The 57,249-nt window shown below is 67.5% G+C and carries 52 protein-coding genes (1 of these 52 only partly in view); 19 read left to right on the forward strand and 33 right to left on the reverse strand.

Annotated elements, in window-relative coordinates; all coding sequences use genetic code 11:
* The first annotated feature begins 29 nt into the window (after window positions 1-29).
* From GOPIP_RS07510 to GOPIP_RS07530, 5 genes are read left to right on the forward strand one after another with little or no spacing between them, the layout of a single operon-like run.
* Complete coding sequence (locus GOPIP_RS07510) at window positions 30-1,361, forward strand: SWIM zinc finger family protein (RefSeq protein ID WP_006368998.1); 1,332 nt, start codon at window positions 30-32, stop codon at window positions 1,359-1,361.
* Entirely contained in the window at window positions 1,358-2,836 is a 1,479-nt protein-coding gene (locus tag GOPIP_RS07515; protein ID WP_006368999.1) for a DUF5691 domain-containing protein, read from the forward strand. The genes GOPIP_RS07510 and GOPIP_RS07515 overlap by 4 nt, the downstream gene beginning before the upstream one ends.
* The gene (locus tag GOPIP_RS07520) at window positions 2,833-3,924 is read left to right on the forward strand and encodes an ATP-binding protein (RefSeq protein WP_006369000.1); all 1,092 of its coding nucleotides are present in this window, start codon (window positions 2,833-2,835) and stop codon (window positions 3,922-3,924) included. Before GOPIP_RS07515 ends, GOPIP_RS07520 begins: the two co-directional genes overlap by 4 nt.
* Window positions 3,925-3,928: 4 nt before the next feature.
* On the forward strand, window positions 3,929-6,214 hold the full coding sequence (locus GOPIP_RS07525; RefSeq protein ID WP_006369001.1) for a DUF5682 family protein: 2,286 nt from the start codon (window positions 3,929-3,931) through the stop codon (window positions 6,212-6,214).
* Window positions 6,211-7,404 carry a VWA domain-containing protein gene (locus GOPIP_RS07530; RefSeq protein WP_006369002.1) on the forward strand — a complete coding sequence of 398 codons (1,194 nt, stop codon included), beginning with the start codon at window positions 6,211-6,213 and terminating at the stop codon, window positions 7,402-7,404. Before GOPIP_RS07525 ends, GOPIP_RS07530 begins: the two co-directional genes overlap by 4 nt.
* A 14-nt stretch (window positions 7,405-7,418) precedes the next feature.
* Here GOPIP_RS07530 and GOPIP_RS07535 read toward each other — a convergent pair whose 3' ends face one another.
* Window positions 7,419-8,294, reverse strand: a complete 876-nt coding sequence (locus GOPIP_RS07535) for an alpha/beta fold hydrolase (RefSeq protein ID WP_006369003.1) — start codon at window positions 8,292-8,294, stop codon at window positions 7,419-7,421.
* Between the two features lie 125 nt (window positions 8,295-8,419).
* Between GOPIP_RS07535 and GOPIP_RS07540 the strand changes: the two genes are divergently transcribed.
* Window positions 8,420-8,725, forward strand: coding sequence for a GlsB/YeaQ/YmgE family stress response membrane protein (locus tag GOPIP_RS07540; RefSeq protein ID WP_006369004.1), 306 nt, complete (start codon window positions 8,420-8,422; stop codon window positions 8,723-8,725).
* A gap of 13 nt (window positions 8,726-8,738) precedes the next feature.
* On the opposite strand, the gene GOPIP_RS07545 is transcribed toward GOPIP_RS07540, so the two are convergent.
* Window positions 8,739-9,179, reverse strand: a complete 441-nt coding sequence (locus GOPIP_RS07545) for a DUF5994 family protein (protein ID WP_006369005.1) — start codon at window positions 9,177-9,179, stop codon at window positions 8,739-8,741.
* Window positions 9,180-9,416: 237 nt separating this feature from the next.
* Between GOPIP_RS07545 and GOPIP_RS07550 the strand changes: the two genes are divergently transcribed.
* On the forward strand, window positions 9,417-9,875 hold the full coding sequence (locus tag GOPIP_RS07550; protein WP_006369006.1) for a hypothetical protein: 459 nt from the start codon (window positions 9,417-9,419) through the stop codon (window positions 9,873-9,875).
* Window positions 9,876-9,904: 29 nt separating this feature from the next.
* Here the strand turns inward: GOPIP_RS07550 and GOPIP_RS07555 are convergent, their stop codons facing one another.
* Window positions 9,905-11,635: a DUF3556 domain-containing protein gene (locus GOPIP_RS07555; protein ID WP_006369007.1), complete on the reverse strand. Its 1,731-nt coding sequence runs from the start codon at window positions 11,633-11,635 to the stop codon at window positions 9,905-9,907.
* Window positions 11,636-11,922: 287 nt separating this feature from the next.
* Between GOPIP_RS07555 and GOPIP_RS07560 the strand changes: the two genes are divergently transcribed.
* Window positions 11,923-12,825: a type IV toxin-antitoxin system AbiEi family antitoxin domain-containing protein gene (locus GOPIP_RS07560; RefSeq protein ID WP_035727466.1), complete on the forward strand. Its 903-nt coding sequence runs from the start codon at window positions 11,923-11,925 to the stop codon at window positions 12,823-12,825.
* Window positions 12,826-13,083: 258 nt separating this feature from the next.
* A complete protein-coding gene (locus GOPIP_RS07565; RefSeq protein ID WP_006369010.1) occupies window positions 13,084-13,557 on the forward strand; it encodes a hypothetical protein in 474 nt (157 codons plus the stop codon).
* Between the two features lie 289 nt (window positions 13,558-13,846).
* Here the strand turns inward: GOPIP_RS07565 and GOPIP_RS07575 are convergent, their stop codons facing one another.
* From GOPIP_RS07575 to GOPIP_RS07595, 5 genes are all read right to left on the reverse strand, one after another.
* Window positions 13,847-14,581, reverse strand: a complete 735-nt coding sequence (locus GOPIP_RS07575) for an SDR family NAD(P)-dependent oxidoreductase (protein WP_006369012.1) — start codon at window positions 14,579-14,581, stop codon at window positions 13,847-13,849.
* Between the two features lie 13 nt (window positions 14,582-14,594).
* Entirely contained in the window at window positions 14,595-15,359 is a 765-nt protein-coding gene (locus tag GOPIP_RS07580; RefSeq protein WP_006369013.1) for an SDR family NAD(P)-dependent oxidoreductase, read from the reverse strand.
* Window positions 15,356-16,708 carry an MFS transporter gene (locus GOPIP_RS07585; protein WP_006369014.1) on the reverse strand — a complete coding sequence of 451 codons (1,353 nt, stop codon included), beginning with the start codon at window positions 16,706-16,708 and terminating at the stop codon, window positions 15,356-15,358. The genes GOPIP_RS07580 and GOPIP_RS07585 overlap by 4 nt, the downstream gene beginning before the upstream one ends.
* Before the next feature lie 72 nt (window positions 16,709-16,780).
* On the reverse strand, window positions 16,781-17,662 hold the full coding sequence (locus GOPIP_RS07590; RefSeq protein WP_006369015.1) for a polysaccharide deacetylase family protein: 882 nt from the start codon (window positions 17,660-17,662) through the stop codon (window positions 16,781-16,783).
* Between the two features lies 1 nt (window position 17,663).
* Window positions 17,664-18,662: an asparaginase gene (locus tag GOPIP_RS07595; RefSeq protein ID WP_006369016.1), complete on the reverse strand. Its 999-nt coding sequence runs from the start codon at window positions 18,660-18,662 to the stop codon at window positions 17,664-17,666.
* Between the two features lie 183 nt (window positions 18,663-18,845).
* On the opposite strand from GOPIP_RS07595, the gene GOPIP_RS07600 reads away from it, so the two are divergent.
* Complete coding sequence (locus tag GOPIP_RS07600; protein ID WP_006369017.1) at window positions 18,846-19,856, forward strand: LacI family DNA-binding transcriptional regulator; 1,011 nt, start codon at window positions 18,846-18,848, stop codon at window positions 19,854-19,856.
* Window positions 19,857-19,901: 45 nt separating this feature from the next.
* Here the strand turns inward: GOPIP_RS07600 and GOPIP_RS07605 are convergent, their stop codons facing one another.
* Window positions 19,902-21,809 carry a TerD family protein gene (locus tag GOPIP_RS07605; protein WP_244421121.1) on the reverse strand — a complete coding sequence of 636 codons (1,908 nt, stop codon included), beginning with the start codon at window positions 21,807-21,809 and terminating at the stop codon, window positions 19,902-19,904.
* A 102-nt stretch (window positions 21,810-21,911) separates the two neighbouring features.
* Between GOPIP_RS07605 and GOPIP_RS07610 the strand changes: the two genes are divergently transcribed.
* Complete coding sequence (locus GOPIP_RS07610; protein ID WP_006369019.1) at window positions 21,912-22,262, forward strand: DUF2200 domain-containing protein; 351 nt, start codon at window positions 21,912-21,914, stop codon at window positions 22,260-22,262.
* 159 nt (window positions 22,263-22,421) lie between these two features.
* On the opposite strand, the gene GOPIP_RS07615 is transcribed toward GOPIP_RS07610, so the two are convergent.
* Window positions 22,422-22,907 (reverse strand): flavin reductase family protein, encoded by a 486-nt coding sequence (locus tag GOPIP_RS07615; RefSeq protein WP_006369020.1) that lies wholly within the window; start codon window positions 22,905-22,907, stop codon window positions 22,422-22,424.
* Between the two features lie 301 nt (window positions 22,908-23,208).
* Here GOPIP_RS07615 and GOPIP_RS07620 point away from each other — a divergent pair, with 301 nt between their 5' ends.
* Entirely contained in the window at window positions 23,209-24,477 is a 1,269-nt protein-coding gene (locus tag GOPIP_RS07620; protein ID WP_006369021.1) for a styrene monooxygenase/indole monooxygenase family protein, read from the forward strand.
* Window positions 24,477-24,779: an EthD family reductase gene (locus tag GOPIP_RS07625; RefSeq protein ID WP_006369022.1), complete on the forward strand. Its 303-nt coding sequence runs from the start codon at window positions 24,477-24,479 to the stop codon at window positions 24,777-24,779. The genes GOPIP_RS07620 and GOPIP_RS07625 overlap by 1 nt, the downstream gene beginning before the upstream one ends.
* Window positions 24,780-24,809: 30 nt before the next feature.
* Here the strand turns inward: GOPIP_RS07625 and GOPIP_RS07630 are convergent, their stop codons facing one another.
* The 4 genes from GOPIP_RS07630 to GOPIP_RS07645 form a co-directional block, all read right to left on the reverse strand.
* Window positions 24,810-25,790, reverse strand: coding sequence for an AraC-like ligand-binding domain-containing protein (locus GOPIP_RS07630; protein WP_006369024.1), 981 nt, complete (start codon window positions 25,788-25,790; stop codon window positions 24,810-24,812).
* A 103-nt stretch (window positions 25,791-25,893) separates the two neighbouring features.
* Entirely contained in the window at window positions 25,894-27,159 is a 1,266-nt protein-coding gene (locus GOPIP_RS07635) for an NAD(P)/FAD-dependent oxidoreductase (protein ID WP_006369026.1), read from the reverse strand.
* A 2-nt stretch (window positions 27,160-27,161) separates the two neighbouring features.
* The gene (locus GOPIP_RS07640) at window positions 27,162-27,479 is read right to left on the reverse strand and encodes a 2Fe-2S iron-sulfur cluster-binding protein (protein ID WP_014358334.1); all 318 of its coding nucleotides are present in this window, start codon (window positions 27,477-27,479) and stop codon (window positions 27,162-27,164) included.
* Between the two features lie 36 nt (window positions 27,480-27,515).
* Window positions 27,516-28,709 carry a cytochrome P450 gene (locus tag GOPIP_RS07645; protein WP_006369029.1) on the reverse strand — a complete coding sequence of 398 codons (1,194 nt, stop codon included), beginning with the start codon at window positions 28,707-28,709 and terminating at the stop codon, window positions 27,516-27,518.
* Window positions 28,710-28,853: 144 nt separating this feature from the next.
* Between GOPIP_RS07645 and GOPIP_RS07650 the strand changes: the two genes are divergently transcribed.
* The gene (locus tag GOPIP_RS07650; RefSeq protein ID WP_006369030.1) at window positions 28,854-29,750 is read left to right on the forward strand and encodes a LysR family transcriptional regulator; all 897 of its coding nucleotides are present in this window, start codon (window positions 28,854-28,856) and stop codon (window positions 29,748-29,750) included.
* A gap of 16 nt (window positions 29,751-29,766) precedes the next feature.
* Here GOPIP_RS07650 and GOPIP_RS07655 read toward each other — a convergent pair whose 3' ends face one another.
* Both GOPIP_RS07655 and GOPIP_RS07660 read right to left on the reverse strand, forming a co-directional pair.
* Window positions 29,767-30,753: an ADP-ribosylglycohydrolase family protein gene (locus GOPIP_RS07655; RefSeq protein ID WP_006369031.1), complete on the reverse strand. Its 987-nt coding sequence runs from the start codon at window positions 30,751-30,753 to the stop codon at window positions 29,767-29,769.
* 335 nt (window positions 30,754-31,088) lie between these two features.
* Complete coding sequence (locus tag GOPIP_RS07660; protein ID WP_006369032.1) at window positions 31,089-32,357, reverse strand: vWA domain-containing protein; 1,269 nt, start codon at window positions 32,355-32,357, stop codon at window positions 31,089-31,091.
* Between the two features lie 96 nt (window positions 32,358-32,453).
* On the opposite strand from GOPIP_RS07660, the gene GOPIP_RS07665 reads away from it, so the two are divergent.
* Window positions 32,454-33,167, forward strand: a complete 714-nt coding sequence (locus GOPIP_RS07665) for an NUDIX hydrolase (RefSeq protein ID WP_035727468.1) — start codon at window positions 32,454-32,456, stop codon at window positions 33,165-33,167.
* Between the two features lie 16 nt (window positions 33,168-33,183).
* On the opposite strand, the gene GOPIP_RS07670 is transcribed toward GOPIP_RS07665, so the two are convergent.
* The 14 genes from GOPIP_RS07670 to GOPIP_RS29685 form a co-directional block, all read right to left on the reverse strand.
* Window positions 33,184-33,900 (reverse strand): PE-PPE domain-containing protein, encoded by a 717-nt coding sequence (locus GOPIP_RS07670; protein WP_006369034.1) that lies wholly within the window; start codon window positions 33,898-33,900, stop codon window positions 33,184-33,186.
* Between the two features lie 155 nt (window positions 33,901-34,055).
* Window positions 34,056-35,627 (reverse strand): class I adenylate-forming enzyme family protein, encoded by a 1,572-nt coding sequence (locus tag GOPIP_RS07675; protein ID WP_006369035.1) that lies wholly within the window; start codon window positions 35,625-35,627, stop codon window positions 34,056-34,058.
* A gap of 413 nt (window positions 35,628-36,040) precedes the next feature.
* A complete protein-coding gene (locus GOPIP_RS07680) occupies window positions 36,041-37,450 on the reverse strand; it encodes a cytochrome P450 (protein WP_006369036.1) in 1,410 nt (469 codons plus the stop codon).
* A gap of 135 nt (window positions 37,451-37,585) precedes the next feature.
* Entirely contained in the window at window positions 37,586-39,100 is a 1,515-nt protein-coding gene (locus GOPIP_RS07685; protein WP_006369037.1) for a flavin-containing monooxygenase, read from the reverse strand.
* A 99-nt stretch (window positions 39,101-39,199) separates the two neighbouring features.
* The gene (locus GOPIP_RS07690) at window positions 39,200-39,604 is read right to left on the reverse strand and encodes a hypothetical protein (RefSeq protein ID WP_006369038.1); all 405 of its coding nucleotides are present in this window, start codon (window positions 39,602-39,604) and stop codon (window positions 39,200-39,202) included.
* Between the two features lie 104 nt (window positions 39,605-39,708).
* The gene (locus tag GOPIP_RS07695) at window positions 39,709-40,710 is read right to left on the reverse strand and encodes a LacI family DNA-binding transcriptional regulator (RefSeq protein WP_035727586.1); all 1,002 of its coding nucleotides are present in this window, start codon (window positions 40,708-40,710) and stop codon (window positions 39,709-39,711) included.
* Window positions 40,711-40,739: 29 nt separating this feature from the next.
* Complete coding sequence (locus GOPIP_RS07700; protein WP_006369040.1) at window positions 40,740-42,209, reverse strand: rhamnulokinase; 1,470 nt, start codon at window positions 42,207-42,209, stop codon at window positions 40,740-40,742.
* Window positions 42,206-44,245, reverse strand: coding sequence for a bifunctional rhamnulose-1-phosphate aldolase/short-chain dehydrogenase (locus GOPIP_RS07705; protein ID WP_006369041.1), 2,040 nt, complete (start codon window positions 44,243-44,245; stop codon window positions 42,206-42,208). Before GOPIP_RS07705 ends, GOPIP_RS07700 begins: the two co-directional genes overlap by 4 nt.
* A 70-nt stretch (window positions 44,246-44,315) precedes the next feature.
* Window positions 44,316-45,476 (reverse strand): L-rhamnose isomerase, encoded by a 1,161-nt coding sequence (rhaI, locus tag GOPIP_RS07710; protein ID WP_006369042.1) that lies wholly within the window; start codon window positions 45,474-45,476, stop codon window positions 44,316-44,318.
* Between the two features lie 19 nt (window positions 45,477-45,495).
* On the reverse strand, window positions 45,496-46,869 hold the full coding sequence (locus GOPIP_RS07715; protein WP_006369043.1) for an MFS transporter: 1,374 nt from the start codon (window positions 46,867-46,869) through the stop codon (window positions 45,496-45,498).
* Between the two features lie 62 nt (window positions 46,870-46,931).
* On the reverse strand, window positions 46,932-47,279 hold the full coding sequence (locus GOPIP_RS07720; RefSeq protein WP_006369044.1) for an L-rhamnose mutarotase: 348 nt from the start codon (window positions 47,277-47,279) through the stop codon (window positions 46,932-46,934).
* 121 nt (window positions 47,280-47,400) lie between these two features.
* Entirely contained in the window at window positions 47,401-47,670 is a 270-nt protein-coding gene (locus GOPIP_RS07725) for a WhiB family transcriptional regulator (protein WP_006369045.1), read from the reverse strand.
* 30 nt (window positions 47,671-47,700) lie between these two features.
* Window positions 47,701-48,198 carry an HNH endonuclease gene (locus tag GOPIP_RS07730; protein WP_006369046.1) on the reverse strand — a complete coding sequence of 166 codons (498 nt, stop codon included), beginning with the start codon at window positions 48,196-48,198 and terminating at the stop codon, window positions 47,701-47,703.
* A gap of 54 nt (window positions 48,199-48,252) precedes the next feature.
* Window positions 48,253-48,387, reverse strand: a complete 135-nt coding sequence (locus GOPIP_RS29685; protein WP_271354634.1) for a hypothetical protein — start codon at window positions 48,385-48,387, stop codon at window positions 48,253-48,255.
* Between the two features lie 202 nt (window positions 48,388-48,589).
* On the opposite strand from GOPIP_RS29685, the gene GOPIP_RS07735 reads away from it, so the two are divergent.
* Window positions 48,590-50,176: a serine/threonine-protein kinase gene (locus GOPIP_RS07735; protein WP_006369047.1), complete on the forward strand. Its 1,587-nt coding sequence runs from the start codon at window positions 48,590-48,592 to the stop codon at window positions 50,174-50,176.
* 21 nt (window positions 50,177-50,197) lie between these two features.
* Here the strand turns inward: GOPIP_RS07735 and GOPIP_RS07740 are convergent, their stop codons facing one another.
* Window positions 50,198-50,965, reverse strand: a complete 768-nt coding sequence (locus GOPIP_RS07740) for a M15 family metallopeptidase (protein WP_014358351.1) — start codon at window positions 50,963-50,965, stop codon at window positions 50,198-50,200.
* Window positions 50,966-51,230: 265 nt separating this feature from the next.
* A complete protein-coding gene (locus GOPIP_RS07745; RefSeq protein WP_006369049.1) occupies window positions 51,231-52,451 on the reverse strand; it encodes a PucR family transcriptional regulator in 1,221 nt (406 codons plus the stop codon).
* A 148-nt stretch (window positions 52,452-52,599) separates the two neighbouring features.
* Between GOPIP_RS07745 and GOPIP_RS07750 the strand changes: the two genes are divergently transcribed.
* The gene (locus GOPIP_RS07750; protein WP_006369050.1) at window positions 52,600-54,114 is read left to right on the forward strand and encodes a flavin-containing monooxygenase; all 1,515 of its coding nucleotides are present in this window, start codon (window positions 52,600-52,602) and stop codon (window positions 54,112-54,114) included.
* 20 nt (window positions 54,115-54,134) lie between these two features.
* Here GOPIP_RS07750 and GOPIP_RS07755 read toward each other — a convergent pair whose 3' ends face one another.
* Window positions 54,135-54,881, reverse strand: a complete 747-nt coding sequence (locus GOPIP_RS07755; protein ID WP_006369051.1) for a GntR family transcriptional regulator — start codon at window positions 54,879-54,881, stop codon at window positions 54,135-54,137.
* Window positions 54,882-54,963: 82 nt separating this feature from the next.
* Between GOPIP_RS07755 and GOPIP_RS07760 the strand changes: the two genes are divergently transcribed.
* On the forward strand, window positions 54,964-56,394 hold the full coding sequence (locus GOPIP_RS07760; protein ID WP_006369052.1) for a sugar porter family MFS transporter: 1,431 nt from the start codon (window positions 54,964-54,966) through the stop codon (window positions 56,392-56,394).
* A protein-coding gene (locus GOPIP_RS07765) for an N-acetylglucosamine kinase (RefSeq protein ID WP_006369053.1) crosses the window boundary here: on the forward strand, window positions 56,391-57,249 show its 5' portion. It continues 62 nt past the right edge of the window; only the first 859 of its 921 coding nucleotides appear in the window; the start codon lies at window positions 56,391-56,393; its stop codon lies off the right edge, out of view. The genes GOPIP_RS07760 and GOPIP_RS07765 overlap by 4 nt, the downstream gene beginning before the upstream one ends.

The following is a 57,249-nucleotide window of genomic DNA, read 5'->3' on the forward strand; positions in this document are numbered from 1 at the left end:
CGTCAGTGAACTGTGGTTGATTGTCTGCCATGGGTGGGCGATGGTCGGCGGATCAGGTGTTGGCGCTCGCACCCGACGCGTCGTCGGTCAAGGCTGGCCAGAAACTCGCCACCCCCACCCCGTGGACGGGCACCGGCGCCACCGACACCCTCGTCTGGGGCCTGTGCAAGGGCAGCGGAAAGACGCCGTACCAAACGATCGTCGACATCGGCGCGCCCGCCTACAAATGCTCCTGTCCGTCACGCAAATTCCCGTGTAAACACGCACTCGGCCTGCTGTTGCTGTGGTCGCAGAACGAGGTCCCCGACGCCGCCGAACCCGCCGACTTCGCCGCGGCATGGCAGGCCGGACGCGCCGACCGTGCCACCAAGAAATCCGCCGAACCGTCCGCGCCGAAAGATCCCGACCGCGCCGCCAAGACCGCCGCGCAGCGCGTCGAAAGGGTTCGCTCCGGTATCGACGAACTACAGCTGTGGCTGACCGATCAGGTCGGCAACGGCCTCGCCGGCGCGGAGATCGACGCCTACCGACGATTCGACGCCGTCGCGGCACGGCTCGTCGACGCCCAGGCGCCCGGACTGGCAACCCGCGTCCGACGCCTGCCCGCGCTGTTCTCCGGCGTTGATTCCGCCGCGGTCGACTGGCCCGCCCGCCTCCTCGAAGAGCTGGGCCGCCTGTGGTCGTTGAGCGTCGCCCACCAACGCCTCGACGAACTCCCCGACGACCTCGCGGCCACCATCCGCCGACACGTGGGCTATCCGACAGCCAAAGCCGACGTGCTCGCCACGGACGGGATCGCCGACACCTGGCTGTGCGTCGGCCGCCGCGACACCGACGAGGACGGCCTGCTGAGCCGACGCACCTGGCTGTGGGGTGCCACCGCGCGCCGCTACGGGATGGTGCTCGACTACGCGCCCACCGGCGCGACCCTGCCACTGCGACCGGTCACCGGCGAGGCGATCGCCACCACCATGCACTTCTACCCGGGCACACCACGCCTTCGGTGCGTGTACGACGACACCACACCACCATCGGATGCACCCGCCGCCGACCCCGTCGGCACACTGGAACCGATGACCCTCACCGCCGCCCGACACGTCCGCGCCCGCGCGATCGCCGACGACCCGTGGGCACAGACCTGGCCGGTCCTCGTCTCCGGACGGCTCGGCCGCGCCGACGACGCGACGCCCGCGCTCGTCGATGCCGACGCCACCGCGGTCCCGCTCAGCGGCCTCGCCGATCGGTGGCCACTGATGCTCGCGCTCACCGGCGGCGCGCACGTCGCCGTGTTCGGTGACCTCGGCCCGCAGGGACTCGACGTGGCGTCGGTGCTGGTGGATGGCACGGTGATCGGACTGTGAGCACCTGGGACGACGTGGTGTCGGCGGCGCTGGTGGGCGTACGCACCCGACCGATCGGCGTCGACGGCGCGGACCCGCTCATCAGTGCACACCTCACCACCGAGATCGCCGACCCGGCGGTGTTCAGCCTGCAGATGGCCGCATTGACCGCTGCAGCGCACACCGCGACCGGATGCGAAACCACCAGCGCCACAGCCATTCCCGAGGCATCCGACGATCCGCGACCTCCGATGTCACCACTGGCCGCCGCGTACGCCGAGCGTGCGCTCACCCTGTCGTCAGGGATGGCGCAGTGGTGCCTGCACCGGCTCGCGGCGTCGGGTCTGCGCCCGCCGCCGTCGATGCTGCCCGACTTGCTGCGACGCACCGCACGATCCGCTGACGTCCGCGCAGCGATCACCGTGATCGTCGGCCCCCGCGGCCGGTGGCTCGCCCGTCACGCGCCCGAGCTGAAAGCGGTGTTCGACGACGCCGCAACCCTCACCGCCACAGAAGATCTCGACGACTCGGACTGGACTCACGGCGAGCTCGCCGACCGTGCGGCGTATCTCACGGCACTGCGCGAACGTGAACCCGACGCCGCCCGCGAACTCCTCGCGTCCGGCTGGGCGACGGAGAGCGGACCGGACCGGGAACTGTTGCTGCCCATCCTCTCTCGTCGGTTGTCGGCAGCCGACGAGGACTTCCTCGAACGCGCGCTTGACGATCGTCGTGCCAAGGTGCGTGCCAGTGCCGCGGAGATCCTCGACCACCTCGACGGGTCGGCGCACCGACAACGCCTGATCGCCGCGGCGAGTGCCCTCCTCGAACTCGGCACGCAACGACGAGGGCTCGTTCGCCGCCACATCGTGCGCGTCACCCTGCCCACCGCACCCGATCCCGCGCTGGCCCGCGACGGGATCTCCTTGACCGCGCCCCGCGGTATCGGAATCGGCAGACATGTCCTGACGCAACTGATCTCGAGAATCCCGCCGCGATCGTGGGAGGAGTACTTCGAGTTGTCACCCGACGAGATCGTCGCCGCGATCGACGCCGACGAGATCGCGCTGATCCGCGGACTGTGCACGGCAGCCATCGCATTCTCCGACTCCCATTGGGCCACCGCGCTTCTCGCGCAACGCGAAGCTTTGTCGATGGTGGTGTCGATCGCCGATCGGCAGGTCGTTATCGACACGTTCACGACGCTGACGGCGGAGCGGCAACTCGTCGCACTCGGTGCTCTGCCGTCGCCGTGGCCGGAAGCGCTGGCGCGCAGCGCATTCACCGCTGTCCTCAAGATGGTGGCGAGCCAGAAGTTCATTCCGCGCGGCACCGCCACCTGGTTCGACATGATGGCAACCGGACTCCCCGCCACCGATACCTGGCGGGCGACGGTCGACGCCGCGCGGGAGACGTATCCGGTCGTCACCACCCAACTTGCCACGCTCGCCGAGGCGTTACGCATCCGATCCGTTCTAGACAGGGAGCTTGAGTGACCACCGACAACGAACTCCTCCGCCCCCACGCCGAGCAGCTCTACGCCGCGGAGCTGGAAGCGTTGGCCCGCACCGATACCGCCGCCCGACCGGCCAGCTGGCTGCTGTCGCCGTCGGCGGTCGTCACCTACCTGCTCGGCGGCACCCTCGACGACGGCACCGTCATCACCCCGAAGTACATCGGCCCACGCCGCATCATGGAGGTGGCGGTGGCAACCCTGGCCACCGACCGCGCCCTGCTGCTCCTCGGTGTGCCGGGCACCGCCAAAACCTGGGTGTCCGAACATCTCTCCGCGGCCATCAGTGGGACCTCCACGCTGCTTGTGCAAGGCACCGCAGGCACTCCGGAGGAAGCAATCCGCTACGGCTGGAACTACGCCCGGCTCATCGCCGAAGGACCGTCGACCGAGGCGCTGGTGCCCTCACCGATCATGATCGCCATGCAGCAGGGCAAGATCGCGCGCCTCGAGGAACTCACCCGCATCCCCTCTGACGTGCAGGACGCACTCATCACCATCTTGTCGGAGAAGACGCTCCCGATCCCCGAACTCGGCGTGGAAGTGCAAGCCACCAAGGGATTCAGCGTCATCGCCACCGCCAACGACCGCGACCGCGGCGTCAACGACCTCTCTTCGGCGCTACGCCGCCGCTTCAACACGGTCGTGCTGCCGCTGCCCGCCAGCGCCGACGAAGAAGTCTCGATCGTCACCCAACGCGTTGCCGCACTGGGCAAAACACTGGACCTACCCGATCTGCCCACCGCCGCCGACGAGATCCGCCGCGTGGTGACCGTCTTCCGCGAACTGCGGTCCGGGGTCACCGAAGACGGCCGCGCCAAGGTCAAAACACCCAGCGGCACCCTCTCGACCGCGGAGGCCATCTCGGTGATCACCCACGGCATCGCCATGTCGGCGCACTTCGGCGACGGTGTGCTGCGCCCCGCCGACGTCGCTGCCGGAATCCAGGGCGCGGTCATCAAGGACCCGTCCGCCGACGCCGTCGTCTGGACCGAATACCTGGAAAGCGTTGTGCGCGAACGCGACGACTGGGCCGACTTCTACCGCGCCGCCCGATCGGCACTGAGCTGAGCACATGCCACCCACCACCGTCGAGGACCTCAGCGCGCCCGTCGTGGCTCCGGGTACCTACGTGCTCGGCATCCGCCATCACGGACCCGGCTCGGCGCGAGCGGTTCTCGGTGAACTCGACCGCATCCGGCCCGACGCCGTGCTCATCGAGGGCCCGGCCGACGCGTCGGACCTGATCCCCGCCATCGTCGATCCCGGAATGACACCGCCGGTCGCGCTCCTCGGCTACGCCGCCGACGACCCGTCCCGCGCCGCGTTCTGGCCGTTCGCCGAGTTCTCCCCGGAATGGCAGGCGATGCGGTGGGCCACCCGGGCAGACGTGCCCGTCGAATTCTGCGACCTGCCGACTTCTCTCGTCTTGGCCCATCACGCCGGACCAGTCGAGCGGGACCAGGAGTTCGACCCCACTCGCGCCGACCCGATCGGGCGGCTCGCCGCTGATCCGATTGGGCGGCTCGCCGCCGTGGCCGGCTATAGCGATCCCGAACGCTGGTGGGACGACGTCGTCGAAACCCGTGGCGAAACCGGCGGATTCGAGGCGATCGCCGACGCCATGACCGCACTGCGCGACGACGAGACACCCGTCGAGCCCGACGAGCCGAATCCCGAACGCCTGCATGAGGCACGCCGCGAGGCCCACATGCGGCAGGTGCTCCGGAAGACACTCAAGGCGCCCGGCGCGGAGCGTGTGGTGATCGTCTGTGGGGCATGGCATGTCCCGGCGGTGTCCGGGAAACTGCCACCCGCCGTCGCCGATACCCGACTGCTCAAGGGCATGCCCAAGGTCCGCAGCCGGGTGGCGTGGGTGCCGTGGACTCACTCCCGCCTCGCCAGCGCATCCGGTTACGCCGCCGGTGTCATCTCGCCGGGCTGGTACCACCATCTGTTCGCCACCACCGACGACGTCGTGGTGCGCTGGCTCATCCATCAAGCCAACCTGCTGCGGGACAAGGACATCGATGTGTCGTCGGCGCACATCATCGAGACCGCACGCCTCGCCAACGCGCTCGCACTGATGCGCCATCGGCCGCTGCCAGGGCTCGCCGAGATCAACGAGGCCACGCTATCGGTGATGTGTCAGGGTGATTCGGGCCTCGCCGACCTCATGTACCGCGAAGCGGTGATCGGGGAGCGACTCGGCGGCGTCCCCGACGACGCGCCCGTCGTCCCCCTGCAGGCCGACGTGACCGCCGCCGCGAAATCGGCTCGGCTGAAAATGGACCCGGTCGCCCGGGAACTCGTCGTCGATCTTCGTAAGCCAGCCGACAAGGCGAAATCGCTGCTGCTGCATCGCCTCGCGATCCTCGGCGTCCCGTGGGGAACACCCGCAGAGGTGCGCGGGACCGGCACGTTCAAAGAGGGATGGACCCTGGCGTGGCGACCCGAGTTCGTTATCGACGTGGTGATGGCATCGGTCTGGGGAACCACGGTGCGCGCCGCGGCAACCGCAAAGATCGTCGACCAGGCCGGCCGCGGCGAGTCCCTGGGTGATGTCACCGCTGCCCTCGAGGCGGCGCTGCCCGCCGAGCTCGTCGACGCAGTGCCCGCGGTGCTCTCCGCACTGGCCGACCGGGTCGCCGTCGACCACGATGTGGCGCAACTGATGTCCGCGCTGCCGGCGCTGGGACGGGCCCGGCGCTACGGCGATGTCCGCGGCACCGACACCGGTGCACTCGGCGACGTCGCGTCGTCGTTGCTGCTGCGGATCTGCATCGGCATCCCCGGCGCCGTCTCCAACCTCAACGACGACGCGGCCCGCTCCCTCAAGGAGCACGTCGACGCTGTCCACGAGACCGTCGCGCTGCTCTCCGACGAGGACCGCACCCGGTGGACCGCAGCGGTGCGGATCATCGCCGACCGCACCGACGTCAACGGGCTTCTCGTGGGCCGGGCGACTCGGCTACTGCTCGACGGCGACCACATCGACACCGCCGACGCCGCGGCCCGGGTACGGTTCGCCCTCTCGAGCGGCGCCACGCCGACCGCGAAAGCCCAATGGATCGAAGGCTTCCTGGGTGACGGTGGACTGTTGCTGGTACACGACCGGGAATTGCTCGCCGTCCTCGACGGCTGGCTCACCGGGCTGACCGAACAAGACTTCACCGACGTTCTCCCGTTGCTGCGCAGAACCTTCGGCCTGTTCGACCGATCGGTGCGACGCAACATCGGCAACCGTGTCGCCTCGCTCGATCAGGGCAGTTCCAGCCAGAATGCCGACGCCACCACCTTCGACCCCGAACTCGCCGCGCCCGCGGTGGCCACGATCGCCGCACTCCTGGGGTTGCCATGACCGAACAACCCACCGCCCCTGCAGAAGACGGCGCGAATCAGCGTGACCGGCGATGGCGACTCGTCCTCGGTGACCCCGCCGCGGAACAGTTCGCCGGACTCGGCGGCGCCGACCTCGAGATGGACGGCGCACTCGCCGCACTCTATGACGCGGACTCCACCAACAGACGCGGCGGACTCGGGGCATCAGCGCCGTCGGTCGCGCGGTGGCTCGGGGACATCCGAAAGTACTTTCCGTCCACCGTCGTTCAGGTGATGCAACACGATGCCGTGACCCGGCTGAACCTGCATGCGTTGCTCACCGAACCGGAACTGATCGACAGCGTCGAGCCCGACATCGACATGGTCACCACCTTGATCGGTCTCGGCCGCGCGATCCCCGAAAGCTCCAAGGCTTCCGCGCGGGCGTTGGTACGCAAGGTTGTCGACGAGGTCGAGAAGCGGATCGCCGAACGCACACGCAGCGCCGTCGGTGCCGCGGTGGACCGTGCCAGCCGCGTGCACCGCCCGAAACTGCGTGACATCGACTGGAACGCCACGATCGCGCGTAACCTGCACAACTATCTGCCCGAGCAGAAGACCATCGTTCCCGAACGCCTCGTCGGGCACGGGCGACGCGCCCAGGTGGTGAGCAAGGACATCATCCTCGCGATCGACCAGTCCGGGTCGATGGCGAGATCCATTGTGTACGCGTCGATCTTCGGTGCGGTGATCGCGACCATGCGGTCGGTGCGGACCTCGCTGGTGGTCTTCGACACCGAGGTCGTCGACCTGACCGACCACCTCGACGACCCGGTGGACGTGCTGTTCGGAACCGCACTCGGCGGTGGCACCGACATCAACCGCGCCATCGCCTACTGCCAGGACCTGATCACCCGGCCCAACGACAGCATCTTCGTGCTCATCTCCGACCTCTACGAGGGAGGCGTGCGCGACGAGATGCTCAAGCGGGTCGCCCACATGCAGGCCGCGGGCGTGCAGGTGGTGGTGCTGCTCGCATTGTCCGACGAGGGCGCACCGGCTTTCGACCGCGAGATCGCCGGAGCGCTCGCGGCCATGGGCATCCCGGCCTTTGCCTGCACCCCCGATGCCTTCCCCGACCTGCTCGCCGTCGCCATCAATCGCGGCGACATCGTCGGATGGGCCGACGCCAACGAACTGTCACGTCGGGGAATGAGTGACGAGGAGTAGCGTGGCCGGGAGGCTCAATCGAGTTGTCGGCGAATGATTTCCGCCAACTGGTCCGGCGCGTCGCTCTGCACCGAGTGGCCCGCATCGGCGACGGTGATCACCTGGGCGGACGGCCGGACCCGACGGAGGCGGGCGATGTCGTCGTCGGTGGTGAACGGTGAGCGACCGCCCTCGACGAGGGTCAGTGGCGCCTGCACCGCAGCGAGGTCGTCCCACATCGGTGCCGGATCGGGTGCCTCGCGAATCCGGTCGTAACGCCACACCCACGCACCGTCGTCGCGTTGGCGTGTGTTGTGGATGACGCCCCGACGGACCGATGCGCGGGAGCGATTCGGGGATGCGGCGGCGGTGAGGTCGACGATCTCCTCGAGTGTCGAAAACTCCTGCGGCCCTTCGATCAACGCGACCGTGCCGCGCGCCGCGGCAGTGAGATCGGCAGCGCGACGTGGTGATTCGGGTGTGACGTCGACCAGGGTGGCGCGCGGCACCGAGTCGGGAGCGATCGCGGCGATCCGCAGCGTCGTCAAACCGCCGAGCGACATCCCGACGACGAGGTCGGCATCGGGGGCGAGTTCACGCAGGACCGGGAGGAGGGTGTCGGCACTGACGTGCGGGCGGTAGTCGTGGTCGTCGCGCCACGACGAATGCCCGTGTCCGGGCAGGTCGACGGCGAGCGCGGGCACGTCGAGATGCAGCATCATCGTGTCCCAGGTGTGGGCGTTCTGCCCGCCGCCGTGCAGCAACACCACCCGTGGTGACGCGGGCGTCCACGCGAGCGCGCTGATCCGCTGCCCGGCGACGTCGGCGTCGACGCGGGTGACCTGCGGCAGCGGTTCGGTGCGGCCGATCTCGTCGGCGATCTCGGCAAGCAGGGCGAACTCGGAGGTCATCGCCCGAGGTTACGACGGTGACGGCCTGGTGCCGAGCTTTGGGCCCACGGCGATCGGCCACGACGACGCCCCGTGTGGACTACCGTCGCCCTCAGAGGCAACGGAGCCAACCAGAGGAGTTCACGATGACCACACTCGCGGCAACCGAGATTCTCGCCCGATCGTCGACCACCACAAGCGTCGGCTGGATCGGCTACATCATCATCGGCGCCCTCGCCGGCTGGATCGCCGGGAAGATCATGAAGGGCGGCGGCTCGGGCCTGCTGCTCAACATCGTGATCGGCATCGTCGGCGCGCTGATCGGCGGCTTCCTGTTGAGCTTCTTCGTCGACACCGCGTCGGGTGGCTGGTGGTTCACGCTGTTCACCGCGATCCTCGGATCAGTGATCCTGCTGTGGATCCTCGGGCTGGTGCAGCGCTCCCGAACCTGAGTGTGGGTGCGGGTCAGGCGGTTGCGAGATACTGCCCGGCCCGCGCCAGGATCTGCTGAGCGCGACGGGCATCCAGCGAATGGATGCGACCGTCGGTGATCTCGGTCTGACCGGCCAGACGCAGGAGCAGCGCGGCCAGCGCCGACCCGGTGCGCGACGGGATCACCAGTAGCGACGCCGTCGTCGTGGGTGTCGTCAGCGTCATCAGCGGCGGGACCGCAGGCGCATCCGCGGAATCGAGGCCGGGATACCGGCGGAAGCTCTGCCAGTTGACCTCGATTGCCGTGATCTCACCGAGGACCGGCGCCACCGCCGTCGACAACCGGCTCAACTCGTCGGCGATCTGAACGGTGTAGGGATACCAGGCCCCGGCCACCGAGGCTTTCGGGTCGCTGCACAAGCGGACTCGCGTCGGTCCGAGGGTCACCGAGGGACGGCCGGGGGTTGCATTCACTGCGCACATTCCTGACTTGCGGTCTTCCCGCATCGTATGACCAACACACGACCACGCGTCCACGTTGGGTATGAGTGCGAATCAGTTACCTGGGACTATACGCCACCGGGTGTGGGGTGCCGGGGACCGTAGCGGTGTGGGTGAGGTCCCACGGCCAGAATGTTCGCAGTGGTAACGATCCGGGTGGCTGAAACGACATTCCCGTCACAGTCACGAGTCGGGGAGAAGGAGAGCTCCATGCCATCGACTCCATCACCGACTTCGCGGGGCACGGTCGCGCGCTGGGCAGCGATCGCCGCGACCGCGGCCGTTGCCACGGCTCTCGGAACCGGCGTTGCCGCTGCCGACGACGGCAACACCAGCACCACCCTGTACACACTGGCGAGCACCGGAACGTGCGCGGGAACCCTCACCGCAGGTGTCAGCCACTACCCCAACGAAGCCGACCTCGTCGCCAGCGGCACCCTCTACGGCGTCGGGTCCTGTTCTCTCGACATCGATTTCGTCTTCACCAGCCGCGCCGACGGGCACACCGCGACCTTCACCCGTCACTTCTCGGGACCGGGATTCATCGGCCTGCCCGGCGCCGACATCGTCTCACCGGGTGCACCAGGCGTGTACGACGTGACCGTCAGCCCGCGTGCCCCTCACCTCGGCGGGCAGCGGCTGACGATCGACACCGTGTATCGGGGATGAACGCGTCGTCGGTCATCCGCAGGTGATGGCTAAGGGCTGTCGGCCAGCCAGGTCGTGGTGACCGGCACGTCGTCGTCCCAGGGTTGGCGGGTGACGAGGTCGGCGACGTTGACGTGGCCGCGTTCGAATTCGCCGGTGGCGGCGTCGACGAGCCGGTACTGCTGGGTCTGATGCTGGATGGGCTGGGCGTCGAGGAGGACGATGCGGACCTCGCCCGGCTCGAAATGGCAACGGCGTTGCAGGGATTCGATGAGCTGCTCGTTGGACAGGTGACCGTCGCCGAAGTTCCAGCCCATCGCGGTGCTGCAGATGCGTTCACCATCGGTGAGAACGTAGCCGGTCTCGTCGTGCGGGGCCATGGCCCGGTGGGCGAGGGTGAACAGCGCCCTGCCGTGACTGTTGAACGCACGGAACGCATATCCCATGTACAGCGGGATTTGAGCGGCCTCCGGACTGCCGTAGAACCGCTCGAGTTGCGCGGTGGGCATGGATGCGATGGCGACGATGCCGCTCTCGATCTTCGCCGACGCCGACGGCTTGATGCACCACAGCGAGGTGTCCCAGTTGCCTGCGTAGTAACGCATCCCGGGTAGGAACGACACCTTGCGCGGGAACAGGTTTCCCAGGATGACCGTGCCCGCCGACACGCAGAACAGCACGATCGGCCAGGGGGAGTGAAGGTCGGCGAGACCGATGCCGGGATGGCCGACGAAGATGGCGACGATTCCGAACATCATGAAGACGTTCCACTCCAGTGGCACGCCCATCGGGATCGACGAGAGGATGCCGAAGTGGAAGATGAGCATGACGGCCGCGGCCACCGCGGTGAGCCATCCGCCGCCGGAGAAGAACAGCACCAGCGGCACCAAGCCCTCCACGGCGGTGGAGATGTGCGCGATCCAGCGGGAGCGCCGTCCGGGACGCAGGTCGTCCGGAAAGTGTTCGAAGAACGTACGTTTGATGGTCGGTGACCGCCAGATCGGGTTGTTCGACATCATCGTGGCGATCACGAACGGGAAGTGCTTGTTGAGTTTGCTCGTCGCCGCGCCGACCCAGATGACGAGGAAGACGAGCTTGGCGCCGAGGATCATGTCGGTGCCGACGAACAGGAACGTCACGCAGAACGCGCCGTACACCTCGCCGCGGGCGGCGAGGAAGACCGTCTTGTCGCGCAGGCCCAGGACTGCGAGGAGTGCGATGATCGTCGCGATCTGCCAGATCGGCAGGACCCCGACGTCGGAGTGCAGGTCGCCGGTCGAGCGTGACCCCGAGCTCGCGAGTGCCACCACGATCATCACCAGGAGTGCCGCATAGAGGGTGATGTCGAAGGGGCCGCGGGTGTCTCCGGCGGAGAGTGGGACCTGGGGCCAGGGTGGTTGGCGAATGGTCTTGAGGCGCAACCAGTAGAGGATCGATCCCATCGGCGGGAAGAATCGGTTGTTGAGAGGGCCGAAGCCGCAACCCAATCCGACGACCTCGAACAACATCGTGTAGAGCACGACCTTCTGGAAGACGATCGGTTCGTTGTACCAGGAGGCGACATCGAGGATGCCGTGGATACCGGGGGTGGCCACCACAATCGCCCAGCCGATGACGATGTAGGCGAGGATCTTGCCCACGTAGAACAGGTGCAACGCCACCGGCGTACCGAAACCGACCTCGGCCCAGTGCCGCGCCATCGGCTTGATCTTCTCGGCGCGGCTGCCCTGGCTCCAGGTGGGAAAGTCGATGTCGGGGGTGTTCTGCTGGAGAAATCCCATACGTGTTCGCGCTCCTCGATCACTGTGCCGTGACCGAACCTAACAAACCAAGCGAGCGCTTGGTGGGTGAACGGGGTGTCCAGGGACTCGGGAGCCCGGGCACGCGGGGGTACGAATATAACTTCCACCGAATCGCGCGATAATGGCCGAAAATCGGGGTCGGTGGTCCGCTCAGGTGGAAGTTGTATTCACACCCGGGCTGTCGGGAGCCGCAGTTGTCCACAGATCCGCCGCCGAGCGCGATCGAGGCCCGAAATCGGGGCAATCGCACGGCACACTCTCGGGTCATGAGTCCCGCCGATCTCACCTCAGCCGCCGATGACCGCTGGTTCGGCGTCTTCTCGTTCGCCGAACTCACTCGACGCGGAATGGGCCAATCACAGGTGACCCGAATGGCCAAAAGCGGAGATCTGCGCCCTCTTCGCCGCGGGTGGTACGCGACCCCGTACGCCGATAGCCGCGTGGTGGAGGCTGTTGCCGCCAACGGGGTGTGCAGTTGTGTGACGGCGCTCGACCTGCACGACGTGTGGGTGCCGCCGCACGGGAAACGGGTTCACGTGCGGTCGCGGGAGTCCGGGCATCGCAATGGTCGGGCGGCACGCTTCTGCCGCCGCTACGGCCGTCCGCTCCCGGAGATCTACCCTGTCGACGACGTCCTCACCGCTCTCGCCCATGCCATCAAGTGTCTGGACGCCGAAGGGATCATCGCGGTGTGCGACTCGATCCTTCACCGAGGTCTCGCAGAGATGTGCGATCTGCGGGAGGTGTTCGCCGCCGCTCCCGAACGAGTGCGGAAACTGCTGGAACGCTGCGACGATCGAGCCGAGTCGGGGACCGAATCCATCATGAGACTGAGGCTCCTGGCGATGGGGTTGTCGGTAGCGGTGCAGGTGACCATTCAGGCAATCGGACGGGTCGATCTCGTCGTCGGCAGGCGACTGATCATCGAACTCGACAGCATCGAATTCCACGACCTCTCACCGGAACAGCGTGAAGCCGACCGTATCCGCGACGAGATGGCGCACCGGCTGGGTTACCTGCCGCTGCGGTTCTCCTACAAGCGCGTGATGTTCGCGTGGGACGAAGTCGCAGAAACCCTCACGGCGATCCTCAGACGCGGTGACCATCTGCGCGCTCCCGCGGCGGCCGCCGACTACGACCGGTCGCTTGTCGAGGACTGGTCGGCCTGACACATGCCGCGATACGAATACAGATTCCACGTGAGCGCGCCACCGACCCCGAAAATCGGGGGTTTCGGGCCACATCGGTGGAAGTTGTATTCGTAGCTGTGCCTCCCCCGATCGGGGGAGGCACGAATCCACCGGTGGATCCGCCGGTCGGCGGGGTTCGGAACGGGTGCGCGGCGGGCAAAGTCAGTGATGTCAGAACGAACGACTTCGCCAGCCCCGACCACTCCCGGCCAGGACCCGCGGAACAGGAGGAACATCATGAACATCTCGAAGAGCATGAAGAACCGCGCACTCGCCGGAATCGCCGGCATCGGCATCGCCACCGGTCTCGCACTGGGCGGTGCCGGACTGGCCGGCGCGGGAACCGTCCCGGTCACCCATCCCGGTGAGCCCACGATCGCGATGACGATCACCAACCACACCGACAAGACCGAATGGTTGGACGGCGCCACCGCCGGGACCGGCCAGTGGGTGCAGGCCCCGCGGCAGACACTGGCTCCCGGAGCCTCGGAGATCGTGGTCTCCAACGCCCCGAACAGCCCGGAGGAGACGAACTTCGTCAACTACCGGATCGGCGCCTTCGGGCCGCGCGCCACCTATGAGATTGAGAACATGGCGGGCAACGTGAACACCGCGATGACCGGGACCTCCGGCGGCGGCCACTACTTCATCAACGCCCCGCACATCGAGACCGGATACCCGAACGTGAACGTCTCCTACGACCTTTGGTGACGCAAATCGGCCCTTCTCGCCTCGTCCCAGTCCGGGCCCAACCCGACCTGGGCGAGGTGAGCAACGCGGCGGCCGCTGTGCAGTGCGACGGTGGCGACGAGGTCGTCGTAGGTCCGGCACACGTGGGTGGCTCCCGTTGCGGTGCCGACCGTCCACCCCTGAGTGATCACCCTGATGGACAGCCGGGGAGCCAGTGGTGCGAGCCGACGGGCAACCGCCGCCCGCCGACGCGGCCCGCTCACCCAGCGAGCGGCCCAGTCCACCGGCGCCCCGGCACATCCACCGCACATCAGGGCATCACGTCTCCGGAGTTGGGACCCAGGACCTGCCCGACGTAGAGATTCCCGCCGGGATTCGACGCGAGCAGAACCGCGGTGGGTGCCACCTCCTCGGGTGTGCCGAAGCGGCCCAACGGCAATTCGGCACGCTTGGCTCGCTTCCAGTCGTCGTCGATACCGTCGACCAGGGGTGTCTCGATGGGTCCGGGCGCGATCGCATTGACCAACACGCCGTCGCCGGCGACCTCCTGCGCGATGGACTTGGTCATCGCGATGACGCCCGCTTTGGCGGCGGCATAGTGCGCCAGTGACACTCCACCTTTGATCGCCAATTGCGACGCGACATTGATTATGCGACCGTCCTTTTGCGACACCATCGTTGGCAACACCGCCCGGTTGAGCATGAACACACTGGTCAGATCGATGTCGATCGTCTCGCGCCACTGGGCGCTCGTCATCTCGGATGCCGGCGCCTGGGTGAGAATCCCATGGGAACACACCAGGATATCGATCCCACCGAGTTGGGCCACCATGTCGGACACGACGCCAACGATCGCCGACTCCGACGTCGCATCGAGAACGACTCCCTCGGAACCGATTTCGGATGCAACGGTCGCGACCACCGGGTTGCGGTCGGCCAGCACGACGGTGGCGCCGGCGTCGACGAATGCCGATCCGATCGCCAGGCCGATACCCGACGCGCCGCCGGTCACCAAGGCGCGCTTGCCTTTCAGAAGTTCAGACATCTGCGTGCTCCTCTCAGTCGCGCATCGCGGTGGTCAGCGCGCCGTCGACGACGATCGCCTGACCGCTCACGTACGACGCCGCCGGACTCGACAGGAAGCCGATGACCTCGGCGACCTCACGCGGATCCCCGACTCGGCCCCAGGGGATGTAATCGCCCGCTCGATCCAGTCCTTCCGGACCGAGCGAATTGACCGCGTCGGAGGACTGTGGCGTGCGGATCAGACCCGGGATGACGGCGTTGGCCCGAATCTGTCGGGGCCCGAATTCGACGGCGATACTGCGGATCAACCCGAGGACACCGGCCTTGGCGGTGGCGTAGTGGGCGTGATCCTGCCACCCGTATACACCGCCGGCGATCGACGACACCGCGGTCACCGAACCGTCGGCACCCATGTGACGCAAACCTGCTCGTGCCGTGCGCATCACACCGTGCAGGTCGACGTCGAGGAGGTCGTGCCACTGCTCGTCGCGCAGGTCCGTGAACGAGGCCTGCCGCAGGATCCCGGCGTTGGCCACCACGATGTCGAGCCGACCCCAGGCGGCGACGAGGCTGTCGGCGAACGCATTCACCGAGTCCGTCGATCGGACGTCGACCTCGACGATCTGTCCCTCACCGCCGGCGTCGTGTACTGCACGCAGAGTGTGCTCGGGGTCGTGCGGATCGCCGCTGAAGGTGCCGATACCCACGCGCACCCCCCGTTCGGCGAGGCAGACCGATGTCGCTGCCCCGATGCCGGACGCCGCGCCGGTGATCATCGCGACGGGATTCTCACTCATGACGTGACCTCGGCGTTCTCGACCGCCGGAGTCGGCGACGACACCTTGCGTGCACCGAGAACGACCACCCCGGAGGCCACCGCGCCGAGCGCGCCCACCCAGAGCGCCGCGGTCGAGTAGCCGATGGATGCCGCGGTCAGGGCGGTGAGGATGAAGCCCGAGATGATCGCCCCGGGCTGGGACATCGCACCGATGAACGCAGAACCTGTTGCCCGGCAATCGGTGTCGAAGCACTCGGCCTGGAAGAACATGATGGCCGCGTACGGTCCCAGGAGGAAGAACAGGCCCATCATGTAGGTCACCATGACGTAGAGCTGGCCGGACGGACCGAGCAGCATGGCCGCGAAGAACACACCGGCGAGCAGCCAGCCGACCGCGATGGTGTTGCGGCGCCCGAATCGGTCACCCGCCCACCCGTGGGCCAGATATCCGGCAACGGCAACGAGATTGGAGACGACGACGAGGAGCAGGGTGCTCGAGGCATCGATGTCCTTGCCCTTCTCCAGCACGGTGGTGCCGAGGACGGAGAACGTCTGGATGCCAAACCAATTGAGCAACCACGCCGCCGAGAGTACGAGGGTGTTGCGCAGGTGCTTACCCTGGAAGATCCGTTTGAACGGCGCGGCGGTCTGCTCGACGGTGGCGGTGGCCGTGGCCAGCGCTGCGGCTTCCTTGTCGCGGCCGTCCGCCCGCAGCTTCTTGATGGCCTGATGAGCCTCGAACTGCGGACTTTCCTTGAGCGAGCGACAGATCAGGGCAACGATCACCGCGGGAACGGTGGCCAGGAGGAACGCGATGCGCCACGAGTCGGCACCGAAGATCGATGTCACGATGGCGACGAAGCCGGCTGCGATAAGCGCACCCGCGGGCCATCCGGTCTGCACCATCGAGTAGACAAAGCCCTTGCGGCGCTTGATCTTCTCGTCCTCGGTCAGCTCATAGAGTTCGTTGAGGTAGGTGGCGTTGACCGACTGCTCCGCCAGACCGAGGCCGCTGATCGAGCGCACACCGATCAACGATCCGGCGCCGAAGGTGGCAGCGGTGGCGGCCGACGACGCGGCAGTCCCGGCGACGGAGATGATCATGCCCTTGCGTCGTCCCAGCTTGTCGACCATTGGCCCGACGAGCAGCACGACGATCGCGGTCCCGACGCTGACGAGGGTGGAGACGAGCAGGGCGTGGCTGGTGGTCCAGCCGAACGACTCCTCGATTCGCGGGAGCAATGTCCCGAACAGGATGAAGTCGTAGACGGCGATTGTCCAGGCGAAGAAGGCGATTCCGGAGGCGCGGCGGGTTTCTCGGCCGGTCACCCGGCGCAGTCCGAGCTGCGTGGAGGATTGGGTGGGCATCTGAGGGTCTTTCTCGTCAAAGGGTGTGAGAGCGGAGGGGAGGGGGTGACACGTCGTCGGGTCTTTTGCCGGTCAGCTCTGGCGCGGCCGGCGGGACTTGAAGTCGGAGGCGATGGCGTCGAAGGTCGTCCAGGTGACCCCGTCGTGGCCATTGATGTGTTCGATCAGTCGCTCGAGCATCAACAGCACCTGCGGTCGGCCGGATACATCGGGATGAATGGTGAAAGTGAAGACCGCATAATCCATCTCGCGATACACCCAGTCGAACTGATCGCGCCACATCTCCTCGATGTGCCGTGGATTGACGAATCCGTGGCTGTTGGGGCTGCCCTTGATGAACATCATCGGAGGCAGGTCGTCGAGGTACCAGCTGGCCGGGATCTCGACGAGGTCGGTCTCCTGGCCGCGCTGCAGGGGTTTCATCCAGGTGGCGGCGGGCTGGTCGTAGTCGATGGGTGTCCACGAGTCCCCGACGCGCACGTAGTACGGCTCGAAATCGCGGTGCATGAGGGAGTGGTCGTAGGCGATGCCACGCTCGATCAGCAGTTCGTTGGTCACCTTGCTGAACTCCCACCACGGTGCGACATATCCGGTGGGGCGCTTGCCGGTACGGGTGTCGATGAGGTCGATGCAGTGGTCGAGGATCTCCGACTCCTGCTCGCGTGACATCGCGATCGGATTCTCGTGGCTGTAACCGTGGAGTCCGATCTCGTGTCCGGCGGCGACCACGGCGTCGAACTGTTCGGGGAACGTCTCGATGGAGTGGCCGGGCCAGAACCAGGTCGCCGGAAGCTGATGGCGTTCGAGCAGCTGGTTGAGTCGCGGGACCCCGACCTCGCCGGCGAAGATTCCGCGGGAGATGTCACCCGGGGAGTTCTCACCACCGTACGAGCCGAGCCAGCCGCCGACGGCGTCGACGTCGATCCCGAATGCGACAAAGATGTCCTTGGCCATGTCAATCCTCCAGAGTGGGTGTGTAGGTGTCGATGATGTGGGTGAGAGTGGTTGTGATGTCCGATGATTGGGACAGCAGCAGCGAGAGCAGGATGCGTGCCTGGGTGGCCGGCAGTGAACCGGACAGGATCGCGCCGGCAGCCACCATGTCGGTGCCGCCGCCGTGCCCGTAGACGGCGGCCACCTCGCCGAACGGCACCCGGCTGGCCAGAATCGTCGGGATGCCGTCACCGGCGAGTTGGCGGCAGGTGTCGACGATCGTCGGGTTGGCGTTGCCGATTCCGGTGCCGGCCAGCACGATTCCGCGTGCACCGGCGGCCACCGCCGCGTTGATCAGGGTTGCATCGGCGCCCGGGTACACCTCGATGATGTCGACGCGGGTGGAGTCGAAGGCGTCGGTGGGACGGGGGAGCGCAGCGGGTCGCGTGGGCGTTTCACGGATGGCGACCTTGCCGTCGGCGACCTCGCCCAGCGGCTCACGCGTGGTGGAGCCGAAGGCGTCGAGGGCGCGGGTGCGGAGCTTGCGGGTCCCGGCTGCGGGAAGGATCTGTCCGGCGAAGACGACCAATGTGCCGAGCTTACGGGCATGCGGGTCGGCCGCCACCGCGACCGCATCGGCCAGATTCCGGGGACCGTCGCCGTGCGGCGCATCGCTGGCGCGTTGTGCGCCGGTGAGGACGACCGGTCGCGCGTCGGCGTGGACCAGGTCGAGGAGGAAGGCTGTCTCCTCCATGGTGTCGGTGCCGTGGGTGATGACGATGCCGTCGACGGGATTCTCGGTGCGCTCGAAGAGCTGGGCAACGGTGTCGCTGATCCGGCGTAGGTGCGCAGGCGTCATTCGGTAGGAGCCCACCGTCATGAGATCGATCGACTCGACCTCCACGTCGGCGAGTCCGGTGGTCCCGAGAAGTTCGGTGACGGTTCGGGTGGCGACGACTCCGGTCGCGGTCGAAGTGGAGGCGATCGTCCCACCGGTTCCGATGAGGGCGATCCGTGGCATCAGGGCCACCTCTTCGCCGTATCGGCGCACGTCGGAGACGGTGGCGCGCTGGGTGTGAACTGGGTCATGTCGATCAGCAAACCACAACACAAACGTTTGTGGCAATCGTTTGTGTAAATTGCGCCAAACGTTTGTGTAACGGCTCTTGTAACGTGGGGCACCGACGTCGAGGGAGGAGGCACCATGGGGCGGGTGCGTGGACCCCTGACCTTGCGGATGATCGCCACTGAGCTCGGCGTCAGCCCATCGACGGTTTCGCGAGTGCTGAACACCCCGGGTGAAGATGCGTTGCGCTGGGCCTCGGCGGACACGGTAGGACGGATTCGCACCTTCGCCACGGAGAACGGCTACTCACCCAATCCGCAGGCGTCGAGCCTGCGTACGCGGCGCTCGGGGCTCATCGGGGTGTTGGTGCCGCGTCTGCAGGACTACGTCCTGGCAACCATCTATGAGGGGATCGAGGAGGCCGCAGGCGAAGCGGGTCTGTCGACGTTCGTGACCAACTCGCTGGACCGACTCGAGGCGCAGCGCGCACGTACCAAGGCGATGATCGACCGTCGGGTCGACGGACTGATCTACGGTGATGCCCACCTCGATCACGAGTTCCTCGATGAGGTTGACGCACAAGGCATCAAGTTCACTCTCGTATCGAGGAGCGCGGGCTCCTATCCGTCGGCGACGGTCGACGACGTACTCGGCGGCCGGCTGGTGGGACAACACCTCGCCGACACCGGCCGCAAGAAGGTCTGCGTCGTGGCGGGCCTGGAGTTCACCTCGACGGCCAGAGACCGCACGCGTGGTGCGGTGGAAGCGCTGTCCGACAACGGCATCGAGGTTCCCGAGTCGGCCGTCATCTTCTCGGGATTCGACCCCGCCGGTGGCCGGCGAGCGGTCGAACAGATCCTCGAGCGAGGCGAGGTGCCGGACGCGCTGTTCGCCACCAACGACTTTGCCGCACTGGGTGCGCTCGGCGCGCTGCGTGACGCGGGGTTACGCGTCCCCGACGACGTCGCGCTCGTGGGCTACAACGACACCCCACTGGCTGCGGCCGGGGCATTGCCGCTGACGACGATCCGCTCCCCGATGCACGAGATGGGCAGGCGCGCCGTGGGTTTGCTGATGCAGGTGCTTGCCGGTGAGGAGCCGGAGTCGGTGCTGCTGGAACCGGAGTTGATCGTGCGGAGCAGTACGTGAGCCATGGATCGGTTCGATCGTCGTGAGGTCGTCATGGCGGCGTGCCTACTCGTCAACGCTGACACCATAGGCACGAACCAGCGCGGCAAGCCCTTCGCGCCACCCCTGGCCGAGCGCTCGCAGCTTCCACTCGGTTCCGGCGGGCCGGCCGCGTAAGTAGATCTCGCCCAGGACAAGTGCACGGATACCGGGTTCCTGCCGGGGCGTGAATACCCAGCGGTTCTCGTTCGCGGCAACGGACAGGGTTGTGGGGGCGATGCTGTCGAAGGTCTCACCGGTGTCGACGTCCGCGGTGGCGCAGATCAGAACCTTGACGATCCGGGGATCCAGGGCGCCCGGGTACACCACAGCGCCTTCCCGAGAACCGGAACCGTTGTGGCTCTTGCCCGTCAGCCGTACGCTGCCGTCAGCGCTGCAGGGCTGGTTGTAGAAGATGAACGCGTCGTCATCGACCACGCGCTCGTGGGCGTCGAGCAACAACAATCCGAGGTCGGCCGCGCCACCCGCGGTGGTGAACTCCACCCGGATCTCCGCGTGCGCGGCATCGGGCAGGACGATGGACTCGCCGGCACTCATGGTGTACGCGTGGGGTTCTGGTTCTGGTCGGCCACCGGCCGGCGAGGGCCCTGTCGGCGGCAGGGGATCGGCGGTCGGCGAGGCGTTGGTGCGATCCGGTTGCGGGCGGGCAAGTTGCTCCTGCAACCATTCTCCGAAAGGCGCGAGGGTGTACGGGGTGGAGTCGGCCGGGTCGGCCGGCGATTGCCCACCCTGGAGATCGGCATCCAGGTCGCCGAGAACCGAGTCGTCGTCCACTTCGCAGTTGTCGAGAAGCGTTGCGACACCGGGAAGTCCGTCCAGCGGCAACGAGGTGACAGAGGAGGAGATGTTGCCGGACGCGGTCGCCTTGATGCCACAGCGCACATCGGTGCCGATGTCGAGAAGTCGCCAGGCGTCGTCGGCGGTCCGCCACGATACCCGCTCGACCTCGTCCCGCGACCACGACCCGTAGGCGATCAGACCGAGACGCGCAGTGTCGGGCATTCGGGTGATCACCGCGGCGTTGACCGCGGTGATCGACGGGGCCGTGGCCAATGCCTCGGACACCGTCGCCGCCAGGTTGGACACGAGAATGTGCATCCACCAACGCATCCGGTCGCGCTTGGCCATGGTCTTGAGAGTGGGACGTCCGGCCGGCGTGAGGGCCGGCATCTGCGTCGGCAGTGTGTCGAGATCCTGCAGACGCATGATGATCGACAGCGCAGACCCATCGACGCCGACCGCACATCCCGCCGCAGGATTGTCCGCGAAGGCCGCGTTGACCGCCTCGCACACGGTGGTTTCCTCGTTGGCGCACAACGCTTGCCACCACCGGTCGGCCTCGGCGGACAGTTGTGCGTGAAGCTGATTGAGGCGTTGTGATTCACTGTCGCAGTACATGCGTGCGGCGAGCTCGGCGTCGGCGCGTGCACGTTCCCGGGCACTGCGCGCGAATCGTCCGATCCCGTTGAGGTAGAGCGTCATTGCCTGTGCGCGCACCACGTCGGTGGAGATCGCCGGCGGCGGTGGCAACATCGGACGAGACGCTGTCGGAAACTGCTGAAGGTGCGCGGTGGTCGTGTCGTGGTGCAGTTGGCGGAGACGCTCGATCGCCGCATCACGCTCGGCCTGCTGCTGGGCCCGTTCGGCGGCCCGCTGTGCACGGGCGAGTTGTGCCGGCGAGGGGCCGGTGTAACGAGTGCCGCCGCGTCGAGTCGTGGTGGTGCGACGGCGCGATCCGCTGCGCCCGGATGACAACGCCGTCGAGGCGAAAAACGGTCCCATCCCCGTCGACACCCGAGTACGCCCGCTGCCCACATGAACTCGTGCGATGCGGGGACCCACCGACGCACGGACGCCCCGGGTCGACACCCGCACGCGCATCCCCGGTACACCAACCCGAAAGCCCAGACTCATCGCGATCGATCGTAGTTCCCTCATCCGTGCGGGGCTGTCCTCCCACCGGGTGACGCGCTAGGTTCGGATCAGACAAACCGCCCACCCGCGAAGGACCACAGCATGCCTGCCGACAGACTCCTCCGGATGCCGTTCGCCAGCATCTATCCGCTCTACGTGCAGAAGGTCGAGCGGAAAGGGCACACGCAGGCCGAGGTCGATCAGGTCATCTGCTGGCTCACGGGTTACGACGCCGACGGGCTGCAGAAAGCCGTTGACGCCGAGGTGGATCTGGAGGCCTTCTTCGCCGAGGCGCCGCAGATGAATCCGAATACGTCGTTGATCACCGGCAAGATCTGCGGGTACCGGGTCGAGGAGATCGAGGACCCGCTGATGCAGAAGATCCGGTACATGGACAAGCTCGTCGACGAGGTGGCGCGCGGGAAGAAGATGACGTCGATCCTGCGGGAGTGAAGTGCGTTGTCGTCGTGCGGGGTCTCGAGGCTCGGCGCCTGGGGCGCCTCGCACCTCGACCATCGGGAGGAGGAGCGGGGCGCCGGAGGCCATGGGGAGGGGGAGCGGGGAGTGGGTGTCGGAGGCCGTCGGGAGGAGAACCTCGGCCGCCCAAGGGCATCACGGCCGGACGGTGACGAACCCGCCGTCGAGGAAGCCCAGGCAGTCGCCGGTGCGGTAGCCGAAGTCCTCGACGCGGCCGACGAATAGGGTGTGGTCGCCGCCGTCGTATTCGGCCCACGGGGTGCAGGTGAACCAGGAGGCGGTGTCGGCCAGGCGGGGTGCGTGGTCGCCCTCGATCCAGCGGGGTTCCTGGTTGGGCCGGCCGGCGAAGTGCATGGCGAGGTCGCGTTGTTCGGCGCCGAGGACGTTGACGGTGAACGGGTTTCCGGTCAACAGGGCGTGTGCGCGCACGTTGCGCTGGATGGAGATCAACACCAACGGCGGGTCCATGGACACCGAGGTGAACGAATTGACGGTCAGCCCATGGCGTTTGGTGGTTCCGTCGGCGTCGGTGCCGTCAAAGGTCACCACGGCGACGCCGGTGGCGAAGCGGCCGAATCCGCCGCGCAGATGAGGGGTGGGCGGTGCGTCGGTGAGGGTCATCGCGAGTCTCCTACAAGGTCCGGTGGGCGATGACCGCAGACGTTAGGGCCGCCTCGGACACCGCGGCAATGGGCAAACGTGCTGTTGAGCGCGTCGCGCGCGGAATGCACAGTCTCGTGCACCCCGGGTCCAGAGCGCTGGGGGCATCGCCGAAGCCGACTTGACGATGCGCGCGGGAGTTGTGTGTCACAGAGCGAGACGCCCTGAGGTGGGTGTCACAGCGCCCGCCGGCGGCGCACCATGGCTCCACCGACATCGTCGTCGAGCGCCCCACGGCGCACGCGTCACCAAGGAGAGTCACATGCCAGACACGCCCGACATCGGAATCATCGGCGCAGGTACCGCCGGATTACACCTCGCCCTGCTCCTGCAACAGGCCGGGGTGACCACGCGTATCTACACCAACCAGACCGCCGAGCAGGTGGCCGCGGGCCGACCGCAGAACAGCGTTTCGCACCACGCGCCGACCATCGCCCGCGAGGCGGCGATGGGCGTCAACTTCTGGCCCGCCGAGGAGTACGGCTACCAGGTCCACTACCACCACCTCAACGTGCCCGACGGCCCGCCGGTCTTCCGCGGCGACTTCCTGCGACCCTCCCGAGTCCTCGACTACCGCATCTATCTGCCCAGGTTGATGGCCGAATACGAGAATCGCGGCGGCACCATCGAGATCCGCAACATCGAGCCGTCGGACTTCGCGGCGCTGGGCCGGGAGCATGATCTGGTCGTGGTGGCCGCCGGCAAGCGGTCGTTCGGCGAGTACTTCGGCGAACGACCCGACGTCTCGCCGTACGCGAAGCCGCAGCGTCACCTCGCGGTCGGATTCTGGGACGGCGTCGAGCAGACCGACCCGCGCGCGGTGACCATGAGCATCTCGCCCGGCCACGGCGAACTCCTCGACCTGCCGATCACCACCTTCGACGGCTGGGCCAGCGCGCTGCTCTGCGAGAACGTGCCCGGCGGAGACCTCGAGATCCTGATGACGCAGAAGGAATCCGACGATCCCGACGCCTACCGGCAACTGCTGCTCGACAAGCTCAAGGTGCATCACCCGACGGTCTACGAGCGCATCGATCAGTCCCGCTTCAGGCTCATGCGGCCCGGCGACATCCTGCAGGGCGCGGTGCGGCCGGTGATCCGCGACGACTACCGGCTTCTCGACGACGGCACGGTCGTTCTCGCGCTCGGCGACGCGCACTCGACCGTCGACCCGGTCACCGGCCAGGGCGCGAACTCGGCATCCTTCGAAGCGCAGGTCGTCGCCGACGCGATCATCGAGGACGAGATCGTCGACGAACGGTTCGCCAAGAAGGTTGCCCTGCGCCGACGCGAACGCGTCGACGGACTCAGCGCCTGGGTCAACACCATGATCGCCACCCCGACGCCACCGCATCTGCAGAAGCTATTGGGCGCGATGTCCCAGATGCGCACGCTCTGTGACGAATTCACCGAGAACTTCAGCCACCCCCACCGCAACGGCGACATGGTGGCGACCCCCGAGCGCGTCGACGCTGCGATCGCCCGGCACGCCTCACTGGGGGCGGCAACGGCGAGCGGGAAGGTCGCCTGATGCACAAACTCGTTGTGCTGTACCCGACTCCGGACGATCCCGACCACTTCCGCGAGTACTACGAGAACACCCATCTCCCGCTCGCCGCAACGCTGCCGGGGCTGCTCGACTGGCGGCACAGCCTCTCGATCAACGCCGATCCGCAAAGCCCGTACTTCGCGGTGTTCGAAGGCGATTTCGGCGATGCCGCGGCGCTCGGAGCGGCGATGTCGTCACCGGAAGGTCAAGCGGTACAAGCCGATGTGCCGAACTATGCCAGTGGCGGTGCGGTGGTGATCGACTACCCGATTGCGCCGCACTGACTGATCGCCACGCCTGTCGCCGGGTCGCGCTCACTGCGCGGCCCGGCGAAATGCGCTGGGCGACATGCCGACCTGCTTGCGGAACGTGCGCGAGAAGTGGGAGGCGTCGGGGTAGCCCCATGAGGCGGCGACGTCGGCGATCGCGCGATGGGCATGCATCGGATCGGCCAGGTCGCGGCGAATGGCCTCGATACGCTGCTCACGAATCCACGCCGAGACCGTCGTGCCCTGCTCGTGGAACACCTCGTGCAGATGACGGGTCGAGATGTACACCGCCCGCGCGATCGCGTCTGGATTGAGGTCACTGTTGCGCAGGTTCTCGCCGATGTACTCGCGAATCCGCAGCATCAGGGGCAGGTGCCCGGGCGAGCCGCTCTCGACGGCTCGTGCGAGTGCCGCGGTGCTCAGCAACGCCGAGATCAGGTCGATCGTCGTGCGCACCACCCGCGCCGCGGCCGGACCCTCGACCGAGGCGAAATCCGTCGAGATCTCGGTCAGTAGCGGCGCCACCAGTCGCGTCAATGACTCCTCCCGGCCCAACGAGATCGCGGTGATCGCGCGGACGTGATCGGGGCTCGGGTCGATCAGATCCCTGGGGAACATGATGACCACGGCGTCGATGTCACCGGCAAACCGCAGGTCATAGGGGCGCGCGGTGTCGTAGACGCTGATGCTGCCCGGCGACATCAACGCCGTGCGCCCGTCCTGCACCAGCTCGCCGGCACCGTCGATCATCAGCGTGATCTTGTAGAACAACCGTTCCGACGCCTCGATGAGGGCGGGCGTGCGATGGACCTCGTGCGGGGTGACGGCGAGCCGCGAGAAGAAGACGTCGTCGATGACGCGGCCCCGAATGGTGCCCGCGAAATGACCGTCGGAGAGGTCGTCGACCATCAACGGCACGAACGACCGCGACACCACCCGCTGCCACGCCAGCGCCGACTCGGTGGCGAATGCAACCGGCGGCTGGGCGGTGCCTGCGGTGCGGCCGGCGGGTGGTGCGCTCGTCACTGAGACTCCTTCGATCAACTCCTCCAGCGTAGTCGGCGAAGTGCTTTCCCAACAGCGTTATCGGACAACTTGTTGGGTGTGAGTGGTGCGGAGAACTGTTCTGTCACAACGTAACCAATGACTCCGATACGTCGAGCTGAGCGCGCACGGCCTTGGCGTGAGCCTTGAGGGAGAAGCCTGGTTCGCGGGCCCGCTCCGGTGTGAGCGGGGCCGGTCGGTGGGCGAGTAGCGTGCGGGCGGCGAGGTGATCGGCCGGTGCGCCGACGCTCTCGACCCACGCCAGGGAGTTGTCGACGAAGCCGAGGATGCTGCCCTTGTCCGCGACCGGGTCGCCGAGTCGCACCATCTCCTCGGCGGTCGCGGGCAGGCCGGCGATCTGCAACTTTCGTCCGCATTGCACCGTCCAGAACCATGGCACCGCGGAATAGGGCAGTGGCGCACCGCAGATCGACGCGGCGACGCAGCGCGCCTGATCGGTGGCGTTCTGGACGGCTTCGAGCCGCACCCGTCCGGCGGTGTGGTGACCGGGGAACGACGCCGCATCGCCGACGGCGAAGATGTGTGGGTCATCGGTGCGCAGGTACTCGTCGACGACGACACCGTTGTCGACGGTGAGCCCGGAATCGCAGGCTAGTCGGGTGTCGGGGACGGCGCCGATGCCGACGACCACGAGATCGGCGGGATGGCGGGTGCCCGAGTCGTCCACGACCGCTGTCACATGGCCGCCGGAACCGTCGATGCGCTGCACTCCAGTACCGAAACACAATTGCACACCACGACTTTCGTGGAGGTCGGCGAACAGGTGTGAGCTCGAGGCGCTGAGCACGCGGGCCATCGGACGGTCGGCGACGTCGAGGACGGTCACCGGAACTTCGCGATCGGCGACCGCCGAGGCGAACTCCAGGCCGATGAAGCCGGCGCCGACGACGACCACCCTGCTCGCCTCGGTGAGGGCGGCGTGGACGCGGGCGGCGTCGTCAACGGTGTGTAGATGGTGAACGCCGTCGAGATCGGCTCCGGGGCAGCTCAATCGGCGTGGTTGGGCGCCGGTGGCGAGGATGAGATGGTCGAAGAGGACTACGGCGTTGTCGGCGAGTCTCACCGCGTGCCGATCGCGATCGATCCCGTCGACGCCGACACCAAGCCGCAGGTTGATGCCGTTGTCGTCGTAGAACGTCGAGGGCCGCAACGGCAGTGGCGACGGGCTTGCGGCCGAGGTGACGTAATCCTTGGACAGTGGTGGACGCTGATAGGGGAGATGGCCGGAACGGTCCACCAGCGTCACCTCGCCGTCGTAACCATTGCGGCGCAACGCGTCCGCGGCCTCAACGCCGGCATGCCCGGCGCCGACGATCACCACCGAATCCATCGTCACACCTGCGCTTCGGGGACGCGGACGGCCAGAGCGGAGAAGTGCTCACCGCTGCGGAGTTGGCAGCCGAGCCGCGAGGCGTCGGTGCGGTCGGTGGCGGTGCAGTCGAGCATCTCCTCCTCGTCGTCGCCGATCGGCGGCAACGCCGCGGCGTCGTCGACGTAGACGTGGCAGGTCGCACACATCGCCTGGCCGCCGCATTCGCCGACGATGCCGGCGACACCGTTCTCCAGGGCCGCGCGCATCACGGAGATGCCGGTGTCGACCTCCACGTGGTCGACGGTGCCGTCGGGGTGGCGATACGTGATCTGTGGCATCATGATCCTTCTTTCTTGTGCGGGAGTGGTTTTCGGCTACCAGCGCACCGGCAGGGCGGTCATGCCGCGGAACACCCACCCCTCGATGCGGGCTGGTTGCTCGGGGTCGAGGCGCAGCCCGGGCAGGCGATCGAAGAGGGCGGGGAGAGCGATGTCGGCGACCTGGGAACGGGCCACCCATGCGCCCGCACAGAAGTGCGCACCGCCACCGAAGCCGAGGTGTGGGACCTTGGGGCGGAACACGTCGTAGTCCTCGGCGCGCTCGAAGACCTCCTCGTCACGGTTGGCGCTCAGCGCGACCACACCGAGCTTCGCGCCGGCCGGCAACAGCGTGCCGCCGAGTTCGACGGCACGCGTGGTCTGCCGGGGATACATCCCGATCGGCGCCACCCACCGGACGCTCTCCTCGAAAGCATCTTTCCAACAGCCCTTTTCGCGGACCGCGGCAAGCTGACCCGGACGTTCGAGAAGTGCCCACACCGTGGTGGCCAAGGCATCGCGGGGTTCGTTGATACCGCCGCCGATCGACATCTTGAGATTCGCACGGGTATCGGCGAGGGTGACCTCGTCATCTCCGAAGGCCGCGATGTGGGAAATCAGCGAGTCATCGGGGGTGGTGCGCACCCGGGTGAGCATCTCGTCGAGCGCCTGATCGACCTCGTCATAAGCGCGGCGCGCGGCCTCCCACACCTGCGGGTCGTCGGCGTAGTTGCCGGTGCCGTTGATCATGGTCTGACTCCACCGCAGCATGTCCGCGTGGGTGGCGTTCTCGAAACCCAGGACGGCGCGCAGATTTTCGGCGGCATAGGGGGCGGCGAAGTCGGCGACGAGGTCGGCGCCGGGGCCCTTGGCGGTGAACTCGGCGAAGAAGCGCTCGAAGTTCTCGGCGAAGCGAGCACTCCAGACCTGTGTGATCGCACGGGGTTTGAGTACTCCGCCGTAGGAGGCGCGCTGGACGGCATGCGCGGGGTCGTCCTTGCGCAGCATCGAATGCCCCATCGCCCGCTTCATCAATGAGTTCGTCTCGTCGGCGGTGAAGGTGTCGGGATCGTGGTCGACGGTGTGCACGTCGTGGTAACGGGTCACGAAGAACCGGCCGGCCGCGGGCACGTAGGCAACCGGGGTCTCGCGGCGGAGTCGTGCGTAGATCGGGAAAGGGTCGCGGTGCAGATCGTCGAGGGTGACCCAGTCGGCGGTGACCGCCGGGTGTGCGGGTGAGGTGGTGGTCATCGGGGACTCCTCGGTGAGATGGGGAGGGGGTGACTTGGGCTGGATGCGGTCAGGGCTGTGGTCGCGGTCACCTCTGAGTGCACCAGGCGAACAAACTCGCGTAAAGCGGTGAATTTCGTGCTGAAAACACGAGAGGATCGATGAATGCCGGACTTCACCCTGCGTCAACTGGAGTGTTTCGTCGCTGTCGCCGACCACGCCACCATCGCGCACGCCGCGGGTGCGTTGCATTCGTCGCCGTCGGCAGTGAATACCGCGGTCACCGAGCTGGAGAAACACCTCGGTGAGGCGTTGCTGATTCGTCGGCGTGCACATGGGGTCACCTTGACCACCGCGGGCCGGGCACTCCTGCCGCAGGCCCGGGCGCTGCTGGCGGCCGCTCGTGATCTGGCGCCGGTCTCCGACGGTCAGGTCCGCGGGCACTTCATGCTCGGCATCTACTCGACGTTGTCGGCGTCGTTGCTGCCGGCGATCCTCGACGGCTTCGGGCGAGCGCACCCGCGGGTCGAGGTGGACTTCACCGAGGGGTCGGGCGATGAGTTGCTCACCGCGCTCGACGACGGACGCGTCGACGCGGCGATTCTCTACGACCGGGACATCACCGGGCTACCGCACACCCGTGCGCTCTATCAGGTTCGCGCCCACGTCCTGCTGCCGGCGGATCATCGCCTCGCCGGTGCCGAGCGGGTGTCGTTGCGCGAGTTGGCCGACGACCCGTTCATCCAGTTCGACGTGGCGCCCGCCTGGCAGAACACGTCGGCGTTGATGGCCGCCGCCGGGGTGAGCCCGCGCGTCGAATACGTCACCGGCAACTACGAACTCGCCCGATCCCTCGTCGGCCGTGGGCTCGGCTACAGCGTGCTGGTGAACCGGCCCGCCTCCGACACCAGCCACGAAGGACGGAAACTGGTGGTCCGAGAACTGGATCCCGCACCCGAGCCGGTCGCCGTGGTGATCGCCTGGCCCCGTGGTCGCGCGGTCTCACGACCCTTGCAGGCTTTTCTGGACTGGGCACCTGGACGGGTGGAGGGTCCGGGATAGGCTGTGCGGCGGAGGTTTACCTCGTGACGGTTTCGGTCGACAGACGCAAGAGATCGTCGGCGTCGGTGGGGCGGGAGTCGACGAACGGCCATCCGTGCACGGCACGTCGGTAGTGTTCGGGAATGGCGCTCGCACCCCACCGGGCGCCGAGGAGTCCGCCGGCGATGGCGGCGACGGTGTCGGTGTCGTCGCCGATTCGGATTGCCGCGTACAGCGCCTCGGTGAGGTGTGTCGTCGGATCGTCGGCGGTGGTCTGCATGATGGCGGCGGTGGCGGCTTGAAGTGCGGACACGGTGAAACCGTTGGGCGAGAACCGGTCCGGGGACGCGGTGGTGGCCTCGTCGATCCACGACGACCACTGGTCGTGGCGGGTCGCAGGGATCAGGTCGAGACCGGCGCCGACGTCGAGGCGCTCCTCGGTGATGGCGACACGGATCGCCTCGCACCACAGGACGCACGAGTCCCCGGCGAGGGCGTCGGAGTGGGTGAGATTCGCGACCGCACGGGCAGCCCGGGCGAGGGTGTCACGGTCGTCGGGGTGCGCGAGCACCACCGGTGCGGTGCGCATCAACGCGCCGTTGCCCGCCGAGCGGGGGTGGTCGGCGGCGAAGACCAGCGACTCCTCCCGCATGATCGCGCCGACGTTCGCGTCGGGGTCGGTGTGGAGTCGGCGGTCCGTGGCGGCGAGTACCGCTCGGGTCTGATTGCCGATATCCGGTGGGCGGCCGTTGAAATCCCGGTACCAGCGCAGGAATCCGCGTGCGACGGCGTCGAGTCCGGTCTCAGAGGTGAGGTCGTGGCCGTCGGCGACGGCCAGCGCGATCGCGACGGCCATGGTGGTGTCGTCGCTCCACTCGCCGGGTTCGTATCCGCCCAGACCGCCGCCGGTCATCTCCGGTTTCTCGTCGGGGGAGAGGCGTCGGGAGAACTCGTAGGGAACGCCGAGGGCATCGCCGACGGCGGTCCCGAGCAGGGCGCCGTAAGCGCGGTCGGGGTGGGGCATGGGTGGGTCTCCGCTTCGGGGTGAGTGGGGTGGTAGAGGTGTGCTTGGGGAGGGAAACAGCTGCGGTGCAAGGGGTCTCGAGGCTCGGGCGCTAGCGCGCCTTCGCACCTCGACCACCGGAAAGAAGGTTCCGGCGCTAGCGCGCCTTCGCACCTCGACTATCGGAAAGAAGGTTCCGGCGCTAGCGCGCCTTCGCACCTCGACTATCGGAAAGAAGGCTCCGGCGCTAGCGCGCCTTCGCACCTCGACCACCGGGTTGGTAGATCGGGTGAGCGAAGGCCTCGACCACCGAATGAAGGTGTCGCGGCTATCGGGAGGAGGGTGACGTCGGCGGTTTACCGCCCGCGCTTGCGGTTGCCCTCGTGGAAGGAGTCGCGGGAGCGTTTGGAGGCGTAGCCGGCACCGAGAACCGTTGCGTCGCTCTCCAACTGATCGACGAAGTCGATCTCTGCGGCCATGGCGACGGCCGCGGCCGGTGGGGCTGCCATCATCGCGCTCTCGTAACTCGAGCGGGAGCGCGCGAGGTGGGCCGAGCCGGCGGCGAGATCGCCCGCCTCGTAGGCGCGAGAGGCCTCGAGCTTGGCCTGCTGGCCCTCCTGGTACAGCTTCTCCGACTGGACGACGGGATCGGGAACACGGTCCCCGAGTTCGTCGCCGGGCACCACGTTCACCGAGATCGGTAGTGCCACCGTGTGTTCGGTCAGGGTGGCGGTCTCCACATAGCGCAGCTCCAAGGTCGCGAGCCGGGTGAGGCCAAGCGCGGCGAGACCGTCGACCTTCATGCGTAGTAACAGTTTCCGCTGTTCGTCGGCGTAGAGGTCGCCGAGTTCGATCATCACCTCGCCGTTGCCGATCTGATGGGCCGGAAGATCGTTGTACAGCGCGAGCTCGCCGACCTGCTCGACGTAGCGCACCGTCAGTGTGACCGCCTGCGCGGACTTCGCGAGCAGTCCGTCGACTTCGGCGCCGATCGCTGCGCCGGCGGCATCCGGGTTGTCGGCGAAACCGTGGTTGCCGTTGCCTGCTCGGGTGATCGCCTCCAGCAGTGACTCGTCGTAGCCGCGGCCGTAACCGAGGGTGGAGGTGGTGATGCCGTCGGCCGCGGCCTTGGCGGCGATGCCGGTGAATTCGTCGTGGTCGCGGATGCCGGTGTTGATGTGGCCGTCACTGATCACCAGCACCGTGCCGCCGCGGACGCCTGCACTCGCGGTGGCGCGGCGCAACTCCTGCAGACCCCGCAGATACCCCGACGACAGGTCGGTGCATCCGCCCGGGGTCACCGCACCGATGGCATCGATCGCGCGCAGCTTGTCGGTCAGCGGTGCTGCCGGGACCACCACCATCGCGGCGTCGTCGAACGCGACGACGCCGAAGACATCCTTCGGATCGAGTTGGGCGACAACGCCGGCCAGTGCCTGCTGGGTGCCGGCCAACGGCGGGCCGCTCATCGAGCCGCTGCGATCGAGGACGATCTGCAACGCGGTCGGTGGCCGCGCGGAGTCTGCCGGAGCAGCGGCGGGGGCCTGAAGATCGAGCATGACGGTCACCTCGTCGGCGGCCTCGAGGGCCACGACGTCGACGTCGAGCGCGGCGGAGAACTGCATGGTGTCTTCCTCTCTCCGCCCCGGCATCGGACCGAGGCGACTTTGCGCGATTATGAGATTACTACTTTGCGCAGACATTCGCATAGTCTGTCGTTCGTGGCCGCCGGGAAAAGCAGTCGTCTGACCGACTATCCGCGACCCAGCGTCGCCGTCGACATCGCCGTACTCAGCGTCGTCGACGCGCATCTGTGCGTGGTGATCCAGCGCGATGACGCCGGTACCGCGATGCTGCCCGGACGATTCATCCGCGAGCGGCGCAGCGTCGCCGACACCGTGCGGGAGGTGCTCGAACTCAAGTTGGGGCTCTCGCCCGACCGCGTCCACCCGCATCTGCTGCGGGTGTTCGACGATCCTGATCGCGATCCCCGCGGGTGGACGATCTCGATCGCACATGCCGTCGCGCTGCCTGCCGCGCAGCTGACGAGCGTGGTCGGTGAGTTGGTTCCGGTCACTCCCACCGGTGCGTTGGAGTCAGCCGAGCCACTGCTCTACGACCATGACCAGATCATCGCAGCCGCCACCGACAGCCTTCGCGAACGCTATGAGGATCGCCCCGATCCCGACAACCTGCTGCCGACGCCCTACACCCTCACCGAACTGCGGGAACTGCACGAGGCGATCCTCGGACGACGGCTGATGCGGGACTCGTTCAACCGGCGGGTGCAGCCGCTACTCGCGCCGCAGGTCGACGGTGCGGGCGAGCCGGTGACGAAGGTGGCCGGGGGTCGGCCGGCCCGCCTGTACGCGCGAAACGCCCCGCCGACGGCGACATTCGGATGGAAGCTCCCGAGCAAGGACGCGGACTCGTGAGTCCGTCACCGCGCCGTCAGGGCGTCACCACATAGGTGGTGTGGCCGACGACGGCGCGGGTCATGTTGGCGGGATCGGTGACGGACTGTTGGGTGTAGTTGGAGTGGACGATCCACCGGCCGATGGTGTTCAGGTAATTCGAGGCGCTGAAGCTGGCGCCGTCGGGCCAGTTGTCGGTGTTGGCCCAGCCGTCCCAGCGGCGGCTGAGGTCGGTGACGGAGTACTGGGTGGTGTCCGGTGTGGGCAGCAACTGCACGCCGTCGAGCGTTTTCCCGGGCGCCCCACCGAGACGTCGTTGCGGATTCCCGATCAGCACGAAGGAAAGCTCATCGGCGGCGGGGGCGCCCGGTTTGTTCGCGTAGTACCGGAGCCATTCCGAGGCGATCTGCGCGCCGCGCGAGTAGCCGAAAACGATCTTCTTGCCGGGAGTATTCATGATTGCGGTGTTCAATGCGTCGCGCCCGGCATTCAATCCGGCCATCGTCAAATCGGCATTCGAGGGCACGGTCACCGGCGTGCCGTGCGACGGCGCGAACCCGCTCAACGTGGTGTTCATCAGGTCGAACAGGTTGCCGAGATTGAGATCCAATGGCTGACAGGTCAATACGGTCGTGGCCTGGGCGTCGGCCGGGGACTTGGCAGGGGCCGCATGAGCGGGAGCCGTGGTGATCAGTCCGGCGAGGACGGCGACGGTGGAGGCGAACAGGACAATTCGGGCACGCAGATGTTGCACTGAAGATCCATTCGTAACCCCCGTGTAATTGTGGACCCACAGGACACTACGCGGTGAAAGGCATTCCTGTCACCGCAGGAAATGTCGCGATCTGGTGTCAAGAAATGCGCAAAAGATTACATCGTCCCGACATTGTTGACGACGAGCGGTGAATGTCACCCGGCTGACGACAAATGACTCTTCTTGATGTCGGCTTTCTTGATCTTGCCCGACGGCGTGAGCGGCAGGGAATCGACGACGACGATCTCCCCGGGCTGCTTGTAGCGCGCGAGTTGCTCGGCGCACAGCGCCCGCAGTTCGGTCACGTCGACGGCGTCGTCGAGCACCACGAAGGCCACGCCCACCTCGCCGTAGGTCTCGTCGGGCACCCCGATGACCGCGGCCAGCACCACATGCGGATGCGACGTCAGCACGTTCTCGACCTCCGCGGGATACACGTTGTAGCCGCCGCGCACATACATCTCCTTGCGGCGCCCCCGCAGCACGATGTGCCCGTCGGGGCGCGCGGTCGCCATGTCGCCGGTGCGCAGCCAGCCGTCGGTGCCGAAGGCGTCGGTCGTGGCATCCGGACGCTGCCAGTACCCTGCCGCCACACAATCACCGGCGATCTGGAGTTCCCCGTCGACCCCGGCGTCGACCTCGTTGTCGTCGGCGTCGACGACACGCGCCCGGAAGTCGCCGATGGGAACGCCGAGGGTCTCGACGAGTGTGTCGAGATCGTCGCCCTCGGCGGAGATGATGCAGCCACCCGAGGTTTCCGACAGACCGTACAGATTGGCCAGGCGCGCGCCGGGAAAGGCGTCGATGACGCGTCGCCCCAAGGCGGGATCGACATTCGACCCGCCGATCACACAGGTCCGGACCCGCGAGAGGTCGGCGTCGGCGAACGTCGGCTCGGCCATCATCAACGCGAACATCGTCGGCACACCCACGCACATGGTGGCGCCGTGCGCGACGATCGCGGCCAGCGACTGCTGCGGATGGAAGCCGGGCACCAGGATGAGTCGTGCGCCGACCGTCATTGCCGCGAGGACGGTGCACGTCAGCCCGCCGACGTGATTGAACGGCATGTGCGCGATCACCGCGTCGTCGGGACGTTGTCCGAGGTGAGCGGCCTGCGCACGCGCCGATGCGAGCAGGCTCGCGTGGGTGAGCATGGCGCCCTTGGGTGCTCCGGTGGTACCCGAGGTGTAGAGCAGCACCGCGGGCGTGAGGATTCCGACCGGCTCCCATTCGGTGTCGACGTCGGGTGCGGAATCGATGAGGTGCTGCCAGGTGCGGCTGGTCGAGAACCCGGCACCGTGCAGGAAGACGTAGTGATTCACCCCGGGCAGGCGTTTGCGGAAATCGTCGAGAAAGGAGACGAAATCGAAGCCGTGGTGTTCGGCCGCGCAGATGAGCACCGTCGCCCCGGACTCGTTGAGCATGTAGTCGAGTTCGGCCTCGCGGTAGAGGACGTTGAGCGCCACCACGGTCGCGCCGACCCGGGTGGCGCCGATCAGCGTGATGATCCACTCCGCGCAATTCGGTGCCGCGAGCGCCACCCGATCGCCCGGACCGACGCCGATGGTGTGCAGTGCGCGGGCCAACTGGTCGGCGGTGTCGCGGACCTGCGCGTATGACCACGTGCCCTCGGGCGTGACGAGGAACGGGGCGTCGGGCGTGCGGGCGACGGCGTCGTCCATGAGCGTCGGGATCGTCGGTGCGGTACTGATCGGGTCGGTCATGGAGACTCCGTGGTCGGCGACGGCGCGTCGGTGAACGCGCCTACGCCGATGATGCCGGACGTCGGGGGCGGAGTCGCCGGGTTCGGGTTATCGCCTGGTCTCTAGACCGAGTCGTGCCGGTGGGCGTTCGGTGCGTTGTGGTCTGAAACCAGCACCGTGGCAGGCGGTCTCGAGGCTCGCCGCACGCGGCTCGCACCTCGACCAGCGGGGGCGGCGTGCGGCTCGCGGTGGGAACGGCACGCGGCTCGCACCTCGACCAGCGGGGGGCGGCGTGCGGCTCGCGGTGGGAACGGCACGCGGCTCGCACCTCGACCAGCGGTGGGCGGCGCGCGGCTTGCGGTGGGATCGGCACGCGGCTCGCACCTCGACCAGCGGTGGGATCGGGTCGAGGTGCGGATCGGCGCGCGCCGGGGCTACCGCCTGCGGATGTCGATGGGCAGGCCGTCGGCGGGGGTGGGGCCGGTGCCGTATTCGAGATCGAGGCGGTAGTCGGCGGGAACGGTCCACTCGAAGCGCAGCAGCATCTGGTGCAGGATCGACTTCACTTCCATCCCACCGAAATACAGGCCGATGCACTTGTGTGCGCCGCCGCCGAAGGGGGCCCAGGCGAAGCGGTGCACCTTGTCCTCGCGGCGCTCCGGGGAGAAGCGCCCGGGGTCCCACTTGGTCGGCTCGGGCCACCATTCCTCGCGCAGCATCGTCGCCCACGGGTGGATCGCGATGATGGTGCCCTCCGGCACGTAGTGGCCGAGGATGTCGGTGTCGGCGATGGCTTTTCGGAACAACATGCCGACCGGGGCGTTGATGCGCAGGGTCTCCTTGAACGCGAGGTCCATGCTGGGCAGGGCGTCCTGGTCGTCGTAGTCGAGGGTGTCCTTGCCCAGGGCCAGCGATTCGTCCCGAAGGCGTTGCTGCCATTCCGGATTGCGGCCCAGGTAGTGCGTCATCATCGACAGGGCGATGGTCGAGGTGTCGTGGGCGGCCATCATCACGAAGATCATGTGGTTCACGACGTCCTCGTCGGAGAAGGTGTTGCCCTCGTCGTCCTCGCTGTGGCACAGCACCGAGAACAGGTCGTCGCCGTTTCCTGCGCGGCGGGCCGGGATCTCGGAGCGGAAATACTCCTGCAGCAACTCGCGCCCGCGCAGACCGCGCGCCCAGGTGAAGTTACCGACGTCGGCCCGGATGATCGCCTGGCCGCCGCGGACCGCCGCCTCGAAGGCCTGCTCGAGGCGGTGATTCTCCTCGGCGGCCAGTGTTGAGCCGACGAACACCTCCGACGCCAGCGACAGCAACAGTTCCTTGGTCTGGGTGTACATCGGGAACCCGCGTCCCACATCCCAATTCGCGAGGGTCTTCTCGATGTGGGGGGTCATGAGATCGAGGTAGCGGGTCAGTCGTGGTTTGGCGAACGCCTGCTGCATGATCCGGCGGTGGTGCATGTGCTCGCCGAAGTCCAGCAGCATGACCCCGCGCCGGAAGAACGGCCCGATGAGCGGCTCCCAGCCCTGCTCGCTGGAGAACGCCTTCTCGCGGTTCATCCACGCACACTCGATCGCCTCGGGGCCGACGAGGGTGACCATGTCCATGTTGAGCGACCCCGACCACGACACCGGCCCGTACTTCTCGAACCGCTCCATCGCGCTGCCGAGGGGATCGGCGAGTGCCTCGAAGGTGTTGCCGAAGAACGGCAGACCCGCGTCGCCCAACACCGGCTTCAGGCCGGAGCCGGCCGGCGGCTCGGCCAGCACCTTGGTGGGTCGTGGGTACACGGACGTGGCCGTTGCCAGCGCCTTCTGGAATCGCTTCGCCACCGTTGGCATCGTCTGACCTCCCACGTCGTCGGCGCGAGTACGCCGGGTCTACTAGACACAAATCGTAGCCTTTGTGTCAATGAGGTTCAGTGTACAAGTCGGATGTGGCCCTCGTCACCCCCATCGGGAATGGGTGCCGTGGCGTCACCCGTGGTCGGCGGCCACCGGCGCGCGACCGAACACCAGCCCGTCGTCGACCTTGTCGAGCCGGTGATCGAGCAGGTCACGGTAATAGTTGTGTCGAACCTCCCACGCTCCACGCGTCCCCGACTTGGGGTAGGCCTCCGGCGAGCGCAGCACGTAACCCGCCTGTAGATCCCAGATCGACTTCGACGGCATCGACCGCTCGCCCAGATGCGGATAGGCGTGGGTGTAGCCGTGCTCGCGCATGTAGGCGACGAGCTCGGCGATCGACTGGGCGGTCATGTCGGCGCGCAGCGTCCACGACGCATTCGTATAACCCAGCGACCACGCGAGATTCGGCACGTCCTCGAGGAAGCGACTCTTGAACAGGAACCGGTCGTGCGGCTTCACCTCGGCGCCGTCGATGCGCAGGGTGATCCCGCCGAAGGCCTGTAATTGCAGGCCGGTGGCGGTGACGACGATGTCGGCGTCGAGATGACGCCCGGAGGTCAGGGTGACGCCGGTGGCGTCGAGGCGCTCGATGTGGTCGGTGACCATCTCCACCGACCCCGACGCGATCGCCTGGAACAGGTCGGCGTCGGGAACCATGCACATCCGCTGATCCCACGGATCGTAGGTGGGGTTGAAGTGGACGTCGACGGGATAGTCCGCGGGCAGGTTCTTGACGACGCCGGAGCGGATGAGTTTGCGCCCCAGCGTGGGAAAGCGATGGGTGGCGTGCACCAGCGCGGCGGTCTGCAGCGCGTATCGGGACCGGATGACACGATGGGCCGCGTTGCGCGGCAATACTTTCCGCACCAGCGGCGCGAAGATCTGCTTCTGCGGCGAGGAGTAGATGTAGGACGGCGAGCGTTGCAGCATCGTCACGTGTGCGGCGGTACGGGCCAGCGCCGGGATGAGGCTGACCGCGGTCGCCCCGCTGCCGATGACGACGATGCGCTTGCCGGCGTAGTCGAGATCCTCCGGCCAGAGCTGCGGGTGGACGACCGGTCCGGTGAAGTCGTCGAGGCCGGGAAACGGCGGTGTGTAGGGGTGGTCGTAGTCGTAGTACCCGGTGGCCAGCGCGACGAAGCGACAGCGGTAGCGCTCGGCCGGGTGGGACTCGCCCTGCTCGACGGAGACCGTCCAGGTGTCGGTGCTCGAATCCCAGTCGGCGCCCTCGACCCGGCGATCGAACCGCATGTGGGTATCGATGCCGTGAGCGTGCGCGGTGTGGACCAGGTACTCGCGGATGTGCTCGCCGTCGGCGAGTGCTTCCGGTCGCCGCCACGGCTCGAACGGATAGCTCAGCGAGAAGATGTCGCTGTCGGAGCGCACACCCGGATACCGGAACAGATCCCAGGTGCCGCCGATCCGTGGGCGGCGCTCCAGGATGACGTAGCGCACGTCGGGATTGCGTTCGCGTAGGCGATAGGCGATGTCGATCCCCGACAATCCCGCTCCGATGATGACGACGTCGGTGTCGACGGTGATCGGCTCGTCGCCGCTGGTGGTGGGCTCGTCGGTAGTTGTCACCGGTGACCTCCTCGTGATGCTCGTGCTCCCATCGTGTGACGAGCACGGGCGCGAGCGCAGCGAATCGGCCGAAGTCGACGAGAAGTCGGGCCCGCGGGTTCAGCCGCGTGAGAGGTGGAAGGTCAGCAGGGTGGTGCGGCCGTTGATCGAGCGGCCCCAGTATCCGCCACGGCCGTCGGGGGTCAGCTCGTCGCGGACGAATCCGACCGGCGTGCCGCTGTAGTCGATGACGACGACCTCGGCGTTGTCGAGCACCGAGCGTCCCGGATACACCCGGCCGGGGAACGCCCAGCCGATCGCGGTGTTGTTGATGACCGACGATCCGGTGAAGGACTTGCCGTACCAGACGGTGTTGCCCGGTGGGAAGCTGGTCACCGTCCCCGCATAGTAGCCGCCGGGCATGGCGGGTGCGGCGTGCGCGGCGCCCGCTCCGATCAGGCCGGACACAGCTGCGGCGGTGACTGCGGCGATGGTGGCCGCGGTGCGAATTCGTGTGCGGGACATGAGAACTCCTCACCCGGGGGTGGGGCCCGGTCGTGGATTGCCCGACCTGTCTCCATGATCCCACGACGGTGCCGGCGCGGAACCGATCGTGTCGGGGTCGAGTCCTATTCGTTGCCGACGGTGCTCGCGCGGGTGACGAGTTCCGGCTGGAACACGGTGTGTGTGGCCCGGTGATCCCGCGAGGTCTCGGCGGCTCTCACCAACAGTTCGATGGCGGTCGCACCGATCCGTGCGGTCGGCTGCCGTACCGAGGACAACGGAACCACCGCCGACGCCGCGAAGTCGATGTCGTCGTAACCGATCAGGGCTATGTCGTCGGGGATGCGAACATCGGCCAGCATGGTCAGAGCCTGTAGGACACCGATCGCGAGGAGGTCGTTGGCGCAGAAGATGGCGTCGGGCCTCTCGTGAGGAGGCCTGCGGTGCAGCGCTTCTCCCGCGGCACGACCGGCCAGGACGCTGAGCGTCGGCGTGTCGATCACTTCCAGCTCTGCCGAATCGATCTGGGCCACCGCCATTTCCGCACCGCGGCGGCGGTCGGAGACCTGACGCAGGCCAGCCGGTCCGCCGACGAACGCGATCCGACGGCGCCCGAGCGCGAGAAGGTGTTCCACCGCGAGGCGGCCACCGGCGACGTCATCGACGGCGACCGAATCGAACGGGGTGCCGGTGCCGTCCCGGTCGACGAGCACCACCGGTACGCCGCGCCGGTGCAGCGCGGTCAGTCGCGCGAGGTCGTCGCCGATCGGCGAGACGAGTACCCCGAACACGCGCTGCTCGTCGAAGGCATCGATGTAGGCGCGTTCGCGGGCGGGGTCGTCGTCGGAGGTGCCCAACAAGACGGTGAGTCCGTGCTCGCCCGCCGCTCGTTCGGCCGAGCGGGCGACGTCGGTGAAGAACGGGTTGCCGACGTCGAGGACGACCAGACCGACGCTGCGCGAGCGGCCGGCACGAAGCTGGCGGGCGGCGTCGTTACGGACGAATCCGAGGTCGTCGATGGCTCGGCGGACCCGCTCCACCGTCGCGGGAGCCACCTTTTCCGGTGCGTTGAGCACGTTCGACACGGTGCCGACCGACACGCCCGCCGACGCCGCCACCTCCCGCATGCTCACGCTCACCCATCCATCTCACCAGATCACGCCCCGGCCAGATCGAAGGACGGTGCTGTGCCCACCCGCGGCAGGAACCGTTGGACGGAGACGTTGCGGGCGACGAACTCGCGCAGGGCGTGTAGCTCGCCGTCGAGGAGACCATGGGCGCGTGCGGTCAGCAGCACGTTGCCGAGTGCGGTGGCCTCCACCGGACCGGCGAGGACGGGCAGACCACTGCGGTCGGCGGTCAGCTGGCACAACAACCGGTTCTGGGCACCACCGCCGACGAGGTGGATGCGGTCCACACCGGTGCCCGACAACTCGGCGGCCACCCGGACGGTCTCGGCGAATGCGGCGGCGAGACTGTCGACGATGGCGCGCACCAGCTCCGCCGGTCCGCGCGGCGCACGCAGTCCGCGGTCGCGGTACCACCGGCCGATGCGTTCGGGCATGTTCCCGGGCGCGAGGAACATCGGGTCGTCGGTGTCGAAGACCTCGACCGGCTCCGACACCGACGCCGCCCCGGCGAGCAACTCGTCGAGATCGGCGCGCATGCCGTCACGTCGAAACCGGCGCACCGTCTCGCTGAGCAGCCACAGACCCATCACATTGCGCAGGAACCGCGTGGTGTTCTCGACGCCGACCTCGTTGGTGAAGTTGGCCTCGCGCGCCGCCTCGGAGAGCACCGGCGCGGTGGTCTCCACACCCACCAAACCCCAGGTGCCACAAGAGATGTATGCCGAGGAATCTGGGTCCATCGGGATGGCCGCGATCGCCGAGGCGGTGTCGTGGGAGGCAACGGTGGTCACCGACACCGATGACGGGAGGCCCAACGGTGTGGCGATCTCCGGCAGCACTCCGCCCAGAGATCTACCGGGCTCGGTCAGATCGGGAAAGAGGTTGTCCGGCAGCGAGAGTTGCCGGGTCAACGAGCGATCCCAGGAGCCGTCGACACCGAGTAGTCCGGTGGTCGAGGCGTTGGTGCGTTCGGTGGCCCGCTCGCCGGTGAGCCAGTATCCGATGAGGTCGGGGATCAGCAACGCCGAATCGGCGATGTCGAGCAGTCCGGCCGCGTGATCGGCGGCGAGCTGATAGACGGTGGTGAACGGCAGGAACTGTAAGCCGTTACGCCGGTACAGCTCTGCGGGCTCGATGATCTCGTGGACCGCCTCGACACCGCTCGCGCTGCGTGGGTCGCGATAGTGGTGGGGCACACCGAGCAGACGACCGTTGCGCATGAGGCCGTAGTCGACGGCCCAGGAGTCGACACCGATCCCGACGAGCCGGTCGCTGTGCCTGCCCGCCTCTGCCAGTCCGGCGCAGGCGGCGCCGAACAGTCCGGGAAGATCCCAGTGCAGTGCCGTGCGGGAGCCGTCGAACAGGTGGACGGGGGTGTTGGCGAACCGTGCCGCCTGCTCGAGTTCGATTCGGCCGGGCGCGATGTCGGCGACCATGACGCGACCACTGGTGGCGCCGAGGTCGATGGCCGCGACCTGGCCGGAGGCGGCTCTCATCGCAGGAATGCCGCGGCCACGCCGGCATCGACGGGGACGTGCAGGCCGGTGGTGTGACTGAAATCGGAGGTGCACAGCGCGAATGCGGCGTTGGCGATGTTCTCCGGCAACACCTCTCGCTTGAGCAGGGTGCGCTGGGCGTAGAACGCGCCGAGATCCTTCTCCTCGACACCGTAGACCGCAGCACGTTGCGCACCCCAGCCACCGGCGAAGATCCCCGATCCGCGGACCACACCGTCGGGGTTGATGCCGTTGACCTTGACGCCGTGCTCACCGAGCTCGGCGGCCAGCAACCGCACCTGGTGCGCCTGATCGGCTTTCGTCGCCGAGTAGGCGATGTTGTTGGGTCCGGCGAACACCGAGTTCTTCGACGAGATGTAGAGGATGTCGCCGCCGAGTTTCTGCTCGATCAGCGCCCGCGCCGCTGCCTTGGACACCAGGAACGATCCGCGTGCCATCACGTTGTGCTGCAGATCCCAGTCGGCGGCGGTGGTCTCGAGCAACGATTTCGACAGCGACAGCCCGGCATTGTTGACGACGAGGTCGATGCCCCCGAACGCCAGGACGGTGGCATCGACGGCCGCCTGCACGGCGGCCTCGTCGGTGACGTCGGCGGCGATGCCGATGGCGACATCGGAGGTGCCGATCTCCGCGGCCGCGGCCTGGGCCTTCTCGGCGTCGAGGTCGGCGATCACCACGCACGCGCCCTCGGCGGCGAGCCGGGTGGCGATGGCCTTGCCGATTCCCGAGGCCGCCCCGGTGACCAGTGCGATCCGGGTGGCCAACGGTTTGGGTGCGGGCATGCGGGCCAGCTTGGCCTCTTCCAGAGCCCAGTATTCGATCCGGAATTTCTCGGCCTCGTTGATCGGGGAGTAGCTCGAGACGGCCTCGGCGCCGCGCATGACGTTGATGGCGTTGAGGTAGAACTCGCCGGCGACGCGTGCGGTCTGTTTGTCCTTGCCGTAGCTGAACATTCCGACGCCGGGTACGAGAACGATGGCCGGGTCGGCGCCGCGCATCGCCGGGGACTCGGCGGTCGCGTGCCGCTCGTAGTAGGCGGCGTAGTCGGCGCGGTAGGCGTGGTGCAGTTCGGCGAGACGCTCCTTGCAGTCCTCGATCGAGGCGTCGGCCGGCAGGTCGAGCACCATCGGCTTGACCTTGGTGCGCAGGAAGTGGTCCGGGCAGCTGGTACCCAGGCCGGCGAGGCGGGAAAGTTCACTGCCGGTGAGGAATTCGAGGACCGGTGCGGTGTCGGTGAAGTGGCCGACCTGCGGGCGATCGGTGGAGGCCAGGCCCCGGATGAACGGTGCCAGTGCGGCCGCTTTCGCGCGACGCTGCTCCTCGGGCAGTGCGCCGAAGCCGTCCACCGGCGCGCCGAACGGTTGATCCTTGCCGTTGCTGTCGATGAATTCCTCAGCGGCCGCGATGATCTCGAGGGAGCGCGCTTGGGCTTCCTCGGAGGTGTCACCCCAGGCGGTGATGCCGTGACCGCCGAGGATGCAGCCGATGGCCTGGGGATTGGCGGCCTTGATGGCCGCGATGTCGAGTCCGAGCTGGAACCCCGGACGCCGCCACGGCACCCACACCACCCGGTCACCGAAGATCTTCTGGGTCAACGCCTCCCCGTCGGCGGCGGTGGCGATCGCGATCCCGGAATCGGGGTGCAGGTGATCGACGTGGGCGGCGTCGACGAGTCCGTGCATCGCGGTGTCGATGGACGGCGCGGCCCCACCCTTGCCGTGCAGGCAGTAGTCGAACGCGGCGACCATCTCGTCCTCGCGCTCGACGCCCGGATAGACATCGACCAGTGCCCGCACGCGATCGAGCCGCAACACGGCCAGCCCGCTTTCGGTCAGGGTGCCGAGATCGCCGCCGGAACCCTTGACCCACAACAGATCGACGTCCTCCCCGGTGACGGGGTCGACGTCGGTGCCCTTGGCCGAGGTGTTGCCGCCGGCGTAGTTGGTGTTCTTCGGGTCGGCGCCGAGGCGATGGGAACGAGCGATCAGCGCGGCGACGGTCGGGTTGGTGGTCACGAAAAGACTCCTTGGCGAGATGTTTTGGGAGAAAGGGGTTCAGGGGCGACGGCGCTGGGGGGATCCGTGCTCACGCGCCCCACGACGACGGGGTGCCGCCGACGCGATCGGCCGCGATCTGCTCGGCGTATCCGGACTGCGCGAATGCGCGCATCGGGTCGGCCGGCAGGCCCCTTTCCGTGCGGCGTTGCGCGAGCATCGGGCGTACGTCGGTGTAGAACGCATCCATGAAGACGGCGTTGGCGCCCAACACATCACCCGCGTCCTGTGCAGCCGTCAACGCCTCGGTGTCGATGGACAGGGCACGCGCGGTCATCTCCTCGACGTTGAGGACCGAGCGGATCTGGCCGGGGATCTTCTCCTCGACGTTGTGGCACTGATCGAGCATGAGCGCGACGGTGGAGTCGGCGTCGAGGCCGCCGCCTCGGATCACCTCGACCATGATGCGGAACAACTGGAAGGGGTCGGCGGCGCCGACGATGAGGTCGTCGTCGGCGTAGAAGCGTGAGTTGAAGTCGAACGAACCGAGACGTCCGAGTCGCAGCAGTTGCGCGACGATGAACTCGATGTTGGTGCCGGGGGCGTGATGTCCGGTGTCGAGGCAGACGGCGGCACGCTCGCCGAGCGCGGTCACCTGCGCATACGAGGTACCCCAGTCGGGGACGTCGGTCATGTACATCGCGGGCTCGAAGAACTTGTACTCCAACACAAGTCGCTGACCCTCACCGATGTGTTGATAGATCGCGGCCAGGGACTCGGCGAGCCGGTCCTGGCGTCCGCGGATGTCACCCTGGCCCGGGTAGTTGGTGCCGTCGGCGAGCCAGATCTTGAGATCGGACGAGCCGGTCTCACCCATGATCTCGATGCAGGCCAGGTGGTGGTCGATCGCCTTCTGGCGCACCGTCTTGTCGACGTGGGTCAGCGAACCGAACTTGTAGTCGTCGTCCTGGAAGGTGTTGGAGTTGACGGTGCCCAGGGTGACGCCGAGATCGGTGGCGTAGCTGCGCAGGGCGGCGTAGTCGTCGACGGTGTCCCACGGGATGTGCAGGGCCACAGAGGGAGCCAGGCCGGTCAGCCGATGGACGGTGGCGGCGTCGGCGATCTTCTCCTCGATGGTGCGAGGGGTGCCCGGCGTGCTGAACACCTTGAAGCGGGTGCCGGAGTTGCCGAATGCCCACGAGGGCAGTTCGATGGCGAGATTGTCGAGGAGGGTCAGGTCGGGGGAGGTCATCACGGGGTCCTTCGAGAGCTCAGGCGACGGTGCGCGACTCGGCGGCCGCCGGCAGCCCGGTGGCGGTGGCGGCGGAATCGGTGGTGGTCAGGGGAGCGGCGTCGGCGCGCTCGACCGGTGCGCCGTAACGTTCGACCTCGATCTGCTGCAACGTCTTACCCCGTGTGTGCGGCGCGAACACCGCGCCGATGATCAGAGCGACGGTCAGCAGACCCACCAGCAGGCTGCCGACGACGGGGAGTCCGGTGGCGGCGAGCAGGGTCGGGAAGAAGTAGCTCAGCAGGCCGGTGAAGGTGCGGACGACGAAGAACATGATGCCCTGCGCGCTGGCGCGATACGGGGTGGCGAACAGTTCGCTGGCCCAGAGGCTGTAGAACGCCTGGGCGCCGATGCCGCTGGAGATTCCCCACAGGATCGCGAACGTCAACATGGTGGGGATGCCGCTGGAGGTGAAGGCCACCAGCACGATCCAGGCGATGATGCCCAGGACGGCACCGATGATGTACAGCAACCGTTGCGACATCTTGTCGGCGAAGCGCATGAACCCGAAGTACGTCGCCGCGACGGTGCAGCCCCACACGAGGACCTGCAGCAGATTCTGTTGGACGGCGCTGTGCAGTCCGGCGGTGTCGTACACCCGCGGCATGAAGATGCCCGCCTGGCCTGCGACGGTGTTCCAGAACAGATAGATGCCGCCGAGGAACAGCAGGGCGGTGATGTTGACCTTGCGGGAGAACAGGCCGCGTAGTCCGCGCGCGCCGACGCTCGAGGCGAGTTGCCGGGTTTCGTCCCGGCCCTCTTCCTTCCAGATGGTCGACTCGTGCAGGCCCTGCCGGATCCACCAGACCACGGCGGCGACGACGAACAGATGCAGGAAGATCAGCCGGGACCCGAGCAGACCCAATGGTGCGAGGGCGGCGGCCAGTGCGAAGCCGATCAGCGGGCCGATCGACCAGGCCAACTGCGCGGTTCCCACGTGCTTGGCGCGTTCGGTCGTCGGCGCCTGCTCGGCGATGTAGGTCCAGGAGGCGGGGACGCCTGCGCCGACGGCGATGCCGGTGATGATGAATGCGGCCAAGAGCATCCCGAAGTTCACCGCGCATGCAGCGATCAGCACGCCGACCATGTAGACCAGTAGATCGTAGGTGTAGATGGCCTTGCGGCCGAAGCGATCACACAGCGGACCACCCAGAGCGGCGCCGATCGCCGCGCCGAAGGCGTTGGCGCTCAACGCGGCCAGCAGACCGACGGCGAAGTTGCTGATGCCGAAGGCGTCCTGCCAGAAGGTGAGGCTGGTTGCGATCGCGATGATCGATCCGGCCTCGATGTAGTTGGACATGGCCACCGAGATGGTGGCACGCCAGCCGGTCGTGGAGCGGGCTCCTACTTTCATGATGATCCTCGGGGTGTCGGTGTTCAGTAGAGAACGGCGGGTGAGTGGGGGTCAAGGGGTGATCAGTCGAGGTGGAAGTACTCGTCGAGCCGGAGCGCGGTGGTCGGTGCGGCGTCGGGAGTCGGGGTATCGGTGTCGGGCGGCAGGAAGAACTCCGACATGTGGGCCTGCCAGCGGGTGTTGACGTCGGTGGCGGCGAGATCGGTCACGGCGCGGGTGTAGTCGTCGGTCTCCAGGTATCCGACGACGACGTGCTCGGCGGGGTGCAGGAACAGCGAGTAGTTGCGCCATCCGGTGCGCTCGAGCGCGGCGAGCATCTCCGGCCAGATGTGCTCGTGGGCGGCGAGGTAATCATCAATGCGGTCGGGCCGCAGGCGCATGACCAGGCACACTCGTTCGGTCGTGGGCATCGGACCTCCGTTTCCGCACGAATGAAACGTTTCAATTCGTGATGGGAGGCACAGTAGCGCGTGTTTTGTGATCCGGTCAAGAGCCCGGGTGCGCCTCACTGGGTGAGACGGACCCGGGCTCTCACGGCCGCGGCCGGCCGTTCTCCAACCGGACGCCACCCCAGACGCCGCTCATCCGGTTGCGTCGGCCCCACTGTTCGCAGCCGGCCCGGATCGGGCAGGCCGCGCACACCGACGCGGCATGGGAGTAGTCGTCGGTGGGAAAGGGGAACCAGTCCTCGGGATTCTCGTCGACGGCCGCACAGGCGGCTGCCGCCCAGTCGACGTCGAGGGTGGGCCGTAACAGCATCGACAGTGGCAGGGAGAGGGGACGCAACTCCGGGGCGGTCATCGGCGGTCTCCTCTCCCCGCCTACCGGCGGTTACTCGAGTTGTCTTCCGAGAGTGAACAACTCCCAGACTTCCTTCTGGTCCTGCGCCCACGGGTCATAGACGAACGGTGCATGGCGCAGGGCGATTCCGGCTTCTCGCGGTGTGCGATCGGCCTTGAAGCCGTTGCACGACTTGCATGCCGCGACCTGATTCCCGAACGTCGATGCGCCACCGCGTGATTGGGGCATGATGTGGTCGACGGTGTCGGCCGGGCCCTCGCAGTACGCGCAGATCCACTGATCGCGACGCAGGATCGAGGCGCCAGAGGCGTAGGAGTCCATCGTCTTTCCGGCGTACGGACGGTAGGCATCACGCTTGATCGCGACCACCTGATGAATGGGCAGGCTGATGCTCGGCGAATGCACGGTGCGCACCAGGGGGGTGCCCTCGACGTTGCGCGCGACGCCGGTGGTCAACAGAACCGCGGCCCGGCGCCAGGTGACGCGCGCGAGTATCTGCAAACCGGCGTTGGTGACGAAAATGGTCATGGCTACTCCTGAAAGACGATGACGAACTCTGCTGGGAGCGTCACCGTTTCCGGATCAGCCGCAGAGGTTTCCGGGGCCGGTGGCGCAGGGATGGAATCGATACATCGGGGCCGTCGTGCGACCGTCGTCCGACAGTCCACGCCGACAACCGAATTCGTTGTCGTCTCGCCATGCGATCTGCGAGATCATCTGCGCCACCTCCCTTCGTCGTCTCGTGTGTGACAGCGCGCCCAGGGTACCGCCGCTTCGCGGAGGCGTCCAGGATTTAACGGGGGTTGCGAGATGAACATCTGATTGCCTCGGGTGTCCGTCACGCGGCCGAATTGTCCGGAGTCTGCTGGAATGGGCCGGGTGTGGTTGTCATGGTGAACGGGCACCCAGCAATGAGGAGATGGTCGTGGACGATGCCGGCGCGCCATTGCGTGAGAACGATGTGGTCGGCGGGTACACGATCATCGGCCACCTGGGCTCCGGCGGGATGGGCACCGTCTATCTCGTCGCGCATCCGCGACTGCCCCGCCGGCAAGCCCTCAAGGTGTTGTCGTCGAGCCTGGGAGCCAATCCGGAATTCCGCGAACGCTTTCGCCGTGAGGTCGATCTTGCGGCCCGCCTCGATCACCCGAACATCGTTGCCGTGCAGGACGCCGGTATCGACGGCGACACCATGTGGATGGCGATGCAGTACGTCGAGGGCACCGACGCGGCAGCGATCCTGCGCGAGGCGACCGAACCGCTGCCCGCCGCACCGATCGTCGACCTCATCACCCAGGTGGCCGCAGGTCTCGACCACGCCCACGCGCAGGGCACGCTGCATCGCGACGTCAAACCGGCCAACATCCTCGTCACCCCGGCCTGGGACCGTCCCGTCGCGGCGCGGCGCGCACTGATCGCCGACTTCGGGATCGCACGGTTGATGTCGGAATCCACCGGGCTCACCGCAACCGGCAATGTGATCGCCACGCTCGCCTATGCCGCTCCGGAGATGTTCACCGACACCGCGCTCACCCCGGCCGTAGACGAGTACGCCCTGGGCTGCACACTCTACGAACTACTCACCGGCCGGGCGGTGTTCGACCGGACCGACGCGGCCGGATTGATCAGCGCACACACCCACGCGCCCGTGCCGCGATGCACGGCGCTGCGCCCCGACCTTCCCGAGGCGATCGACGACGTCATCGCGCAAGCGCTGGCCAAGCGCCCTGACGAGCGTCACGGCTCCGCAGGCGCCTTCGCGGCGGCAGCGGCACGCGCGGTGGCCACCAACCCGCGCCCGACGGCGATCGTCGGTGTTCAGCAGCCGGCCCCGGCCACGATCCTCGGTCCGCACCAGACACCCGGACGCGGTGACGGTCTGCGTCCACCACCGCCGCCGCGCGGACCGCGACCGATGGGCGTGCCGACTGCGCCGCCGCCGATGGGTGTGCCGTCTGCGGCGATGCCGATCCAGCCCGATCCGGTGACGCCGGCACCTCCCGTCCGCAGACGCCATGGCGTGCTGCCGTGGCTCCTCGCCGGACTCGCACTGATGCTCGTGGGCGCCACCGTCGCGGTCGTGCTGGTCGCGACGCGGGGCACCGATACCTCGACAGGGTCGTCACCGGCCGCGGCGTCGGCGCCCACCGTTGCACCGACCACCGGACAAACGACCCTGCCCGTGGCAGCCTCGCTCGCCGGGAACTGGCGTGGCAGTGTGACCGGGGATCAGACCGGATTCGACGTCGTCGCGCAGATATCCGATACCGCACCGCTCACCGCGATCGTCCACTACCCGCAACTCGGGTGCGCGGGTACGTGGGCGGAGAACTCGCGGCGGGGATCGACGGTCACCCTGACCGAGCAGATCACCCAAGGCACCTGCGTCACCTCGCAGATCGAGGTGACGCCGTCCGCCGATGGCACGGTGGCCTACCGGTCGAGCTACTACTCCCAATCCCAGGGGCGGACCCTGGTCATCACCTCGGTGTTGCGCCGGAGCTGAATGGTGTTCTGGGCCGGAGCCTCACGTCACCGGGACGTCGATGATCGGCCGCGCGACGTCGGCACCGGCACCGTCGAAGTGCCACCACTCACCGGAGTAGACCGACAGCCCGCCCGCCGACATGGCCGCGCGCAGACGCGCGCGGTTGCGTTGCGCGGCAACCGGAACCCCTTCCGTCGCGAAGGCCGTGGCCTGCGGGGTGAACGAGTCGAAGTCGGTACCCATGTCGACCAGACACTGGTTGGTGATACGTCGATCGACCGGACACCCGGGCTGGTGCGTCGCCAGTGTGACATCCACCGACCGCCCCGACTCGTGGCTGCGTGAGTACGGCCCGGGTGCGGCGACCCACGCCGGGTCGGGCACCTTCTCGAACATGGTCTGCTGCACCGAGTGCGGCCGGTAGCAGTCCCAGAACACCAGGGTGTCACCGGATGTGCGCAGCGCCGCCGCCGCGGTGCGCAGTCCGTCGGCCAGGGACTCGTGGACGAGACACCGTGCGCCCGTCGGGTAGAGCTGTATTCCGACGAAGTTGTGCGGCGTCGCGTAACGCAGATCGACGATCGCCGACGGCACCACCGATCGCACATCGACAAGTCCCACCTGTCGAGCAGCTGCCGACACCGGCGGAATCGGCGCTGACGAGGACACCGGGCGGATTGCCGTTGATGACGTGGCGGAGGTCGACGACGGTGAAGTCGGCTGCGGGGTGGAGGGTCCGGTGCATGCGGTGAGCAGGGTGACGCTCACCGCGAGCGCGGCGGTGGACGCCCACCGGAGACGGGTCATGGGTCTGTTTGTAGCACGGGTCCGGTTCGGGCTGGGTGGTTTGTGATGGTTGTGGTTCGGAGTGGTGAGCCGGAACCAGCTGTGGGGCAAGGGGTCTCGAGGCTCGCCGCACGCGGCTCGCACCTCGACCATCGGGGAAAGCTCGCCGCACGCGGCTCGCACCTCGACCATCTTCTTCCGCTGGTCGAGGAGCGCCGAGCGAGCGCAGCGAGCACGTCGCGTCTCGAGACCGCCGCACGCCGACGCCGAAACGCATCCGACGCCTTCACTCCCGCCAGCGCAGGACCTCGAGGGCCGCGGCCACGTCGACGACGGTGTCGGCGAGCGGTCGGGGGAGCAGGTCATCGGCGCGGTCGAGACGGCGGATCACGGTGTTGCGATGGGTGTAAAGCACTTCGGCGGTGCGAGAGGTGTTGCACTGCAGCCTGATCCAGGTGCGCAGCGTCTCGATGAGATCGGGGTCGGCATCGGCGAGATCGCCGAGGGTGTCGGTGACGAAGTCGTCGCCCGCTGCGGTGTCGGAGGTCAAGAGCGACACCAAACGGATGTCGTCATAGTGGACGATCTGGCGCGTCGCACCCAGCCGGGCATGGCGCCGTTGGGTGGTCATCGCCTGGAAGTGGCTGGATCGGAATCCGTCGACGTCGGTGCCGGGTCGGCCGGCGGAGACGCGGACGTCGGGCAGGGACGACAGGTCGGGTGCGCCGAGCCCGTCGACCGGGAGCCACAGCCACCAGGAGGTGGCGCTGGCGGTGACCGTCAGTCGCGTGGTCGCCTCCGCGGAGCGGGCGAGGATGTCGGCTGCAGCCTCGAGATCCGGTGCGGCGTCGGGCGTCGCGCTCCACAGCACGACCGAGATGTGCGGGCCGGCGAGGCGATAGCCGAGTTGCGCCTCGGCGCGCGCCGACGGGATCGGTGCGCCCTCGAGAACGAGGGTGACGGCCTCGCGCCGACGGGCATGTGTGCCGCGCGCGAGTTCTTCGCGTTCGGCGCGCATCTGCTCGCTCATAGCGGTGACCGTGTCGTCGATGAACGTCGAGATCGACAGCGAGGTCACGTCGAGGAGTTCGCGGAGTTCGGCGGGGTCGGTGGTGAGACCGAAGCAGATGTCCATCCACAGGCGCCACGCGACGCTCTGTGCGGTGCGGAACGCGTCGAGCGAGGCTTCGTCGAGCCCGCGTCGCACCAGGTCGTGGGTGGCGAGCATGATCTCGGGAGTCAGTTGCGCGGGTACCCGCTCGCCGGGCGAATCGATGTTGTGTAGTGCCCAGCGCGAGGTGTTGGCCCAGTTCGTGCGGCGCGTGCCCGCCGCCAGCACCGGGTCCTCGGCGACCGCACGCATCCGGGCCCCGGACAGCGACGCCTCGTGGAGTTGTTCGACCCACGGCTCCGGCGGATCGAGGATGAGTTGCGCGCCGGCGCGGATCAGCTCCTTCGTACGTGCCGACACCTGCGGCCACTCAATGTCCATGTGCACATTGTGCACCGTGGCTTGAGCTCATCATGGGCATAATGTCACTGGCGTGATCGGCCGGACGAAGGCATCCTGGATCGTGACAATGCTGAGTGTCATATTGGAGTGAGCGTCACAGCCACGCCCCGACACCGGCGAGGCCCAGCCCCGAGGAGAGATCGTGCCCCAGACCACCACCCCCGTCGAGACCGTCGACGTGCTCATCGTCGGTGCCGGGATCTCCGGCATCGGTGCCGCCCACTATCTGACGACGATGGTGCCGCAGAAGTCCTTCGTGATCCTCGAGGGCCGCGACGTGGCAGGCGGCACGTGGAATCTGTTCAAGTACCCCGGCATCCGCTCGGACTCCGATCTGCACACCTTCGGGTTCGAGTTCAAGCCGTGGACCGACAAGCAGTCCATCGCCGACGCCGAGCGCATCCTCGACTACCTCTACGAGGCGATCGACGAGGACAACATCGGCGACAAGATCCGCTACCGGCACAAGGTGCACGCGGCGCAGTGGTCGTCGCAGGAATGCCTGTGGACGGTCGACATCGAGCGCACCGACACCGGCGAGCGGTTCCAGATGAAGGCCAACTGGCTGTTCTCCGGCGCCGGCTACTACAACTACGACGAGGGCTTCACCCCGCAGTTCGAGGGGCGCGAGCGCTTCCGCGGGCAGATCATCCATCCGCAGCACTGGCCCGCCGACCTCGACTACTCGGGCAAGAAGGTCGTGGTGATCGGCTCCGGCGCCACCGCGGTGACATTGCTTCCCGCGATGGCCAAGACCGCAGGTCACATCACCATGCTGCAGCGCACCCCGACCTACATCGTTCCGCTGCCCAAGCACGATCCGGTCGCCAACATCGGCCGCGCCGTCCTCGGCGACAAGCGTGGTTACGCGCTCGCACGCGCGAAGAACATTGCGCAACAACGTGTTCTGTACGAAGCCTGCCAGCGTTTCCCGAAGGCGTCGCGCAAGGTGATCCGTGCGATCAACAAGAAGCTGCTGCCCGAGGGCTTCGACGTCGACAAGCACTTCAATCCGCCCTACAACCCGTGGGATCAGCGGTTGTGTGCGGTGCCCGACGGCGACCTGTTCCGCACCATTCGGCAGGGCAAGGCGTCGGTGGTCACCGACCGTATCGCAACCTTCACCGAGAACGGCATCCTGCTCGAGAGCGGTGAGGAACTCGAGGCCGACGTCATCGTCACCGCCACCGGATTGAATCTGCAGCTGTTCGGGGGCGTGGAGCTGAGCATCGACGGCGAGCCCGTCTCGATGCCCGACACCGTCGCCTACCGCGGCTTCATGCTCAGTGGCGTACCGAATTTCGCGCTCGCCATCGGCTACACCAACTCGTCGTGGACCCTCAAGGTGGGCCTGCTGTGCGAGCACTTCTGCCGGCTGCTCGCCTACATGGATGCCCGCGGGTATCCCGCCGTGCGCCCGATCGCCGACCCCGGCATGCAGACCCGCCCGTTGCTCGATTTCGGGGCCGGCTACGTGCAGCGGTCGCTCGAGAATCTGCCGAAACAGGGTGTGGCAGAACCGTGGACGATGTCGATGAGCTACTACCGGGACCGTAAGTCCTTCGACTCCGATGTCGCCGACCCGAACCTGGAATTCACGCGGACACTGCCGGCGCAGTCCGGCGCCGATGCGCAATTGGAGTCGGCGAGCGCCTGATCGGCGTTCATCACCCCCCATCACCCTCCGAGGCGACCGCGTGCGACGAACCGCACGCGGTCGCCTCGGTAGTAGGAGCGGGTCCACTCGACGCAGGTCCCGTCCGCGTCGCGTGAAGTGCGCTCGATCTGGAGCAGCGGGGTCCCGGTGGCGACCCGCAGGTACGCCGCCTGATCGGGGACGGCGAGTGCGGTCTGCACGCTGTCCTCGACGTCGCAGATGACGATCCCGCGGGCCCGTAGCGTCGCATACAGCGAGCCGCTCGCGGCGACGGCGTCCGCGAAATCGTCGAATTCGCCTGGGATGTGCGCGGTTTCGAGCGCCAGTGGCTCGTCGTTGACGATGCGCAGACGGGTGAGCCGATGGACGGGGGTGCCCGTCGGGACCTCCAGACGCACGGCGAGGTCGGTGTCGGCCGGCGCGTGGCCGGCGTCGAGGATCTCCGAATCCACGGTGCGGCCCTGCGCGCCGAGGTCGTCGCTGAATGACGTCAGCTGCCGCACGTGCACCAACTTCGGTGGCGTGACGAAGTTTCCGCTGCCCTGAGTACTGCTGAGCACGCCCTCGGCGGTGAGTTCGGCCAACGCCCGGCGCAGGGTTGTACGCGAGGTACCGAGTTCGGTGGCGAGCTTGCGCTCGGGAGGTAACGACATTCCCGGTTCCAGGTCGCCGATGCGCTGTTGGAGCGCAACCTTGACCTGGAAGTACCGCGGTCCGCGGTTGCGTGTTGTCGCAGGAGGCGTCGGCATGAATGCGAGCGTACCCATTGACGAACCAGATTGGTATATGCCAATCTGAGACCGCCAACACATTGGTATACACCAATCCAGACCTCGCGGAGGTACCCCGATGACGACCTACCCGGCAATCCGACCACCGGTCGGGACAAGACGCACGTCCGGACTGATGGTGGGTATCGCCGCCGCCAGCATCGGCGTGATCTACGGCTACGACAGCAGCAACATCGGCGCCGCCCTGAAGTTCATCGGCGCCGACTTCGGCCTCGGCGATGCCGGCAAGCAGGCACTCGCGACTGCGGTCGTGATCGGCGAGATCGTGGGCGCCATCGGGGCCGGCTGGCTGGCCAACCGCCTCGGCCGTAAGCGTTCGATGCTCCTCGTCGCGGCCACCTACTGCCTGTTCGCGCTGTTCAGCGCGCTGTCGCCGACCCACGACGTCCTTCTCGTGGCGCGGCTGCTCCTCGGCGTGACCGTCGGTGTGTCGATCGTGGTGGTACCGGTCTTCGTCGCCGAATCCGCCCCACCACGCTCGCGCGGAGCGATGCTGGTGGCCTATCAGGTCGCGACCATCGTCGGCATCATCGGCGGCTACGTGGTCGGGTACTTCCTCGCCGGCCACGGCGCCTGGCGCTGGATGCTCGGCATCGCCGCGATCCCGGCGCTCGCGGTGACCGCCCTGGTCGCCGTCATGCCCGACACCCCGCGCTGGTACGTGTCCAAGGGACGGTTCGACGAGGCCCGGGCGACGTTGCGCAACATCGAACCCGACGCCGACATCGACGCCGAGATCGCCGAGATGCGGCAGGCGCTCACCGAGGAATCCGGCGGCTCGCTCGGCGAGATGTTCCGCCGACCCTGGATTCGCGCGACCGTCTTCGTCGTCGGACTGGGCTTCCTCATCCAGATCACCGGCATCAACGCCGTCGTCTACTACAGCCCGAAGCTGTTCGAGGACATGGGTTTCACCGGCGACTTCGGCACCTTGATGCTGCCGGCCTTCGTGCAGATCGCCGGTCTGGCCGCGGTGCTGATCTCGCTGTTCACCGTCGACCGGTTGGGCCGCCGCCCGATCCTGCTGGGCGGGATCGGCGCCATGGTGATCGCGACGGTCGTGCTGATCGTCACCTACGGCCCATTGCACGGCGCCGGTACCACCGCGCACGTGCTGGGATTCGCGGGCCTGGTCCTGTTCACCATGGGATTCTCCTTCGGCTTCGGCGCGCTGGTCTGGGTGTACGCCGGCGAGGCGTTCCCGGCGCGGCTGCGCGCCAACGGATCGTCGCTCATGCTGACCTCGGATCTGGTGGCCAATGCGATCGTCGCCGCGTTCACGCTCTCGCTCATCAACGTCATCGGGGGCGCGGGCACCTTCGCGGTCTTCGGCGGATTCGCGCTGGTCGGTCTGGTGTTCGTCTTCTTCCTGGCGCCCGAGACCAAGGGCCGTAAGCTCGAAGACATCCAACACTATTGGCGCAGCGGTGGCCGGTGGTCCGAAGCGATCGCCGACGCGTCGCCCCGACAGACCAAGGTTGTCCGATGAGTATCGTCGCTGACCCGTCAGGCGCGAACCCCAGCGTCACCCTCGCCTTCGACATCGGCGGATCGAAGACCCACGCGGTGCGCGCCGAGAACGGCACCGTCGTCGCCGAGACCATCGTCGGCAGCGCCAATGTCTCCTCCATGGGGGTGGAGGAGGCCGGACGTCAACTCGACGCCGCGATCGAGAAGCTCGGTGGTCCCGACGGTGTGCACACGGTGCTGGCCGGATCGGCCGGTGTCGACACCCCGGCGAGTGTCGAACGTCTGGAAAGCCTTTTGGCCCAGCGTGTTCCGGGAGCACGGGTCGGGGTCGTCCATGACACCCACCTGATCCTCGCCGCCGCGGGCCTCGATGAGGGCATCGCGGTGATCTCCGGCACCGGTGCGGTCGCCTGGGGCCGGCGTGACGGGTGTTCGCGTCGGGCCGGCGGGTGGGGACACCTGCTCGGCGACGAGGGCAGCGGCTATTGGGTTGCGCGCGAGGTGGTTCGGCGTGCCTTGCACGACAACGATCAGGGGCTGGCCCCGGCACCGCTGTCGCTGCGCCTGGCGGAGGAGTGCGGGGTCGGCGAGGTACTCGACCTGCATGACCTGTTCTACACACGTGCCGATCGCCAATTTTGGGCGCGCCGTTCCCACGTCGTGTTCGAGCGCGCCGCGGTGGCCGACGAGCGTGCGCTGGAGATCGTGGAGGCCGCGGCCCACGCACTGGCCGACCTCGTCGGCACCGTCGCCCAGATGCTCGGATCGACCGGACCGGTGGTCCTCGCCGGCGGCCAGGTGGTCCATCAGCCCTTGTTACAGAACCGGATTCGCGAACTCGTCGCACCGATGGGCATCACCGACATCCGCGTCC

This window comes from Gordonia polyisoprenivorans NBRC 16320 = JCM 10675, from assembly GCF_000241325.1.
Taxonomy (GTDB): domain Bacteria; phylum Actinomycetota; class Actinomycetes; order Mycobacteriales; family Mycobacteriaceae; genus Gordonia; species Gordonia polyisoprenivorans.

Bases quoted from the DNA above. Each gene is read 5' to 3' on its own strand.
- GOPIP_RS07510 (WP_006368998.1), top strand. From the start codon at position 30: ATGGGTGGGCGATGGTCGGCGGATCAGGTGTTGGCGCTCGCACCCGAC.
- GOPIP_RS07525 (WP_006369001.1), top strand. From the start codon at position 3,929: ATGCCACCCACCACCGTCGAGGACCTCAGCGCGCCCGTCGTGGCTCCG.
- GOPIP_RS07530 (WP_006369002.1), top strand. From the start codon at position 6,211: ATGACCGAACAACCCACCGCCCCTGCAGAAGACGGCGCGAATCAGCGT.
- GOPIP_RS07535 (WP_006369003.1), bottom strand. From the start codon at position 8,294: ATGACCTCCGAGTTCGCCCTGCTTGCCGAGATCGCCGACGAGATCGGC.
- GOPIP_RS07540 (WP_006369004.1), top strand. From the start codon at position 8,420: ATGACCACACTCGCGGCAACCGAGATTCTCGCCCGATCGTCGACCACC.
- GOPIP_RS07550 (WP_006369006.1), top strand. From the start codon at position 9,417: ATGCCATCGACTCCATCACCGACTTCGCGGGGCACGGTCGCGCGCTGG.
- GOPIP_RS07555 (WP_006369007.1), bottom strand. From the start codon at position 11,635: ATGGGATTTCTCCAGCAGAACACCCCCGACATCGACTTTCCCACCTGG.
- GOPIP_RS07560 (WP_035727466.1), top strand. From the start codon at position 11,923: ATGAGTCCCGCCGATCTCACCTCAGCCGCCGATGACCGCTGGTTCGGC.
- GOPIP_RS07565 (WP_006369010.1), top strand. From the start codon at position 13,084: ATGAACATCTCGAAGAGCATGAAGAACCGCGCACTCGCCGGAATCGCC.
- GOPIP_RS07575 (WP_006369012.1), bottom strand. From the start codon at position 14,581: ATGTCTGAACTTCTGAAAGGCAAGCGCGCCTTGGTGACCGGCGGCGCG.
- GOPIP_RS07580 (WP_006369013.1), bottom strand. From the start codon at position 15,359: ATGAGTGAGAATCCCGTCGCGATGATCACCGGCGCGGCGTCCGGCATC.
- GOPIP_RS07585 (WP_006369014.1), bottom strand. From the start codon at position 16,708: ATGCCCACCCAATCCTCCACGCAGCTCGGACTGCGCCGGGTGACCGGC.
- GOPIP_RS07590 (WP_006369015.1), bottom strand. From the start codon at position 17,662: ATGGCCAAGGACATCTTTGTCGCATTCGGGATCGACGTCGACGCCGTC.
- GOPIP_RS07595 (WP_006369016.1), bottom strand. From the start codon at position 18,662: ATGCCACGGATCGCCCTCATCGGAACCGGTGGGACGATCGCCTCCACT.
- GOPIP_RS07600 (WP_006369017.1), top strand. From the start codon at position 18,846: ATGGGGCGGGTGCGTGGACCCCTGACCTTGCGGATGATCGCCACTGAG.
- GOPIP_RS07605 (WP_244421121.1), bottom strand. From the start codon at position 21,809: ATGAGTCTGGGCTTTCGGGTTGGTGTACCGGGGATGCGCGTGCGGGTG.
- GOPIP_RS07610 (WP_006369019.1), top strand. From the start codon at position 21,912: ATGCCTGCCGACAGACTCCTCCGGATGCCGTTCGCCAGCATCTATCCG.
- GOPIP_RS07615 (WP_006369020.1), bottom strand. From the start codon at position 22,907: ATGACCCTCACCGACGCACCGCCCACCCCTCATCTGCGCGGCGGATTC.
- GOPIP_RS07620 (WP_006369021.1), top strand. From the start codon at position 23,209: ATGCCAGACACGCCCGACATCGGAATCATCGGCGCAGGTACCGCCGGA.
- GOPIP_RS07625 (WP_006369022.1), top strand. From the start codon at position 24,477: ATGCACAAACTCGTTGTGCTGTACCCGACTCCGGACGATCCCGACCAC.
- GOPIP_RS07635 (WP_006369026.1), bottom strand. From the start codon at position 27,159: ATGGATTCGGTGGTGATCGTCGGCGCCGGGCATGCCGGCGTTGAGGCC.
- GOPIP_RS07640 (WP_014358334.1), bottom strand. From the start codon at position 27,479: ATGCCACAGATCACGTATCGCCACCCCGACGGCACCGTCGACCACGTG.
- GOPIP_RS07645 (WP_006369029.1), bottom strand. From the start codon at position 28,709: ATGACCACCACCTCACCCGCACACCCGGCGGTCACCGCCGACTGGGTC.
- GOPIP_RS07650 (WP_006369030.1), top strand. From the start codon at position 28,854: ATGCCGGACTTCACCCTGCGTCAACTGGAGTGTTTCGTCGCTGTCGCC.
- GOPIP_RS07655 (WP_006369031.1), bottom strand. From the start codon at position 30,753: ATGCCCCACCCCGACCGCGCTTACGGCGCCCTGCTCGGGACCGCCGTC.
- GOPIP_RS07660 (WP_006369032.1), bottom strand. From the start codon at position 32,357: ATGCAGTTCTCCGCCGCGCTCGACGTCGACGTCGTGGCCCTCGAGGCC.
- GOPIP_RS07675 (WP_006369035.1), bottom strand. From the start codon at position 35,627: ATGACCGACCCGATCAGTACCGCACCGACGATCCCGACGCTCATGGAC.
- GOPIP_RS07680 (WP_006369036.1), bottom strand. From the start codon at position 37,450: ATGCCAACGGTGGCGAAGCGATTCCAGAAGGCGCTGGCAACGGCCACG.
- GOPIP_RS07690 (WP_006369038.1), bottom strand. From the start codon at position 39,604: ATGTCCCGCACACGAATTCGCACCGCGGCCACCATCGCCGCAGTCACC.
- GOPIP_RS07695 (WP_035727586.1), bottom strand. From the start codon at position 40,710: ATGCGGGAGGTGGCGGCGTCGGCGGGCGTGTCGGTCGGCACCGTGTCG.
- GOPIP_RS07700 (WP_006369040.1), bottom strand. From the start codon at position 42,209: ATGAGAGCCGCCTCCGGCCAGGTCGCGGCCATCGACCTCGGCGCCACC.
- rhaI (WP_006369042.1), bottom strand. From the start codon at position 45,476: ATGACCTCCCCCGACCTGACCCTCCTCGACAATCTCGCCATCGAACTG.
- GOPIP_RS07715 (WP_006369043.1), bottom strand. From the start codon at position 46,869: ATGAAAGTAGGAGCCCGCTCCACGACCGGCTGGCGTGCCACCATCTCG.
- GOPIP_RS07720 (WP_006369044.1), bottom strand. From the start codon at position 47,279: ATGCCCACGACCGAACGAGTGTGCCTGGTCATGCGCCTGCGGCCCGAC.
- GOPIP_RS07725 (WP_006369045.1), bottom strand. From the start codon at position 47,670: ATGACCGCCCCGGAGTTGCGTCCCCTCTCCCTGCCACTGTCGATGCTG.
- GOPIP_RS07730 (WP_006369046.1), bottom strand. From the start codon at position 48,198: ATGACCATTTTCGTCACCAACGCCGGTTTGCAGATACTCGCGCGCGTC.
- GOPIP_RS29685 (WP_271354634.1), bottom strand. From the start codon at position 48,387: ATGATCTCGCAGATCGCATGGCGAGACGACAACGAATTCGGTTGTCGG.
- GOPIP_RS07735 (WP_006369047.1), top strand. From the start codon at position 48,590: ATGGTCGTGGACGATGCCGGCGCGCCATTGCGTGAGAACGATGTGGTC.
- GOPIP_RS07740 (WP_014358351.1), bottom strand. From the start codon at position 50,965: ATGACCCGTCTCCGGTGGGCGTCCACCGCCGCGCTCGCGGTGAGCGTC.
- GOPIP_RS07755 (WP_006369051.1), bottom strand. From the start codon at position 54,881: ATGGGTACGCTCGCATTCATGCCGACGCCTCCTGCGACAACACGCAAC.
- GOPIP_RS07760 (WP_006369052.1), top strand. From the start codon at position 54,964: ATGACGACCTACCCGGCAATCCGACCACCGGTCGGGACAAGACGCACG.